The sequence below is a fragment of the Candidatus Phycorickettsia trachydisci genome, assembly GCF_003015145.1.
Classification (GTDB): domain Bacteria; phylum Pseudomonadota; class Alphaproteobacteria; order Rickettsiales; family Rickettsiaceae; genus Phycorickettsia; species Phycorickettsia trachydisci.
In genome coordinates this window covers 173,015-230,685 of record NZ_CP027845.1, presented here as the reverse complement: position 1 = coordinate 230,685, position 57,671 = coordinate 173,015, and the positions used below count along the sequence as shown (strand labels likewise).

At 34.1% G+C, this 57,671-nt stretch carries 53 protein-coding genes and 1 tRNA gene (2 of these 54 running past the window's edge); 25 read left to right on the top strand and 29 right to left on the bottom strand.

Features of this window, described 5'->3' with window-relative positions:
• From pheT to phytr_RS00945, 4 genes are all read right to left on the bottom strand, one after another.
• A protein-coding gene (gene pheT, locus phytr_RS00960; RefSeq protein WP_106874027.1) for a phenylalanine--tRNA ligase subunit beta crosses the window boundary here: on the bottom strand, positions 1 to 274 show its start. The gene continues 2,072 nt to the left of window position 1, outside the view; only the first 274 of its 2,346 coding nucleotides appear in the window; its start codon is at positions 272 to 274; its stop codon lies beyond the left edge, outside the window.
• Between the two features lie 5 nt (positions 275 to 279).
• A complete protein-coding gene (gene pheS / locus phytr_RS00955; protein ID WP_234352497.1) occupies positions 280 to 1,266 on the bottom strand; it encodes a phenylalanine--tRNA ligase subunit alpha in 987 nt (328 codons plus the stop codon).
• A complete protein-coding gene (gene rpoB, locus phytr_RS06500; protein ID WP_106874025.1) occupies positions 1,266 to 9,536 on the bottom strand; it encodes a DNA-directed RNA polymerase subunit beta in 8,271 nt (2,756 codons plus the stop codon). Before rpoB ends, pheS begins: the two co-directional genes overlap by 1 nt.
• 392 nt (positions 9,537 to 9,928) lie before the next feature.
• Complete coding sequence (locus tag phytr_RS00945; RefSeq protein ID WP_106874024.1) at positions 9,929 to 11,140, bottom strand: glycosyltransferase; 1,212 nt, start codon at positions 11,138 to 11,140, stop codon at positions 9,929 to 9,931.
• Positions 11,141 to 11,449: 309 nt separating this feature from the next.
• On the opposite strand from phytr_RS00945, the gene phytr_RS00935 reads away from it, so the two are divergent.
• A complete protein-coding gene (locus phytr_RS00935; protein WP_106874022.1) occupies positions 11,450 to 12,241 on the top strand; it encodes a methyltransferase domain-containing protein in 792 nt (263 codons plus the stop codon).
• A 98-nt stretch (positions 12,242 to 12,339) separates the two neighbouring features.
• Here phytr_RS00935 and acpS read toward each other — a convergent pair whose 3' ends face one another.
• The 5 genes from acpS to tatA form a co-directional block, all read right to left on the bottom strand.
• The gene (gene acpS / locus phytr_RS00930; protein WP_106874021.1) at positions 12,340 to 12,699 is read right to left on the bottom strand and encodes a holo-ACP synthase; all 360 of its coding nucleotides are present in this window, start codon (positions 12,697 to 12,699) and stop codon (positions 12,340 to 12,342) included.
• On the bottom strand, positions 12,699 to 14,819 hold the full coding sequence (locus phytr_RS00925; RefSeq protein ID WP_106874020.1) for a RelA/SpoT family protein: 2,121 nt from the start codon (positions 14,817 to 14,819) through the stop codon (positions 12,699 to 12,701). Before phytr_RS00925 ends, acpS begins: the two co-directional genes overlap by 1 nt.
• Before the next feature lie 23 nt (positions 14,820 to 14,842).
• Positions 14,843 to 15,229 carry a DNA-directed RNA polymerase subunit omega gene (locus tag phytr_RS00920; RefSeq protein ID WP_106874019.1) on the bottom strand — a complete coding sequence of 129 codons (387 nt, stop codon included), beginning with the start codon at positions 15,227 to 15,229 and terminating at the stop codon, positions 14,843 to 14,845.
• A 101-nt stretch (positions 15,230 to 15,330) separates the two neighbouring features.
• Positions 15,331 to 16,020, bottom strand: a complete 690-nt coding sequence (locus phytr_RS00915) for a hypothetical protein (RefSeq protein WP_106874018.1) — start codon at positions 16,018 to 16,020, stop codon at positions 15,331 to 15,333.
• 115 nt (positions 16,021 to 16,135) lie between these two features.
• On the bottom strand, positions 16,136 to 16,291 hold the full coding sequence (gene tatA, locus phytr_RS00910; protein ID WP_106874017.1) for a twin-arginine translocase TatA/TatE family subunit: 156 nt from the start codon (positions 16,289 to 16,291) through the stop codon (positions 16,136 to 16,138).
• A 152-nt stretch (positions 16,292 to 16,443) separates the two neighbouring features.
• Here tatA and phytr_RS00905 point away from each other — a divergent pair, with 152 nt between their 5' ends.
• From phytr_RS00905 to phytr_RS00870, 8 genes are all read left to right on the top strand, one after another.
• Positions 16,444 to 16,965 carry an HK97 family phage prohead protease gene (locus phytr_RS00905; protein ID WP_106874016.1) on the top strand — a complete coding sequence of 174 codons (522 nt, stop codon included), beginning with the start codon at positions 16,444 to 16,446 and terminating at the stop codon, positions 16,963 to 16,965.
• Between the two features lie 7 nt (positions 16,966 to 16,972).
• Positions 16,973 to 18,046: a phage major capsid protein gene (locus phytr_RS00900; RefSeq protein WP_106874015.1), complete on the top strand. Its 1,074-nt coding sequence runs from the start codon at positions 16,973 to 16,975 to the stop codon at positions 18,044 to 18,046.
• A 6-nt stretch (positions 18,047 to 18,052) separates the two neighbouring features.
• Positions 18,053 to 18,550, top strand: coding sequence for a head-tail connector protein (locus tag phytr_RS00895; RefSeq protein ID WP_106874014.1), 498 nt, complete (start codon positions 18,053 to 18,055; stop codon positions 18,548 to 18,550).
• On the top strand, positions 18,547 to 18,864 hold the full coding sequence (locus phytr_RS00890) for a head-tail adaptor protein (protein WP_106874013.1): 318 nt from the start codon (positions 18,547 to 18,549) through the stop codon (positions 18,862 to 18,864). The genes phytr_RS00895 and phytr_RS00890 overlap by 4 nt, the downstream gene beginning before the upstream one ends.
• A 4-nt stretch (positions 18,865 to 18,868) precedes the next feature.
• A complete protein-coding gene (locus phytr_RS00885; protein WP_106874012.1) occupies positions 18,869 to 19,261 on the top strand; it encodes a hypothetical protein in 393 nt (130 codons plus the stop codon).
• On the top strand, positions 19,258 to 19,857 hold the full coding sequence (locus phytr_RS00880) for a DUF2460 domain-containing protein (protein WP_106874011.1): 600 nt from the start codon (positions 19,258 to 19,260) through the stop codon (positions 19,855 to 19,857). Before phytr_RS00885 ends, phytr_RS00880 begins: the two co-directional genes overlap by 4 nt.
• Positions 19,854 to 20,645 (top strand): DUF2163 domain-containing protein, encoded by a 792-nt coding sequence (locus phytr_RS00875; protein WP_106874010.1) that lies wholly within the window; start codon positions 19,854 to 19,856, stop codon positions 20,643 to 20,645. The genes phytr_RS00880 and phytr_RS00875 overlap by 4 nt, the downstream gene beginning before the upstream one ends.
• 140 nt (positions 20,646 to 20,785) lie before the next feature.
• Complete coding sequence (locus tag phytr_RS00870) at positions 20,786 to 21,322, top strand: DUF2335 domain-containing protein (RefSeq protein ID WP_106874009.1); 537 nt, start codon at positions 20,786 to 20,788, stop codon at positions 21,320 to 21,322.
• 133 nt (positions 21,323 to 21,455) lie between these two features.
• Here the strand turns inward: phytr_RS00870 and phytr_RS00865 are convergent, their stop codons facing one another.
• From phytr_RS00865 to folK, 3 genes are all read right to left on the bottom strand, one after another.
• Entirely contained in the window at positions 21,456 to 23,468 is a 2,013-nt protein-coding gene (locus tag phytr_RS00865; RefSeq protein WP_106874008.1) for a 3-hydroxyacyl-CoA dehydrogenase NAD-binding domain-containing protein, read from the bottom strand.
• Positions 23,469 to 23,471: 3 nt separating this feature from the next.
• The gene (locus phytr_RS00860; RefSeq protein ID WP_106874007.1) at positions 23,472 to 23,699 is read right to left on the bottom strand and encodes a Fe-S cluster assembly protein IscX; all 228 of its coding nucleotides are present in this window, start codon (positions 23,697 to 23,699) and stop codon (positions 23,472 to 23,474) included.
• A 123-nt stretch (positions 23,700 to 23,822) separates the two neighbouring features.
• Positions 23,823 to 24,320 (bottom strand): 2-amino-4-hydroxy-6-hydroxymethyldihydropteridine diphosphokinase, encoded by a 498-nt coding sequence (gene folK, locus phytr_RS00855; protein ID WP_106874006.1) that lies wholly within the window; start codon positions 24,318 to 24,320, stop codon positions 23,823 to 23,825.
• Between the two features lie 116 nt (positions 24,321 to 24,436).
• Between folK and phytr_RS00850 the strand changes: the two genes are divergently transcribed.
• Positions 24,437 to 26,092, top strand: a complete 1,656-nt coding sequence (locus phytr_RS00850; RefSeq protein ID WP_106874005.1) for a PHA/PHB synthase family protein — start codon at positions 24,437 to 24,439, stop codon at positions 26,090 to 26,092.
• A 100-nt stretch (positions 26,093 to 26,192) separates the two neighbouring features.
• On the opposite strand, the gene phytr_RS00845 is transcribed toward phytr_RS00850, so the two are convergent.
• Positions 26,193 to 26,705, bottom strand: coding sequence for a hypothetical protein (locus phytr_RS00845; RefSeq protein ID WP_106874004.1), 513 nt, complete (start codon positions 26,703 to 26,705; stop codon positions 26,193 to 26,195).
• Positions 26,706 to 27,469: 764 nt separating this feature from the next.
• Here phytr_RS00845 and phytr_RS00840 point away from each other — a divergent pair.
• The 9 genes from phytr_RS00840 (at position 27,470) to phytr_RS00800 (ending at position 35,906) form a co-directional block, all read left to right on the top strand.
• Complete coding sequence (locus phytr_RS00840) at positions 27,470 to 28,222, top strand: winged helix-turn-helix domain-containing protein (RefSeq protein ID WP_106874003.1); 753 nt, start codon at positions 27,470 to 27,472, stop codon at positions 28,220 to 28,222.
• A 137-nt stretch (positions 28,223 to 28,359) separates the two neighbouring features.
• Positions 28,360 to 28,434: transfer RNA gene (locus phytr_RS00835), tRNA-Gln, on the top strand.
• Positions 28,435 to 28,453: 19 nt separating this feature from the next.
• Positions 28,454 to 29,299: a DsbA family protein gene (locus phytr_RS00830; RefSeq protein ID WP_158706814.1), complete on the top strand. Its 846-nt coding sequence runs from the start codon at positions 28,454 to 28,456 to the stop codon at positions 29,297 to 29,299.
• A 1-nt stretch (position 29,300) separates the two neighbouring features.
• On the top strand, positions 29,301 to 29,990 hold the full coding sequence (locus phytr_RS00825) for an alpha/beta hydrolase (RefSeq protein WP_106874001.1): 690 nt from the start codon (positions 29,301 to 29,303) through the stop codon (positions 29,988 to 29,990).
• An 18-nt stretch (positions 29,991 to 30,008) separates the two neighbouring features.
• Complete coding sequence (locus phytr_RS00820) at positions 30,009 to 30,806, top strand: enoyl-ACP reductase FabI (RefSeq protein WP_106874000.1); 798 nt, start codon at positions 30,009 to 30,011, stop codon at positions 30,804 to 30,806.
• A 184-nt stretch (positions 30,807 to 30,990) separates the two neighbouring features.
• Entirely contained in the window at positions 30,991 to 32,100 is a 1,110-nt protein-coding gene (locus tag phytr_RS00815; protein ID WP_106873999.1) for an ankyrin repeat domain-containing protein, read from the top strand.
• A 125-nt stretch (positions 32,101 to 32,225) separates the two neighbouring features.
• Positions 32,226 to 33,233 carry a hypothetical protein gene (locus tag phytr_RS00810; protein WP_158706813.1) on the top strand — a complete coding sequence of 336 codons (1,008 nt, stop codon included), beginning with the start codon at positions 32,226 to 32,228 and terminating at the stop codon, positions 33,231 to 33,233.
• 170 nt (positions 33,234 to 33,403) lie between these two features.
• The gene (locus phytr_RS00805) at positions 33,404 to 35,386 is read left to right on the top strand and encodes an ankyrin repeat domain-containing protein (protein ID WP_106873997.1); all 1,983 of its coding nucleotides are present in this window, start codon (positions 33,404 to 33,406) and stop codon (positions 35,384 to 35,386) included.
• A 178-nt stretch (positions 35,387 to 35,564) separates the two neighbouring features.
• Positions 35,565 to 35,906, top strand: a complete 342-nt coding sequence (locus tag phytr_RS00800; RefSeq protein ID WP_106873996.1) for a hypothetical protein — start codon at positions 35,565 to 35,567, stop codon at positions 35,904 to 35,906.
• Between the two features lie 9 nt (positions 35,907 to 35,915).
• Here the strand turns inward: phytr_RS00800 and mdh are convergent, their stop codons facing one another.
• Both mdh and rho read right to left on the bottom strand, forming a co-directional pair.
• A complete protein-coding gene (mdh, locus tag phytr_RS00795) occupies positions 35,916 to 36,851 on the bottom strand; it encodes a malate dehydrogenase (protein WP_106873995.1) in 936 nt (311 codons plus the stop codon).
• A gap of 4 nt (positions 36,852 to 36,855) precedes the next feature.
• On the bottom strand, positions 36,856 to 38,229 hold the full coding sequence (gene rho / locus phytr_RS00790) for a transcription termination factor Rho (RefSeq protein WP_106873994.1): 1,374 nt from the start codon (positions 38,227 to 38,229) through the stop codon (positions 36,856 to 36,858).
• 305 nt (positions 38,230 to 38,534) lie between these two features.
• On the opposite strand from rho, the gene phytr_RS00785 reads away from it, so the two are divergent.
• Together phytr_RS00785 and phytr_RS00780 are read left to right on the top strand one after the other, a co-directional pair.
• The gene (locus tag phytr_RS00785; protein WP_106873993.1) at positions 38,535 to 38,903 is read left to right on the top strand and encodes a hypothetical protein; all 369 of its coding nucleotides are present in this window, start codon (positions 38,535 to 38,537) and stop codon (positions 38,901 to 38,903) included.
• Between the two features lie 533 nt (positions 38,904 to 39,436).
• Positions 39,437 to 39,721, top strand: coding sequence for a hypothetical protein (locus phytr_RS00780; RefSeq protein WP_106873992.1), 285 nt, complete (start codon positions 39,437 to 39,439; stop codon positions 39,719 to 39,721).
• A gap of 17 nt (positions 39,722 to 39,738) precedes the next feature.
• On the opposite strand, the gene phytr_RS00775 is transcribed toward phytr_RS00780, so the two are convergent.
• The 4 genes from phytr_RS00775 to phytr_RS00760 are packed head-to-tail and all read right to left on the bottom strand — an operon-like array spanning position 39,739 to position 44,135.
• Entirely contained in the window at positions 39,739 to 40,185 is a 447-nt protein-coding gene (locus phytr_RS00775) for a type II toxin-antitoxin system RatA family toxin (RefSeq protein WP_106873991.1), read from the bottom strand.
• Positions 40,179 to 41,063, bottom strand: coding sequence for a lipoyl synthase (gene lipA, locus phytr_RS00770; protein WP_106873990.1), 885 nt, complete (start codon positions 41,061 to 41,063; stop codon positions 40,179 to 40,181). Before lipA ends, phytr_RS00775 begins: the two co-directional genes overlap by 7 nt.
• Entirely contained in the window at positions 41,064 to 41,675 is a 612-nt protein-coding gene (locus phytr_RS00765) for a hypothetical protein (RefSeq protein WP_106873989.1), read from the bottom strand. It abuts the gene before it with no gap.
• A 6-nt stretch (positions 41,676 to 41,681) separates the two neighbouring features.
• A complete protein-coding gene (locus phytr_RS00760; protein ID WP_106873988.1) occupies positions 41,682 to 44,135 on the bottom strand; it encodes a valine--tRNA ligase in 2,454 nt (817 codons plus the stop codon).
• 96 nt (positions 44,136 to 44,231) lie between these two features.
• On the opposite strand from phytr_RS00760, the gene phytr_RS00755 reads away from it, so the two are divergent.
• Complete coding sequence (locus phytr_RS00755) at positions 44,232 to 46,559, top strand: NAD-glutamate dehydrogenase domain-containing protein (RefSeq protein WP_106873987.1); 2,328 nt, start codon at positions 44,232 to 44,234, stop codon at positions 46,557 to 46,559.
• On the opposite strand, the gene phytr_RS00750 is transcribed toward phytr_RS00755, so the two are convergent.
• The 10 genes from phytr_RS00750 to atpH form a co-directional block, all read right to left on the bottom strand.
• A complete protein-coding gene (locus phytr_RS00750; protein WP_106873986.1) occupies positions 46,556 to 47,719 on the bottom strand; it encodes an ankyrin repeat domain-containing protein in 1,164 nt (387 codons plus the stop codon). The genes phytr_RS00755 and phytr_RS00750 overlap by 4 nt on opposite strands.
• Before the next feature lie 62 nt (positions 47,720 to 47,781).
• Positions 47,782 to 48,459: a metal ABC transporter ATP-binding protein gene (locus tag phytr_RS00745; protein WP_106873985.1), complete on the bottom strand. Its 678-nt coding sequence runs from the start codon at positions 48,457 to 48,459 to the stop codon at positions 47,782 to 47,784.
• A 1-nt stretch (position 48,460) separates the two neighbouring features.
• Positions 48,461 to 49,096, bottom strand: a complete 636-nt coding sequence (locus phytr_RS00740; RefSeq protein ID WP_106873984.1) for a DUF2659 family protein — start codon at positions 49,094 to 49,096, stop codon at positions 48,461 to 48,463.
• 150 nt (positions 49,097 to 49,246) lie between these two features.
• Positions 49,247 to 50,329 (bottom strand): alanine racemase, encoded by a 1,083-nt coding sequence (gene alr / locus phytr_RS00735; protein ID WP_106873983.1) that lies wholly within the window; start codon positions 50,327 to 50,329, stop codon positions 49,247 to 49,249.
• A gap of 17 nt (positions 50,330 to 50,346) precedes the next feature.
• Positions 50,347 to 50,763, bottom strand: coding sequence for a 6-carboxytetrahydropterin synthase (locus tag phytr_RS00730; protein ID WP_106875022.1), 417 nt, complete (start codon positions 50,761 to 50,763; stop codon positions 50,347 to 50,349).
• A 2-nt stretch (positions 50,764 to 50,765) separates the two neighbouring features.
• Positions 50,766 to 51,125, bottom strand: a complete 360-nt coding sequence (locus phytr_RS00725) for a F0F1 ATP synthase subunit epsilon (protein ID WP_106873982.1) — start codon at positions 51,123 to 51,125, stop codon at positions 50,766 to 50,768.
• 3 nt (positions 51,126 to 51,128) lie between these two features.
• Entirely contained in the window at positions 51,129 to 52,547 is a 1,419-nt protein-coding gene (gene atpD, locus phytr_RS00720) for a F0F1 ATP synthase subunit beta (protein ID WP_106873981.1), read from the bottom strand.
• A complete protein-coding gene (gene atpG, locus phytr_RS00715; protein WP_106873980.1) occupies positions 52,544 to 53,353 on the bottom strand; it encodes an ATP synthase F1 subunit gamma in 810 nt (269 codons plus the stop codon). The genes atpD and atpG overlap by 4 nt, the downstream gene beginning before the upstream one ends.
• Complete coding sequence (atpA, locus tag phytr_RS00710; RefSeq protein ID WP_106873979.1) at positions 53,353 to 54,897, bottom strand: F0F1 ATP synthase subunit alpha; 1,545 nt, start codon at positions 54,895 to 54,897, stop codon at positions 53,353 to 53,355. The genes atpG and atpA overlap by 1 nt, the downstream gene beginning before the upstream one ends.
• A 3-nt stretch (positions 54,898 to 54,900) precedes the next feature.
• Positions 54,901 to 55,431: an ATP synthase F1 subunit delta gene (gene atpH / locus phytr_RS00705; RefSeq protein WP_106873978.1), complete on the bottom strand. Its 531-nt coding sequence runs from the start codon at positions 55,429 to 55,431 to the stop codon at positions 54,901 to 54,903.
• A gap of 198 nt (positions 55,432 to 55,629) precedes the next feature.
• Between atpH and phytr_RS00700 the strand changes: the two genes are divergently transcribed.
• The 3 genes from phytr_RS00700 to phytr_RS00695 all read left to right on the top strand — a co-directional run.
• The gene (locus tag phytr_RS00700; RefSeq protein WP_106873977.1) at positions 55,630 to 57,087 is read left to right on the top strand and encodes a hypothetical protein; all 1,458 of its coding nucleotides are present in this window, start codon (positions 55,630 to 55,632) and stop codon (positions 57,085 to 57,087) included.
• 153 nt (positions 57,088 to 57,240) lie between these two features.
• Positions 57,241 to 57,396 carry a hypothetical protein gene (locus phytr_RS06370; protein WP_158706812.1) on the top strand — a complete coding sequence of 52 codons (156 nt, stop codon included), beginning with the start codon at positions 57,241 to 57,243 and terminating at the stop codon, positions 57,394 to 57,396.
• 99 nt (positions 57,397 to 57,495) lie between these two features.
• On the top strand, positions 57,496 to 57,671 hold the 5' portion of the coding sequence (locus phytr_RS00695; protein WP_106873976.1) for a hypothetical protein. The gene runs 532 nt beyond the window's last position; only the first 176 of its 708 coding nucleotides appear in the window; its start codon is at positions 57,496 to 57,498; its stop codon lies off the right edge, out of view.

The following is a 57,671-nucleotide window of genomic DNA, read 5'->3' as shown; positions in this document are numbered from 1 at the left end:
CTAATACAACTGTCAAATCTTTCCTAGCATTAGCAGCGCCGCATATTATCTGCAAAACTTTCTCTCCATCATTTACTTTACACACTTGAAGTTTATTTGCCTGTGGGTGGGGATTTGCTTCAATAATGCGCGCAATCTTAAAATCTTTTAACTCTTTACTTCTATCACTAACCTCTTCCACTTCAAGGCCAAGATTATTTAATGCGTTACAAATCTCATCTAAAGAGGCCGTTGTATCTAAAAATCTTTTTAACCAAGAAAGTGTAAATTTCATATCTTTTAATTAAAACCAAAATGCTTTAACCAGTTTAAATCACCAGTAAAAAATTGACGAAGATCATTTATGCCATACTTAAGCATAGCTAGGCGTTCAATACCCATTCCAAATGCAAAACCGCTATACTCTTCAGGATTAATTGAAACATTTTGCAAAACTTTAGGATGAATCAAACCACTACCCAAAACCTCTAACCACTTACCTTTAGATGGCAAGTAAATATCTACTTCAGCAGAAAGTTTAGTGAATGGAAAAAAGCTTGGACGCATTCTAATCTTAATATCTTGATTATCAAAAAATTGATGCAAAACTTGATTTAAAGTCCATATCAGATTAGGCATATTGATCTTTTTATCAACAGCAATCGCTTCAATTTGGTGAAACATTGGTGTATGGGTTGCATCTGAATCAGATCTATATGTTCTACCAAAAGAAATAAACCTAAATGGTGGCTTATTTTTTTCCATAAACCTTATCTGCATTGGAGAAGTATGAGTCCTGAGCAAAAATCCTTTAGGCAAATAAAAAGTATCATGCATATCACGAGCTGGGTGGTTAGATGGAATATTGAGTGCCGTAAAGTTATACCATTCAGTCTCAATACTTGTACCCTGAACCAAGTTAAAACCTAATTTAGCAAAAATATCTACTAACTCATTTATTACTTTGGATATAGGATGGATCTTACCTAGTAAGCAATTACGCCCAGGTAGAGTCAAATCACATTTTTGGTTCTGGATTTTATCATTTAATTCAGCTTCTTCAATCTTCAGACGATGGGCTTCTAGCAAAGATTGTACTTCCTGCTTAACACCATTTACTTTCTGACCAAAATCTTTGCGCTCAGCTGTAGGGATTTTACCTATTTGGGCCATCAAGTTAGATAAAACTCCAGTTTTACCTAGATATTTAGTTTTAATCTTATCAAACTCCAAATAGGTATTAACCTCTGCAAGCTGCTCTCTTAACTCATCAATAATGCGATCCATCACCCTCCAACTGCTTCTTCTGGAATCTCCTGTTCTGCTTCAAGCTTATTCTTAAAGATTTTATCACGCTCTTGAGCTTCTTTTAACAAGCTATTAACGTAGAAGCCTGTTCCAGCTGGGATTAGTCTTCCAACTATCACATTTTCTTTTAATCCCTTCAATCTATCAACTTTACCCGCAACAGCTGCTTCCGCAAGAACCCTAGTTGTTTCTTGGAATGATGCAGCTGAAATGAAAGATGTAGTTTGTAAGGAAGCTTTTGTAATACCTTGTAATACTAATTCATACTTGATGGAATTTTTATCTTGTTCTATGAGTTTTTTATTCAAAGCTATAGCTTCTTGCTTATCACACTTCTCACCAACTAAAAGCGATGAATCACCCGCATCTTTAATCTCAACTTTTTGAAGCATTTGTTTGACAATAATTTCAATATGTTTATTGTCAATTTTCACACCTTGCAGGCGATAAACGTTCTGAATCTCTTGGGACATATAATGTGACAGCGCCTGGGTTCCCATTACCCTTAAGATATCTTGTAACACATAGTGACCGTCAACAATCATTTCACCCTTTTTCACAACATCACCATCGTTAAATAAGATATGCTTACCCTTAGTAATGATATACTCTACTTGTTCAGAGCCATCTAAAGCATGCAATACCACACGACGTTTAGACTTATAGTCTTTACCAAACTCTAACTTACCATCAATATCAGCAATAATTGCTCTATCTTTTGGCTTTCTTGCTTCAAATAATTCGGTAACTCTTGGTAAACCACCCGTAATATCCTTAGTTTTTGTTGATTCTTTTGGAATACGAGCAATAATATCACCAGTGTTTACTTGAGAACCATCTTCAATTGTTAATATTGCATTTACTGGCATGTAATAACGAGCTTCTAAACCGTTCGCAAGCAATGCTGTTTCGCCATTTTCATCTGTTAAATATATTCTAGGCTTTAGGTCAGCACCACTTGTTGATTTACGAGCCTCAATAATCACCTTACTTGTTATACCAGTTGATTCATCAGCAATATCTTTCATTGAGATACCAGAGATAATATCCTGAAAAGCAACTTTACCAGCTCTCTCAACGATAATTGGTATAGTATAAGGATCCCAATCAGCTATTTTCTGACCAGCTTCAACATTTTGGTCGTCATTTACAAGCAACCTTGCACCATAAGGCACTTTATATCTAGCTTTTTCAATTCCTTTGCCATCTAAAAGCATCACCTCACATGCCCTGCTCATAACAATCTTTCTACCAGCAGAGTTTTGTACTACGTTTTTGTTAATGAACTTAATAGTACCTGGAATTGCAAATTCAATCGAAGACACCTCAACACCTTTTGTTGCAGCACCACCTATGTGGAACGTTCTCATGGTCAGCTGTGTACCTGGCTCACCAATTGATTGGGCAGCTATAATACCAACCGCTTCACCGATAGATACAGGCTTATTCTTTCTCGACAGATCGCCACCATAGCACTTCGAACACATACCTTCAGTTGATGCACAAGTTATTGGAGATCTAACTTTCACTTGATTTATACCAGCTATCTCCAATTGTTTAATGATTTCTTCGTTAAATATCTCTCCAGCTTCAACGATGATTTCATTTGTGATTGGATCTTTGATATCAAGAGCACTAGTACGAGCTAATACTTGATCTACCAAAGGCACAACAACCTCACCACCATCAATAACTGCACCAATTACAATACCATCTTTTGTACCGCAATCATTTTCAACAATGATACAATCTTGGGCAACATCAACAAGCCTTCTAGTTAAGTAACCCGAGTTAGCTGTCTTAAGAGCGGTATCTGTTAAACCTTTTCTGGCACCATTAGTTGAAATGAAATACTCTGTTACTTTCAAACCTTCTAAAAAGTTTGAAGTAATAGGATATGGTATAATTTCACCATTTGGCTTTGCCATAAGACCCCTCATACCAGCAAGCTGTCTGATTTGCGCAGGGGAACCTCTTGCACCAGATGAAGAAATTGCATAAACAGCGTTTAATCTCTCAACACTTCTTGAATCAGATCTTGAGCTATCACCTTTTGCTATCTTCTTCATTAAGTCGCTTGCCACTAAATCTGTACAACGCGACCAAGCATCGACCACTTTGTTGTATTTCTCACCAGATGTAATCAAACCGCTATAGTACTGCATCTCATACTCTTTAACTTCTTTCATGGTTTGCTCGATATGAATCTTTTTCGATTCAGGTACAGCCATGTCAGCAAAGCCAAATGACATACCGGATGTAGTTGCGTACTTAAAGCCCATAGCCATTAATCCATCAACAAAAGCTACAGCATCAGCTTGCTTTGCATATCTATAAACCGTATAAACCAAAGTCGAGATATCTTTCTTGATAAGGAGTTTATTCACTAGACTAAACTCAATACCTTCGTGTTTTGGCACTATATTCCATAATAAAATTCTACCTGGAGTTGTATCGACGATGAACGTTTGAGGATTTTCCGGATTATTATTGTGCATTCTAAATTTGATTCTTGAATGCAATGTAACTTCTCTATTATCTAAAGCATGTCTCAATTCATCAATATTGGCAAATACCAAACCTTCACCTAATTCTCCAGCAAATTCAAGAGTTAAATAATATATACCAAGTACTATATCTTTATCCGGCACCAAAATAGGCTTACCACTTGCGGGGCTCAAAATATTATTTGTTGACATCATAAGCACACGTGCTTCAATTTGAGCTTGAATAGAAAGAGGTACGTGAACAGCCATCTGGTCACCGTCAAAGTCCGCGTTAAACGCAGAACATACTAGCGGATGCAACTGAATTGCTTTACCTTCAATCAATATTGGCTCAAAAGCTTGGATACTTAGCCTATGAAGAGTTGGGGCCCTATTCAAGAGAACTGGATGATCCTTAATTACTTCCTCCAAAGCATCCCAGACTTCTGCTTTTTGTAATTCAACAATGCGTTTTACCGCCTTAATAGTATTACCCGCTCCATACATTTGTAATTTCGCATATACGAAAGGCTTGAATAACTCTAATGCCATCTGTTTAGGCAAACCACACTGATTTAATTTAAGCTCTGGTCCAACCACAATTACAGATCTACCCGAATAATCAACCCTTTTACCAAGCAAGTTCTGACGGAATCTACCTTGCTTACCTTTAAGCATATCACTTAAAGATTTAAATGGACGTTTGTTATTATTTTTGACTACCTTACCTCTTCTACCATTATCTAGCAATGCATCAACAGCTTCTTGCAGCATTCTTTTTTCATTGCGGATAATAATCTCAGGAGCACTTAACTCAAGCAGCCGTTTTAACCTATTATTTCTGTTGATTACTCTTCTGTATAACTCATTTAGGTCAGAGGTTGCAAAGCGTCCACCTTCTAACATCACAAGAGGTCTTAAATCAGGTGGAAGCACTGGTAAAACCGTCATCACCATCCATTCAGGCTTATTACCAGATGCAATAAATTCCTCAATTAACTTAAGCCTCTTAGCAATTCTTATATTCTTTGTTGCAGCTGTTGAGTTAGCCTTTTCAAGTTGTAATTCAGCCTTTAAAGCTGGCAAATCAAGACTTTTCAACATTGCCTGAATACCTTCGGCACCAATACCAACCTCAAATCTATGCTCACCATATTTTATCTTATACTCATTGACTTCATTTTCAGAAATCAAATCACCTTTATTCAAACCATCAACAGTTGAATCAAGTACAACATAAGATTCAAAGTATAAGATTTTCTCAAGGTTTTTCACTTGCATGTCTAAAAGCAAACCAATTCTAGAAGGTAGAAGCTTCAAGAACCAAATATGCACAACAGGTGCAGCAAGAGTTACGTGACCCATACGCTCACGTCTAACTCTACTAACCGTCACTTCAACGCCGCATTTCTCACATACAACGTCTTTGTATTTCATCTTTTTATATTTACCACATAGACACTCGTAGTCTTTTACTGGACCAAAGATTTTAGCACAACATAAACCTCCTTTTTCTGGCTTAAATGTACGATAGTTGATAGTTTCTGGCTTCTCAACTTCTCCAGATGACCAGGAAATAATATCATGTGGACTTGCAATATTAATTTTAATTTGATCAAACTGATCAATGTTACCAGAGTAGCTAATTAATGCGTCTTCCTTTACAGCTTGATTATCTTGTTTATTTTCAAACTGTAAGTTCAATGATAAAGCTCTGAGCTCTTTCACCATCACCTTAAATGACTCAGGTATACCGTACTGAAACTGATCTTTATGTAATACAATGCTCTCATACGTCTTAGTTCTACCAGCCACATCATCAGACTTCACCGTCACCATTTCTTGCAAAATATAAGAAGCACCGTAAGCTTGCAGAGCCCATACTTCCATCTCACCGAATCTCTGACCACCAAAATATGACTTACCTCCTAGTGGTTGCTGAGTTACAAGACTGTAAGGTCCAATAGATCTTGCGTGAATCTTATCATCAACTAAGTGATGCAGCTTCATTATATACTGAACTCCAACAGTTACTTTTCTATCAAAGTACTCACCAGTTTTACCATCTATCAATTTAACTTGGCCCGTACTCTCAAGACCAGCTAAATTTAGCATCTCTTCAATGTCTCCGGCTTTAGCACCATCAAATACTGGCGTTGAGAAATACATACCCTTAGACATACTTTTACAGAATGCTAAAAATTCTTCATCTGGAAGCTCATTAATTTTCTTCAAACTCTCTTTATCATTCTTATAAACATCAGCCAAAAAGTCTTTCATTACGTCAATTTCAAGACGTGAAGCTCTATACTCCTCTATTAAGCGTGCAAGTTGGCGACCTAAGTTCATAGCAGCCCAACCAAGGTGGGTCTCAAGAACTTGCCCTATGTTCATCCTTGAAGGAATACCCAGAGGATTCAAAATCACATCTACAACCGTACCATCCTCTAAGAATGGCATATCTTCTTCTGGAACAATCTTAGATACAACACCTTTGTTACCGTGTCTACCAGACATTTTATCACCAGGCTGAAGTTTGTGTTTCGTTGCTACGAAGATTTTAACAACCTTTAGCACACCCTGAGGTAAGTCATCACCATTCTGAATTTCTGCAACGCTTTCGTTAAATCTTTTCTCTAAGCTATTCTTATACTCCTCATAATGATAAGCAAGATTTGCTAGCTCATTCGATGTAGCAGCATCTTGTACCTCCAATTTAAGTTTTTGTGCAAGATTTAGATCATCTAAAAGCTCATGGCTAGCCCGCACGATAGCTTTATTACCAGATTTAACTTCTTGGCCTAAAAGTAAGCTATTTACCTTATTACTCAAGAACCTTTCAATAACAAGCAATTCCTGATTTTTAGTTTTTGCAAGAGCATCTATCTGCTCTCTTTCTATCATCATTGCCCTTTGATCCTTCTCTATACCACCTCTAGAAAAGATACGCACTTCCGTAACTACACCACTTGTTCCAGGGGGAACGTATAAAGATGAATCTTTCACATCTGCAGCCTTTTCTCCAAATATGGCTCTTAATAATTTTTCTTCTGAAGTAACTGGCGTCTCACTTTTTGGAGTGACTTTACCTACTAATATATCACCAGGCTTAATTTGAGCACCAATACATATGACACCGGTTTCATCAAGATTTCTGACCGTCTCATCACTTACATTTGGCACATCTCTTGTTATTTCCTCAGGTCCAAGGCGCGTATCACGTATCACTACCTCAAACTCTTCGATGTGCACCGAAGTATAAATATCTTTTTGCACCACCTTTTCGGATATCAAAATAGCATCCTCAAAGTTATATCCACCCCAAGGCATAAAAGCTATTAAGACGTTTTTACCCAATGCAATTTCGCCTTTGTCTGCATTTGGACCGTTAGAAATTACATCTCCTTTCTTAACAACATCACCAACACGCACTATAGGGGTTTGGTTGATACAAGTATTGTGGTTTGATTTCTGGAATTTTGATAGATTGTATATATCAACACCAATACCATCAGCTTCAGCTCTTCTGATTACTATCTTTAAAGCATCAACATATTCAACAACGCCATCACTCGTAGCAAGTATTACAGATTCAGAATCTCTTGCAACAATACTTTCTATACCCGTACCTACAAACGGAGCCTCACTTTTTAATAATGGAACTGCTTGACGTTGCATGTTTGCACCCATCAATGCTCTGTTTGCGTCATCATTTTCAATTAAAGGAATAAGACATGTCGCAACAGAAAATACTTGGGTTGGAACAAGGTCAATAAAGTCAACATCGCTAGATGGCACCATCACGAATTCACTCTCAAATCTACAAATAACCATCTCATCTATGATTTTGCCATTACTGACGTTAATTGTAGACCCCGCAATTTTATATTTAGACTCTTGAGTTGCAGATAAATATACAACCTCATCAGTTACCTTACCGCCTACTACTCTTCTGAAAGGAGCTTCAATGAAACCGTACTTATTAATTTGCGCAAATGTTGCAAGAGAACTTATAAGACCAATATTTTGACCTTCTGGAGTTTCGATCGGACATATTCTGCCATAATGAGTAGGATGCACATCCCTCACCTCAAAACCAGCATGATCACGAGTTAAACCACCAGGTCCAAGGGCAGAAATACGACGCTTATGTGAAATTTCAGATAATGGGTTTGTCTGATCCATAAACTGTGACAGCTGGAACGTCCCAAAGAAGTCTTTGATGATAGACATTATCAGCTTTGAATTAATCAGATCATATGGCATCACTGAATCTGCATCGATCATTGCAATACGCTCTAGTGCAGATCTAGTAACTCTCGCTAAACCGATTCTAAATTGATTTTCTATCAATTCTCCAACACACCTTACACGTCTGTTACCTAAATTATCTATATCGTCAATTGAGTCGCGACCATCTTTAATCGCAACCAAGGTTTTAATTGTAAGCAATATATCTTCTTTTTCTAAAAGTGTCTGATCTTCCGAAGTAGTAATACCTAAACGCTCATTCATCTTAACTCTACCTACTTCAGATAAATCATATCTTTCAGGACTAAAGAAAATGCTGTGTAGTAACTCTTTAGTACCTTCGACCGTAGACAACTCACCAGGTCTTAATACTCTAAAGATCTCTAATAGCGCTGAAGCCTCATCTAAATTTTTATCAGCAAGCAATGTATTTTTGATATAAGGACCATACTGAGCATTAATTTGTAATAACTTAAGCTCTGCAACTTTTCCTGCATTTATTGCATCTAAAGCTTCTGAGGTAATCTCATGACCCATTGCGACTATCAATTCACCAGTCTGAGGATTTACTATATCGTCAGCAGCAGATTGCCCCAATAATTCTGTATCACTTACTACAATCTTGCTTAATCCCTCTTTAGCAAGTTTTTTAGCAAGGCGAGGTGTTATTTTTTGACCAGCTTGCAACACAACCTTACCAGTTTGAGCATCTACTAGATCATCCTTTAATTTATGCACCGTTACAAGATCAGGCAAGAAATCTCCAACCCATCCTATACCTTCCTTTACAAATGAAACACTGGAATAATAAAAATCCAAAATTTCTTTTGTCGTTAAACCTAGGGCCCTGAGTAAGGTAGAGATATAAATTTTTCTGCGCTTATCAATCCTAAAGTAAATCAAATCCTTAGCATCAAACTCAATGTCAAGCCAAGAACCGCGATATGGAATTATACGAGCAAAATGTAGCAATTTACCAGAAGCATGCCCCCTGCCCTTATCATGATCAAAAAATACACCGGGTGATCTACAAATTTGAGATACAACAACTCTTTCGGTACCATTCACTACAAATGTTCCATTTTTAGTCATCAGTGGCAAATCACCCATGTAGACTTGCTGCTCCTTGATGCTTTTAACCTCACGGGCACCAGTATCAGGATCAACATCCCATACTACTATTCTAAACAGTACTTTTAATGGACACGCGTAGCTAATCCCACGGCGCTTACACTCTAATACTTCAAATTTAGGCTCTTCTAATTCATAACTAACATATTCTAATGTTAGCGTTTGAGAAGAATCAGTTATAGGAAAAGCGCTTTGAAACACTAAATGCATTCCTTTATTTTTTCTTTCGCTATGTTTTAAGCCAAGCTGCAAAAAGTGTTCTTCATATGAATTACGCTGCAAATCTAGAAGATTAGGAACGTCAATTATAGACTTGATTTTACTAAAATTCTTTCTAATACGAAGATTGCTCGACTGATTATTTAAAGGAGAAGAAGGCATTTTATCAAAATTAAAAATTATTGGATAAACTATTATTAAAAACGACTTAAGTTAACTACTACAAGATGATCATATAACCTTGCAACCATAAAATTTATTGTATGAATTAAAAAGGTTAAATGAAGAAGTAATCGGATGTAGCTTTGAGAAAAGCATAAAATCATAAGACGTCTAATTAGAGAAATGTGTATATCTTAAATCCACAAAAGTTAATCTTAGCAAAAATTTTCATAAAAAGCAAAATATAAAATTAATAGTCAAGAGAAAAATACGATTTTTTGAAAATTTTGTTATGTTCGTGGTCGCATAATTGATAAAATCTGCTGCAAGAACTAAATTTCAAGATAGATGCAAGAGAACCTAGCCTTTTCTCAGTATGTCATTCTTTACATCTAGTAATATGCAGGCGAGTATTCCAAATTTAACTTTTTCTCTTCTTGTAGTATATATTCGTGCATTTTAGCAAGACGGATTAGATCTTTTTCTAAATTAAATTTTTCTAAAAAAATTTTATGCGCTCGGTTTGCCATTTCTTTAGCTTTTTCAGGGTTTGCCATAATCCAATCAAAGTGCTCCTTTACTTGTCTATATATCTCTTCTCCTGAAGCATTTTGATCAAAGTAAAGCATACTATCTCCAAAATGCTTCATTACCAGAGGATGCTTGTCAGATATTGCAATCACGTTAGCAGCAGCAGCTTCCAGAGGTCTCATACTTAACATGTTACCTTCAAAATGAAAAGCACCATGTGTTGATAGATAAATACCATTTTTCCTTATTGCTTCAAGATTATCTATTCCTCGAGGAATATCACCTTTATATATCCCGGGCTTAAAATCAACGTAAGTGTTATAAGGACCATATCCTTTTGAAGGTAAGTTTTGAGTCAATAAAGTAATAAACTTTTTATATCGATCTGAACCCTTTAGTGTATCAGCGCCAGGTATGTTGCATAGCATGATCGATTTAGGTTCTGCTGGCTCATAATCAATTGATGGAGGTAAAGGACACATATGAATACCATAAAAAGGCTTTTTCTTTTTATTCCACATTTGTCTATAAATGTCCATTTCATGCCCAGAACAACATAAAATCCCTTGAGCGTAATTTCTTATTTGTTCGTAAGGGGGACCCTTAGGGTTTAAATAATCTTTACCTTTAAATACCGCATGTAGAGGTATAGAAATCCAATAATATTTTTTATAAGGCAATAGCCTATCATCGAAACACTCGTGACGTACATAAAGTGTAGAAATTATAAAATCAGGGTTAAAAGATATTATTTCATCAGCTTTTCCATCTAATGTAGCAAAGTACATTTTAACTTCCCATCCTAGTTTTTCCGCAGCATATTGAAAATATTTAAAAGCAGAATATTCTCCAGCACCAGAAGTAAGATAAACCACCTTATACTTATCTTTGACCGGCATATCTTTATATTTTTCTGCCCAACTCTCAGCTGGTATTTTAGCAGCAGATTCAAATAGTTTCTTTACTTCTTGTTGTTTGTATTGCTGTTTTAGTTTGTTAATACCTAACAAACTTATTGTGACTATGACAATGAGCAAAAGCCATTTAGATTTAAAAAAAAGCTTCCTAAACATATTATTGCGTTATAATAACCTATTTATTTTAGATGATACAGATTATATACACAATTTAATAGAAACATCAAGGCTCCCTTCTATTCATCAGCAACAAGAGCTTAACGTGAAGAATGCAATTATTGAAAAATATGAAAGTGATTCCAACTTCATTTCTATAAGCCTATTTAGTGAAATTCGTGCTCTATAAAATTTTTGCTATTAGGCTTAATTAATGGTAGGTCTAAGTCATTGCATTTTCTTAATTATTGATCTAATATAATTTTATGCTAAAAAATAGCCTTTTCGAACCAATAACTTTACGACTTTATGAATAAACGTACTTTTATCATTTTTCTTATATTTTGCGTGAGCTTATACTTTATTTTTAAGTTTACGCAGCATAAAACTTATAAACAAATCTTTTTTAAGCATAAAGAAAATGTTTCACAGAAATGGGCAAATTACCTTGATATATATGAATTCTATCTACCACCTTATATAAATCAAAATGCTTCAATATTGGAAATAGGAGTACAAAATGGAGGTCATTTACAAATATTAAGCAAGTACCTAAAAAATGCAAAAATTTATGGTTTAGATATCGATCAAAATGTTTGTAAGTTAGATTTAGGTAAAGATATACAAACTTTTTGTTTTAATGCGACCGAAGAAGAGCTCATAAATAAAAATATGCCAAATTTAAATTTTGACGTAATTATAGATGATGGTTCTCACCAAAGCCCCGATGTAATAAAAACCTTCCAGATAATGTTTTACAAACTTAAACCTGGAGGGACATACATTATAGAAGATATGCATGCTTCCTATTGGAAAGAGTTTCAAGGAGGTTATCAAAAACCTTATACCCAAATAGAATATTTTAAATCGTTGATTGATATATTGAACTCATACCATATCAATGCTAATAATAGCGCAGAGACAAAAAATACAGAATTTTATGATAGTTTATCAGATATTGAAAAAGAGTTTTTAAGGTGGACTCAAAGTATTACTTTTTACGACAGCGTAGCTGTAGTGAAAAAACTGACAAAACCCAGAAGTGGTCCTTATGGCAGTGTATTTGTTGGCAAGATACAGCCTATAAAACCTTTATTCTAAGAGGTTCTATCGCATCTATTTTGGGTCTAGCAGTGCCAATAATTTAGTAAAATCAGAGTTAAAAACAAGTCTTATTTTTTAAGAAGGATACCGGGATATTATGCCCACAATACCACAAAGGCTACAGCATAATCATGCTCATCCGAAATAGATAGTTCCATGTTAAATTCTATTGTTTTTGCAAATTTAATGTAAGGTTTACCCCTTGCATCGTTTAATATACTTATATCTCTGAAACTTATATCCCCCATCCCAATACCCAAAGCTTTGACAAAAGCTTCCTTAGCCGCAAATCTCTTAGCTAGATACCTTATTTTTTGCTCATTATTTTGGAACTGTCCGTATATTACCTCTTCTTGGGTCGATAAGATTCTATGAGCAAATCTATGCGGAAATTTATTATAAATTTTTCCAATACGATCTATATTAACTATATCAGTACCAATTCCTAAAATCATTAAACAACCCTTTTTGCCGAATGGATCAGGCTTTCAACATTAAGTGCACTAAGCAAATTGTTTAGAGCTTCAGTATCTATCACTTCTATATCGCATAATATGTCATTAAAAAATTCATCTACTTTTTTAACCTGCATATTAATTAAGCGCACTGACAATTTTGACAAATGTCCTACAATCAGATTGACAACTCGGTCATCACGATGCGATATGATCCTGATGCGAGCAGCATATTTCAGATCAGTATCAAGTTGACGCCAACTCAAATTCAATATCTTATCTAAACTTGCCCCAACCTTTGTGTATACCTTACAACCCTTTATATGAATCGTCACACCCTTACCACTGTATACGATGCCTACAATTTTATCACCTGGTATAGGGTTACAACATTTTGCAAAATGCATCGATATACCAGGTATTAGGCCCGCAATAGGCGAATGTTGGATTTCTTGTTGTGTAACTTTCTTAAATTTTGGAAATCTAAAAATTGACCTAAGTCTACTAGGTTTGAGATCTAATGTATCAATTACCTCCTTAGTCGAGATCTCTCCTGTGCCAACTTTCAAGTATAACTCCTCTAGAGTCTTATTTAATTTAGTAGCCGCTGTTGATAATACTTTATCAAAGTTAGAAATATTAATAGACAAAAGGGCATTTTCTAGTATATTTTTACCAAGGTTGATATTCACCTCCGTATCTTGACTTCTTAAATATTTCCTAATTTCAGCTTTTGCCTTACCCGTAACAACCCAATCTTCCCACGCACCAATTGGATGCTGAGTATCAGATGCCAAAACCTCAACCATATCACCCGTTTTTAATTCTGTTGGCAAAGGCATTAAGGTACCATTAATTTTTACACCTATACAATGATGACCAAAATCTGAACTTAAAGCATATGCAAAATCTATAGCTGTCGCCTTTTTAGGAAGAGTAATAATATCTCCTCCAGGAGTAAAACAAAAAATTTGGTTCTGATACATCGCAAGCTTAGTATGATGCAGCATTTCTTCAGAACTATTTGAATGTTCAATTATAGAAATCAGCTCACGCATCCACCTATACTGTTCCGTATTTTTATCTTGATAACCTTGTTTATAAGTCCAGTGAGCCGCAAGCCCCACCTCAGCTACCTGATGCATCTCATAGGTCCTAATTTGTATCTCAATCTGCTTTTGCATTGGACCAATTATAAGGGTATGTAGCGATTGATATCCATTTTGCTTTGGAATACTAATAAAATCATGAAATGTGCCAGGCAAAACCTTAAAAGACGAGTGAATAATACCTAAGGCTTTGTAACAATCATCTTGAGTACCAACCAAAATACGAAATCCCATAATGTCGGATAAATTATCAAAAGCGATGTTTTTATTGACCATTTTAGTCCAAATGGAATATGGCTCCTTTTGCCTACCACACACCTCAGCTTTTAATCCATGGCTAGCTAACACATCCGTTAATTCTATGACAATATTTTCTATCAAGCTCTTTCTATTTTCTGAGATATTATTTAATTTCTTAATAACCATCTCATACACTTCTGGATACAAGTTACGAAAAGATATCTCTTGCAACTCGTTCTTAATCTTATGAAAACCCACCCTCTCAGCAAGAGGAGAATATATTTCTAGCGTCTCAAGAGAAATTTTTCGACGCTTTTCATCCGATTTGAAAGATATGGTTCTCATATTATGCAACCTATCTGCAATTTTGACCACGAGCACCCTTATGTCTGCAACCATAGCAAGAAAAAGCTTCCTAAAATTTTCAGCTTGATGCACCTGATCCTTGTTCAACTTAACCCTTTTTAATTTTGTAACACCATCAACAAGGCTTGCAATTTCTGGACCGAAATTTTTGTTTATTTCTTCTAAAGTGAGCTCAGTATCTTCAATCGTATCATGTAAAATTGCCGTTATAATCGTTGAGGCATCAAATTTTAAATTAGCAACAATCTTGGCAACAGCAATAGGATGGGTATAGTAAGGTTCCCCAGAATCTCGTTTTTGATTGCCGTGATACTTTACGGCAAAGTCGAGGGCTTTAGCTACTAAAGATTTATCTATGTTTGGATCATGAATTGTAAGTTCATCTATCAACTTTGCATCATACATCTTCAAACATATTCAAAAGAAGATTAGACTTTTAACATCTCGTCATTTTCGAGTCTTTCTATCTCTTCACTCTCTTCTTCTGATAACTCTAGCTCTTGAGAATGGTGTACATAATCATCATCAGTGATGGACAGATCTTCTAGCAATTTTTCATCTTCTTCTATCACCTCTACAACAGTAGGTTTATAGTTTTTCTGCATGCTATGGATTATGCTTTCCTCAAGCTGAGCAACATCTAGACCTTTCTCAATTTCGTCTAAAGCAACTACTGAGAACTTTTTTTGGTAAGGCATCCCTGTATTTTCAAGTTGCTTAGCTCTAAAAGAAGCATACAGAACTTTTAAAAAGTGATTCTTTCTTTTTTTATCTGTTTCGCTGTAAATTTCAGGATTATCTAACATATTTTGCATATAATTATTGAACTCAAAAGGATAAATTATAATTGTACCAAAATATTAATCAAAAACCAAAATTAATTTGTTTATGCCTTCAATATTTTCGTTAAGGGTTCCTATTGTCTAGAGATATCATGTCCACCACCCTTACCTTTATTCCCACTATTTTGCCTTTCGTTGATCTGTCGTCTTGCATTTTCTTTTACATCACCCGTAGCCCTTAGGGTTAAGGTCCTCAAAGCTTTACCAGCAATAATTTTAAACATTCTACCAACCTGTCCGCTCCTAAGATATTTTATTATGCCTAATGTTTTTCTAGCAGCATAATCATGATCACTACCTTTCTCTATAACTCTCAGCTCGTTTGATTTGATATGAAGTAACTTGTTAGCTATTACATAATTTATACGATCTCTTGCTTTGGTTGTAATGAACTCACTAAGAATTTGCTTTGTAAATTTCCTAGATGTATCTGGATTACCTCTATTAACATCTTGACTCTTCTTTATTCTACTTGAGAGTCTTCTATAATCTTCATCACTGATCTGTAAAGGCATTTGTGCCATATTACTCTTTTCATTATCATCAACTTTAGATATATTTTTATCTGCCACAGAATGTATCAAGTCTTTAATGTCTGCTATTACCTCTTTATCAGTAGCTTCTTTTTCACACTTTTGGCTTAGTTGACTTATTTTGTCTTCTGTTTGTTTGTCTAAAATTATCTTAGTCTCACTCTGACCGTCAGCAGAACGAAAGTGGGTATCCTGACCACCATTGTCACTATTATTACCATTTTTGCCCATAATTTAAGCATTTTAGTTATACTACTTCAATAAATACTCGAAATCAGTCTTTAGAAGAAATAATATCATCAAAATAGGAAGCAATACAGCAACTGCGGAACAAAAATACAAGGATTTAAGACTTAGAAGAACTATCTTTATCCTCAGTTAAAGTATCCTTGAAAGCTTTTAAACCCTTTGCGAGATTCGTCATAATCTCGGGTACCTTATTTGCCCCAAAAAGCAAAAGTATGATTAGTAGTATTACTATCAAATTTCCAAAACTAAGCATAAAAAATTTTTAAATTTTTATAAAAAGACACTATCAATATGGTACTGCATAAAGATCTATAAATCTATTTAAAATTTCTTCATAAGGTATCTTAGTGGTGGGCTTCCTTTATTATATAAGGTTTATAGTAACTTCAAATCAACAATTAAATTATGAAATTACATACCTTAGAACTTAAATCTTCCTCAAACAAAGAAATTAAAATTAGCGGATATGCTAGTGTCTTTGGACAGGCCGATTATCACAACGATATAATCTCTCCAGGGGCTTTTGCTGACTCCATCGTTAAGCATTACCAAGGCTTTACTATAAAATTATTATGGCAACACGATCACGCAAAACCTATCGGGGTGATCAAAAATTTAAAAGAAGACCATAAAGGATTATTAGTAGAAGCAAGCATTAACAAAGATGTAAGCCAAGCAGATGAGATCGTTTCGTTAATTCGCCAGGGTGCTATCGATAGCTTTAGTATAGGCTTTAATATCGAGAAATCCAAAATGAATGAAGCAGGCCAAAGAGAAATACTAAAAGCCGATTTATGGGAGGTAAGTTTAGTAACTTTTCCAGCCAATAGGGACTCTAAGATATATCAAATCCACAGCAGACCTCAAGAATGGGAAAATGTAAGTCAGTTATTGTCAATTAAATCTAAAACAATTTTTAAATTATAGGAATTTTATGTCAAATCAAATCCAAGAACATATAGCCAAACAAATATCTTCCATCTCTAACGAATGGGATAACTTTCGCAGTGAATATAAAGAACTAAAAAATCAGGTATCATCCATGAACATAGCCTTAAATAGACCACATGTAACCAGCGATAATGCTGGCAGTTACGCAGAAAAAAGTGCATTTGCAGACTACTTACGCAAAGGTGAGGTAAAATTTGAATGTAGTAAACAATTCTCTTCTGACGAAAATGAAGGAGGCGGTCTCATTATGCCCCACTTTTCCCAAGAAATAGTAAGCCAATTAAGCTTAACTTCGCCTTTAAGAAAGCTTGCAAGCGTTATTACAACATCAAGCAACAAGGTGGATTTTGTTTTTGAAGATGGTAAATTCGAAAGCGGATGGGTTGCTGAAACAGCAGAGAGAGATAAGGTTGGAACACCTAAATTGCAGCATAAACAAATTGAAGTGCATGAAGTATACGCTCAACCAACAGCAACTCAACGTCTTATCGATGATTCATCTATCGACATATATAACTGGATGTTAGAGAGATTAGCTGATCAATTCGGTCGTAACGAAGGATATGCGTTTATCAATGGTGATGGCGATAAAAAACCACAAGGAATTCTAAAAGAAGATAAAGTTGAAAAAATAGCTCTTCTTAAAGAAAAAGAAATTCATGTGGAAGATATTTTAAACATGATAAATCGTCTTGATGAGTACTATCTCGGTAACGCTTCATTTATCATGAATAGAGCTACATTATCATATATCCAAACTTTAAAAGACGAAACCGGGAGGTTTATATGGCAGCCATCTTACAATGACACATCCCCCCAAACCCTTTTCGGTATTCCTGTGTATTGCTCTGCTGATATGCCAATTATGTCAAAAGATGCAAAAAACAAAGTGATTGCCCTTGGTGACTTTAGGAAAGGATATAAGATCGTAGATCGTGCCAGCGTCAACGTCATGAGAGATCCGTATACCTCAAAACCTTTCGTGAAGTTCTATGCAACAAAACGTGTTGGAGGCGCAGTTATCGATCCAAGAGCTATTAACGTACTTGAATTCTAGGATTTTATGTATAGAGTAACATCTTCTTTTCCGGATCAAATAATTAATGTAGAGGAAGCTAAAGGCTTCCTCAAGATATCACATTACGATGATGATCATTTTATTAAAAACTGTATTTCTACAGCTATAGAAACAGCAGAGAATTTTTTGCACTGCCACATATGCTCAAAAAACATTGAAGTAACTATCGAAGTCAAGGCACAAGAAGTGGAAATGCCCATAACGCCTATTAAACGTATAATTGAGGTTAGATGTGACAGCACGAGCGATGACATAAAAGATTTATGCCAGATCGGTCTAGATAAAACCACGATCATATTACCAGATAACGTTAAAGGCAAAGTAGCTTTTACGTATCAAACTGAACGTATGCATTTAGCTCATTTACTAAAGCATGCACTTATGAGTCATATGGAAATTTTGTATGAAAAACATGTATTAAGTAATGAGGAACTAGATCAGATCTCAAATTTTTATAAACCTTATCGCAAAATACTAGTATGAAAAGCCTAGCAGCAGAATTAAGACATCCAATACAAATTGTAGAGTATGATACTCGCTTTAATACTTGGCTAGCACGAGTTAAAACATTTGCTAGTATTAAGCAATTAAGCCCCAAAACTCTAAAATTTTTTGAAAAAATTAATTTTGGAAACATGGTAGAAGCTTCTTACATGCTTTTTACTATAAGGTTTACTCCTGAGATTGATAAAAGCATGAGGATTTTTTTTAAGCGAAGATATTTTCTAATCAAAAAGATCATTAACGTCGAGGAGCAAGATAAAATCCTTGAAATTATAGCAGTCGAAATAGTATAAATTTATGTCTTTAAGTATCGTAAGTAATTTGCTTGATAGTATTTATAATCTCTTAACGAGGTCAGATGATATTATTAATTTTATCCCGCAAATCTACTTAGCTCCTCCTCAAAATCCTAGCTATCCATTTTTGTTGCTTGAGTTACAAAAAGTAACAGACCAAAATCAAAATTTTGAAGTGGAGTTTAATATATGCCTTTTTTATCGGGAACAAACTCCACAAGTAGGTATTAGTCTGGCAGATAAGATAGACGAATGTTTACTTAGATTAAAAGACTACGATCTTGGATTTAAGATATTAGGTATCAAGCAACAAAATATTACTTTATCCAAAAGTGAAGACACACTAACTTTAAAGCTCTCTATTAAATACTTAAGCCTTATTAGAAAAATATGACAAATTTTCTCAACGTTCTGTTACCCGAATTCCTAAGTCCTTACATTACTGGAGGTCCGCATTTTGATACATCTATAATACGCACTATCTCAGGACGAGAAGTAAGATTTGCTAACCTGCAAAATGCATGCCAAAAATATACTATTAAAAACTGTCACCTCACACCTTTAGAACTTAATGAATTCAATGCATTTTTTAGAAATACTAAAGGAGCAGCTTGCGGATTTTGTATGAAAGATCATTCTGATCATACTGCAATAGAACAAATATTAAGCTCGGAAATCAATGACCCAATTACATACAAATTATTTAAGGAATATTCGTTTGGTGATCAAAAATATTTTAGACGTATTTTTAAACCCATACCTCAAAGTATAGAGTTTAAAACTACGGATCAAAAGGAAATTCATGCAGAAATTCATTATGATTTAGGCATTTTAACATTAAAAGATCCATTACCTGAGGGCGTTGGATTAATCGCAAATTTTGACTTTTATGTCCCTGTTCGCTTTAAGGAAGACTATTTTAATTACTCTATCTCTAAAGATGGCAGCATAATGCTGGAGGATATTGAACTAATTGAGGTAATGCCATGAGAAAATTAAGCAACGAATCTAAAAAGTTGATAAGAGAAGGAGCTACGTTTGTATTTGGATTTGATGTAGAACTTGAAAATGGTAAGAAATTATATCTCACTAACCACTCTCAAGAATTTACATTAAGGGAAACAACTTATACAGCATACTCTTCTTTGGAGATTACTAAAGCCCATTTTAACGACTCAGCACACGATTGGGTAGAGATTAAGGGGAATTACGAAAATAATGCAGTTGAAATTTTAGATATTATCAAAGATGCTAAGGTAAAAATTAAGTTAATTTTCATAGAGCAGAATATAATCGAAGATATCGCAACCTTATTTTGTTTTAACGTGCACAAAGAAAATATTCATTTCATCTTGCATCTTAAAAGCCAAATACATAACTTAGAGAAAAATGTTACAAAATTTTACAGTAAAACCTGTAGAGCCAATCTTGGAGATAAACAATGCGGCGTAGATTTAAATTCTATAAGCCAAACTATCAGGGTCTCCAATATCTCGGGTACAACGATTTTTCTTGATATAGACAAGGAATTAGGCTATTATGATTATGGCAAAGTCCATTTCAGCGATACAAGCAAGCCTATACTAATTATTAGACAAACCTCTAACTCACTAATCTTAGCAGAAGCAGTGCCACCAGAATTTTGCAGTGTTACTGAAGTCAGGATTTCACCAGGATGCGATAAAAAGATCAAAACTTGTTGTAATAAATTTAACAATGTATTAAATTTTAGAGGTGAACCATTTTTACCTGAAATGATTTATGAAAGAATGTATTAGAAAATTTTTTACCGGGTTTATCAGTTGCTTTGAGTGCGTTGATAAATACTATGAAAATCAAGAACAGGCAAATAAACTTGGACATTATTGGCCAAATGTATTGGAATATTTGAATAACAGCTTTAAAAAAATCGCAAATTATGAGTAGAGAAGTTAAGCATTTTTTTGTAGAGGATAACCACTTAAATAAAATTACTCCTAACCTTAATCACTCTTACATGCACAAAGTAAGGAATGAATTTGAAGGCCTAATGCCTCCACCTGAAGTTCTGCATGCTTATGAGGAAATTATGCCAGGAACGGTTGAAAAGCTTTTAGGATTAATGGAGCAGGAACAAAAGCATAAACATGCAATGGAAAGGGCAAAAATATTTATGCATTCCAAAACCGAAACCATAGGCAAAATGTTTGCATCTTTCACGATTATTATCATCGCTTATGCAACGATTGTTTTATCTAAAAAAAGTTTAGGTCATTCACTTGTTTTTGCAGCAATTGCTTTTACCAGCATCTTTGCTGTTTCACTTGTTGCATATTTTAGAACAACACCTGTGCCAAAAGTAGCTCCTGAACCCGTAAAAAAGCATGAAGAGATAAAAGTTCATCAAGAACCCAAACCTCATTGGAATCAAGAACGACAAACCAAAAAAAGAAGAACAATAAGAAAACGTAAATAACCTTAGTTTTAAGAAAAAATGATAGTTTTTGAGAGATTTTTAGGAAGAATCGCGCGGAAAACCGGATAATACTAAACGTATTTGAGGATTTGAGCACAATTCTGACGACAAAATCACCAAAAAGAATCGTTTTTTAACCAACTACTTTAGATATTTTATCTATGGTAGACTGAGTTTTGATCAACTCCATAAAGATTTCTCTCTCAGCATCTAGCAAATCTTGTACTTTTAATCCGGACCTTTTAAGGATTTTGCTCATGCGATTTATAAGAAGCTTTTGAAATTCATCCGCATTTGGGAAACAATCTTCTAAATTAAAATCGTTAGGGACCTTAATTTCGTAACTACTACTAGCAGCGCATCTTACATCAAGTGCCAAGGCTTTGTCTAATCTATCATCTGGATGCATAACCTTAAGCAAAGAAACTGAATAATCATCTTTAAAATAATCAGCCGATGTAGTTCTATTTCCAAAAATGATATTACCTAAATGCTTTTTAAGTAGTAAGCTATCACCATTAGATCTCAAAGTCATTTCCTTAAAACCTCCCCATGCAGGTATTAGTCCTATAGTCGACTCTACTAGACCCCCTTGAAGCTCAAGACCGGCTATAACCCTATTAGAGTTGAGTAAAAATTCACATCCCCCACCCAAAGCATAATTTTGCGCAATACTAACAGAAGTAATGGACTTGAATCTTTGCATCGAATTTTGACCTAGTTGCAGAAATCTTTCAACTTCACTCCAATTTTTATTCTTTGCATGTTCAAGGAAATATTTTAAATTACCACCAACAGAAAAATGCCTTCCTGATTTAACTATCAAAACTTTTTGCTGCTTTTCTGCTAAATCAATTGCCTTATTTAATAGATCAAAAATTTGATGCGTCAGGACTCCCATTTTACTTTCTATAGTAAAAACAAGTCCTTCTTTATAGGTCGAAATACTAGCGTCAGCATTATTTGCTACTATATCACCATCTTTTTTCCTAGCTGTAGATACTTTTGGAGTTGGAATTATTCCCATATTTTGCGCAAGACCACTTAAACCACCACTCCAATTAAAACCTATCTTCAATACTTTATCTATAGATTTAATAGAGTTAGTTACCTCCGGCACCAGATTTATACCATAATTATAGACCTCTTCTATCAACTCTCTAAAATACTGAGCGTATGGATCTTTTGACTTTCTAAATTCATCTATAGAGCCAAACTCCACATTTAAATTAGCAGCCTCGTATTCCATAGATGCAAGGTTAAGCACTAATCTATTTTTATCCACTTTTTTATAAAATCCACTCCCAGACTTTGATCCTATTTGCCCCTTGGCAATTAATTGACTTACTAGACTTTCTTTAAAGTATACTTTTTGATACTTATCATCTTTAGGTAAAAATTTTGTTAACGAAGCACCAATTAAATGCATTACATCAAGTCCTATAAGATCATATAAACCAAAAATGCCGGTTCTAGGCATTCCTAAAAGCTTATGAGCTATTAGATCTAACTTAGATAAATTAAGCTTGCTTTTTATTGCTTTTTGCAAAGCAGCTTCAAGGAAAAAACACCCTACCCTATTTGCTATAAATCCTGGTGAATCGTTACAAGGCACTACGTCGCGCCCTAAAGCATGAGTCAAAAAGGCAGTAATTTTATCTACTTTAGATTTTGGAACATCGCTATCTGTAACAAGTTCAACTAAACTTAAATATCTAACTGGATTAAAAAAGTGCAATATTAAAGTCTTTGGCCAAATCTTACTACTTTTGAGCAAGTTCAGTGACAAAGTTGAAGTGTTGGAAGCAAGAATGCAATTAGGATTTAAAAACTTAGCTATTTTCTTATATAAGTCTAGTTTGACCTCTAATTTTTCTACGATGGCTTCGATGACAAGATCACAATCGCCAAGCAAGGCTATGTCATCTTCTAAGTTGCCTATTTTTATATTTTTAATTTTATCGGGATGGGATATTAAAGATCTATTATTTGATTTTAAGCTGTCAATCGCGTTTTGCACAACATAATTTCTGTCAGTCTGCTTTGGATCTACAATATCGAGTAATAAAACTTGATGATCACAACTAGCAATATGCGAAGCTATGGACCTTCCCATAACGCCCGCTCCTATGACAGCGATACGCATAATTTATTCCCTTACTATAATTTCTTTCCATTGTTCTAAAACTGCTTGTAGCATACTTTGCAAGGTTTCTGAATTATAAAGACTTGAATCATCTTCAAAATCATCCAAATGGATTATCATATCATGCAACTCTGCTAATTCTAATTGTGAGATATCATCTATATCTTCGTCCGAATACTGCTTATTTAAGCTTTCAGCAATTTTAGCCACATTCCATCCCCAATTTCTCATACTAAATTAGTGTAAATATTGATATTAACTACTTAGAGCAGGGTAAAACCGCGCGCTAATTAGCGAACATTAAAACATTTTTATTTAGTATCACCTCAATGAAAAAGAAAATATTTGAAAATTTTATTCGGCTTGCATTGTATTGGTAACATAGCTAATTTGCAACACTCTGTTTAAATCGAAACAACTAAGGCCTAAAATAGGGTGCTTTTTACTAGGAGCAAGGTCGCACAAAGGCCGAAGCACAAAGTCTCTTAAGTGCATTTGATTATGAGGTATGGTTAGTCGATCACTTTCTAATATAAGATCATCCATAAACAAAATATCTAAATCAATTATCCGAGGCGACCATCTTTGGCCTGAATTGGCACGTCCTATTTGGGTTTCTATAAATTTGAGCCCCCAAAGTAATTCGTATGGCCCTTGATAAGCATCACAACTTATTACAGCATTAATAAAATCTGGACCACCATCTTTGTTTTCCGTTAAAGCCTTTGAAGAATAAAATCTTGAACATTTTATTTGTTTGATAGACAAAACTGAACTTAAGAGATTTATCGCGTTCAAGCAATTTTGCCTTTTATTACCCAAATTACTACCTAAACCAATAAATACCTTCATATATGTGTAAATTTTTCATTATCTCTAAAGAATTTTTCTTATTTCGCATGTTTGTATTTTAAGACCCCAAATATTAGGCGTATTATCGCTATGTATCTACTTATAGGAGATAAAATATGCAAAATATCAATCAAAATTTTACTTATTTCAATAATATAGCTCAAGAATATCATAAAGCCCTATACAAAAATATAGCCGAGAATCCTCTAATGCAGATGGCGCCAGTGTTTAATAAGCTATTTTTTGATATTCTAAATAAAACTCTACCACAAATACTTAAAGACCCAGTTAAGATCCATAATAAAACTTTGTCTTACCAACTCAAGATAATTCAAGCAAGTACCGCATCATTAAATACCAATGAACTTATAAAGGTATTACACAAGGAACTATTAAATTATTATTTAGAATTAGTAGAAGATACTCAGATTGAAGATAAAGATCGAGGATACTTCACTTTCTGGATTAAACAATTCTTTAACGCTTGTGATCCAGCAAACTTTATTCTATTTAACGACAAATCCTTAAATAAATGTATAGATTCTAAGTTAGAGAATATCTTTAAAGGCATAGCAAATTTTCAAGACGAATGGCTACATTCAAGTAAGGGATACTTCATGCTTCCTACTGTAGATCCTAAACCTTTCAAATTAGGCAAGAACATTGCATCAACAGAAGGTAAAGTGATATATAAAAACTCTATTATTGAACTAATCTGCTATAAACCAAAAAAAGACGTATACTCAATACCTATTTTAATTGTCCCTCCATGCATTAATAAATTTTATGTACTTGATCTATCCGAGTCTAATTCATTTGTAAAATGGCTTGTAGATAATAATTTTCAGGTATTTATCTTATCGTGGGTCAATCCTAAATCATCTGAGCAAAACTTTACATTTGAGGAATATATAAAACAAGGTATCTTAGAGCCTACAAGATACATCTTAGAAGAATTTGGATATAAAAAACTTAATGCAATTGGATATTGCATAGGAGGCACAATGCTTGGCACGTTACTTGGTTATTGCGTAAAACGTAATATCAACATTTTTAATTCTGCCACTTTTTTTAATACCCTATTAGATTTTAGTGATTTAGGAGATTTATCGGTCTTTATACGTCAAGAAACAATAGAGCAATTTAAAAAATTAGGCCACAAAGCTGGATATTTTGATGGAAGTCTTTTATATAACTTTTTCAACCTACTTAAATCCAAAGAGATGATTTGGTCCACCTACATTAATCATTATTTGCAAGGAAATGACTCCAAAGCTTTTGACATACTTTATTGGAATGCAGATTACGTTAATATGCCACTGAAGATGTTTGAGTTTTATTTAGAAAAAATGTGCTTAGAAAACTTACTTTCTACCCCAAATCAGATATCAGTTTTAAACACCAGAATTGACCTAAGCAAAATAAGTATTCCATCTTTTTTTGTTGCTTCTAAAAACGACCACATCGTTCCTTGGAAACAAAGTTACAAAAGTATGAACTGTTTAGATGGAGATAAAACCTTTTGTTTAACAGACTCAGGGCATGTTGCAGGTATTTTAAATCCTCCACATCTTAATAAATACAACCATTGGCTAGGCAAAACTCAAGAATGCAGTCTGGCATGGCTTGATTCTGCTAAACAATTTCAAGGCTCTTGGTGGAATACATACGTTGATTGGCTAAAACAATACAGCGGCGAATTAACTAAACCATTAAAATATAAAGATATCCCATCTATTGGAAAAGCACCTGGAGAATTTTGCAAGTCTTAAGAAACTATGCGTTGACTAAGTATTAATAATTACAACTTAATCACCGTTTATGAAATTTATTTTTGAAATTTTTTAGATTTAGATACTTATAAAATAATGTCTAATAGCAAATTGCTCCATTTGAATTTCCAGCAAAACCCAAAGCGGCTTTTATAATATCCAAGGTAGACTCTTTCATACAGACTTTAGAATCAAATTTAAAAATTATTACATTTTCACCAGCCCTGGTAAAAAGTAAGCTAGCATTTTCGATATCTAATACCTGATTATTAAAACCATCTTCTAAAATATGGAGGCAATTTGCAATGATATAATTTTTCAAATCTCCTTCTCCATCAAGAAAGTTAAAATCTTTGGTTAAAGAATTATATATAACTATTGATGACGCCTTAGTATATCCTTTCAACAAACTTACCAACTTATTTAGATCGCTATTGGCAAGATTCATTATTTTCACAAACAGCTGCATATCCAACTGCTGGTTCCATAATTGCTGATCTTTTTGCCTTACAATATCTTGCAACTTAAAAATCTGCATTACAGCATAAACGTTAATAGTAATGATACAAAACACTGTAAGTATAACCATAGGTTCATTTAATAAATAATTCATATATTAAAAGTATAGTATCAGATAAATTATTGGTTTACAAACTATTTTTTTAAAAACTTTAAGTATATTTTTTTGCCATATAAAAGTAACATGCTCTATACTTAAACTTATTTATATAACTAAATCTTACATCTTGCAGTATTATCAAAGTCCCGCAAATTAATTATAGGTTAAATTGCTTTACAATTCAGGTATTCAGAGATTCTAATAATTCTGTTCCAGCGATTATATACTTAAAAACTTATAATTGACAAGAACTATTTCACAATCATAATAAAATATGCAGTTATACATAAAATGTTAACCGCATAATTTTATTGAAAGAATTTGTGACAATTAGATTTAGACAGAAAGACTTTCAATCGGATGTTAATTAGTGTATTATTAGTTTGACAAGTTGGAATACAAATTTTATTTTTTATTTAAAAGTGTTTTAAAGTTTTTATTCATTATTACGCTAGCGTTATATTACACTCTTAAACCTCTTAAATAAGGGTAAAAAGTAAGGTCAACTATTTTTAGTATGGTGTTCAAGGTAGCAAAATGTATCATTTAGTATTATAAATTTTGGTTATTTTAAATTTAATTTTGTTCAAAATATTATAATTACGTTACCTGAGATCATAATGTACTGAAATTGGAAAATAATTTTGATTTAAATATTGATTTGTATAGTAGAATTATTTATGATGAAATTAATTATTAACTAAATCAAACTATAATTAAGTAATAAGAAATAAAATTTTAATAAAGTAGGTTTGTTTATGAGCGACATGATAGATAAGATGCCACCCAAGGTTCTTTTGATCGATAGTGATGTAGAATCCATGGATTTCGTGGCAAATGCAATTGAGAGATATTGGTTCAATGTTATTAGGACCACAAGCAGTGACATGGGAATAAGGAATTTAGCCCTCCACCGTCCGCATTTAGGAGTTTTAAGTTCAAGGTTAGATAAAGAGAATTTTGACGATCACGATAATAATAAAAAATCATTGTACAAATTAGTATCTGACATCAGAGCTGTTGAAGGATACAAGAGTATGCCTTTAATTCTGATGTTAGATGATGAAAAAGATAAGGAATTTTTTAAGGATTTAGATAATGGCTTAATTGAATTCTTAGAAAGACCTATAGTACATAGCGAATTAATGAGAAATATTAAGGAGCTTTTAAGAAAATCTCAACCTGTATTGTGTGATAGATTTTTAAAACACAAAGACGTTACAGTAGATTTAGGTAGCTACAAAGTTTTTAGACAAGGTCAGTTAGTGCGCCTTGGCCCTACAGAATTCAAAATTTTAGAGCTTTTAATCCAAGATCCTAAATGCATATTTTCAAGACAACAAATCGTGGATTATGTCTGGGGCATGGATTGTTCAAGAATCGACTTAAGGACCGTAGATGTTCACATGAATAGACTTAGATCTGCCTTAAAAAAGATATCAAATATGCCCGTTATCCAAACTATCAGATCAATTGGATATTGCCTCAGTCTACCTGGCGATCCAATGTAAATTTAATTTTAATACTAACGCTTTGAGCGCAAAGCGTTAGTGCTTTTTCAACAAAATTCTATCTCAAAAAATAAGCACTATTGACAAAAGTCAGTTAGTATGAAAATATAAGTTATTGTTTATAACTTATTATAATTTGGGGCGTCGCCAAGCGGTAAGGCATCGGTTTTTGGAGCCGACATGCGTTGGTTCGAATCCAGCCGCCCCAGCCAATTTACATTTCATATCTTTATGTCAGAAAAGAACAATAAACACGCAGTTAAGTTCATTATTGCAACTGCAATCTTAGTCATAGCCTTTTTAGGATATAGAACAATCTCTAAACCCTTAAATGAACTACCCAAAACAAGTGTTATTGCAGTTGAAAACACTAATGACAACAAACTCCAAACCTTAGCAGAACAAGAAAAAAAGGAAGAATTCAAACAAGATGTAGAAAAAATAGTAAAACAGTATATTGCTGATAATCCCGAAATAATTATATCAACATTAGAATCATTCCAAAAGAAAAGATACGAAGAACATAAGTTTAACATAGCATCTAAGGTTAAAGAAAAACTTTCAGAATTAAGTGACCCTAATGTGTTTCCAGTTTATCGCACACAAAATATAGATTTAAAAATATTTGCGTTTCTTGACTATAACTGCATATACTGCAAAAAGCTGAATGGTTCATTAAAAGAAGTTTTAAACAATAACCCCAAGTTATCACTAGTATATAACCTTTACCCTGTGCTAGGTGAAGGATCAGTTTACGTCACAAAATTAATGATAGCTGTAAATAAGTTAGCTCCAGAGCGCTTCAAAGACATCCATGATGATATAATGGAACTTAAATCAGTCAACAGGCAAGGAATTAGTGATGTTCTAACCTCTCACGGACTTCAAATTCAAGATATAGAAAAAGAATCCAGCAAAGACTATGTATCATCATACTTATCTAAAGTATCTGAACTTGCTAAATATCTTGAAGTATCAGGCGTGCCAATTATAGTAGTAGGAGACCAAATTCTTCCAGGATTTGTAGAATCAGAGGTATTACAAGATTTAATTAAGGAACAACTTAATAAAAAATAACATGGAAGTTTTCTTTAATAGCTCAGCTGGTAGAATTCAAGGAGAATATCATTGTTCTCCTCAAGAAGATAAGCCTGTAGCTTTAATACTCCATTCTCATCCCGAGGGCAGTATGAACGATGCCGTAGTTTGCAAGATGTATAAAAATTTTGTATCAAATGGCTTCTCTGTACTCAAAATTAATTTTCGAGGAATTGATAAATCTCAAGGGCGTTTTGACCAAGGTATAGGAGAATTAGTCGATGCATCCACCGCCTTAGACTGGTTAGAAGAAAAACATGGAATCAACACGTCATATTGGGTTGCAGGATTTGCATTTGGTGCACGAATTGGAATGGAATTAACGATGCGCAGACCTGAAGTTATGCATTTTATCGTAGCCTCACCTCCCGTTAATAAGCATGATTTTTCTTTCCTATCACCTTGCCCAGTATCAGGTTTGGTACTGCAAGGAGATTTAAACAGCGTTGTCCCAAGAGATGCAGTACTAGACTTCGTGAATAAAACACCAAAACGCCAAGGTGTAGAAATCACTTGCCGAATTATTGAAGGCGCTGATCATTTGTTTAGGAATAGATTAGATCAATTAGGACAAACTTTAGACGATTATATACAGAAGATTTTAAACAATCAGCCAGTAGGCAACGAAGCGGAGGTTATCAAAAAATCAAAAGTAGTATTATTAGATTAACTTAACGAGGCTAAATTTATGTTATTTCAGAATAAAAAAGGTATTATCTTAGGAGTTGCAACTACCAGTTCTATTGCATATTCTATTGCAAAGCTTTTAAGAGAACATGGGGCTGATTTAATTTTAACTTATCCAAATGATTCGATAAAAAGAAGGCTAGATCCTATAGCTCAAGAATTAGGTGCTATAGATACTTTTCAATGCAACGTATCAGAGCCTGAAGCCATAGCTAATTTAGCCGCAAATATTCAAAATAAAGGCCATAAACTAGACTTTTTAGTACACTCAATTGCCTTCTCTAACAAAGATGAATTAAAAGGTCGTTTTGTAGATACTTCTTTAGAGAACTTTCTTAATACAATGAACGTATCTTGCTATTCATTCATCAGTTTATGCAAACACTTCGAAAAATTATTAAATCCTGGAGCAAGCGTTCTGACTTTAAGTTACTATGGCGCGGTTAAGGTTATACCAAATTACAACGTAATGGGTGTTGCTAAAGCAGGGCTTGAGTCTAGCGTACGATACCTAAGTAATGACCTAGGTCCAAATATTAGAGTTAATGCTATTTCAGCTGGACCGATAAGAACTCCAGCAGCTAGCGCGATAGGAGACTTTGGCAAGATGCTACAATCCCACCAATCAACAGCACCTCTTCAACGAAACGTATCACCTGAAGAAGTTGCTAAATCATCTTTATATCTGTTAAGTGATCTTGCAAGTGGAGTTACAGCAGAGATTCATTATGTTGATGGCGGTTTTAGCTCTATTGGACTTGCTTCAAGACACCCAAGTGAAGAACATAATGCTCTTTAACAACTTAACAGATAAAATATTAAAGTGTATTTCATTATTTCTTTGATATTTTCGTATCTGTATTGTAAAGATAGGTAATGATAGCCAACCAAAAAGTAAAAAAATTTTATAATACTTAATTATCATTGCTATATTAGATATTTGATTTTATAATCAATTTTATAAATTCATTCTCTATATTGTTATGATAAATCAAGATTTGCATGATGCCCTTAAGGAAAATCGTATCGACTTAATAACACAAATACTTCAAGATCAAGGTATCAACACTCAGGATGAAAACGGCAAAACAGTTTTACATCTAGCTGTAAATCTCAGCAATCCCGAAACTTTCGAATTCTTACTACAACAAAGCGCTGATCCAAATATTCAAGATAAGGAAAAAGACACCCCCTTACACTTAGCTGCAATGTCCTTTAATCCAGATAAGGTAGATTTACTTTTAAAGCATGGCGCCAATCCTCATGTCTTGAACCTTGATAGCCATACACCACATCAGTCAGTTAGCACAACAATGCTTGCTTCATATGCCAAAACTACAATAACTGACAGCGATAAAGAAAAAGCCTTTCAGATAATAGATCTACTAGGCCGCGCTAGCGGGCAAGTTCATCCTACACTAGGAATACCAATTCCTCAAATCGATTTTGGAGGAGCTCTATTTAGGCAACTTGGCCTTGATGTAAACGCTTTAGGCCAAGATGGTTGGACTATGTTACAAAGAGCTATCATCAAAAAGGATCTCAATGCAATCAATGAGTTTTTAAAAGATAGAGAAATTGAATTACATAAACCAAGTAAATATGGCTATAAGGCCCTAGATATAGCAATATTAAAAGATGATCCTGAAATATTAGAGGCTCTTTTGCAAAAGATAAATCCCAATGATCCAGCAACTTTGGATGATGAAGGTAGTACACCATTGCACCTGGCCGCAAAATTCTTAAGGCCAAATGCAGTAAAAATACTTTTAAAACATCAAGCAAATATTTTTGCATTAAATAAACAAAGTGCAAAACCTATAGAAGTTACTACTGATAGTATAGAAGGTTTTATTGAACTAACGCAATGGTGGAAGCATGGTCCCTTTCATAATGTTTCTTTAGCGGCTTTCGGTTTTCCTGATAGAGAAGACATAAAACAATGGCTTCAAGAAAAAGAAAGTTCAATATCACAAGATGATATAACTCATTTAAGTGGTCAAGTTGATCTTCTCGGCCTATCTTCCAGTATTTCGGAAGAACACAAAGACCCGGAAGTAAAGAACTTAGGTCAAGAATCTAGTAGCATATAATTAGATATTGTTTTTGAGAGATTGCAACATACTTCAACTTAAGTGGCAAATTACGTATCAACTAAATTGTATATCACTTTCAAATTTATTATATTAATATATAGTAAATTTTTCAGCTTCAAGTTATGCCAAAAATTTGGAATATAATCATTTCGTTAATATTTTTCTGTACCATGAGTTTTGCAGATATCCTAAGTCCAAACACTGGAGAACAGGCCATGATTCAGGACTTAAGACAAACTATTAACGATAACCCATTATTAAAAACAAAAAATATTATAATAGGAGCTGGAGTGGGTGGAGCTAAGGTTTTTCATCAAGTAGTACCCCCCAAGACCTATCATGTACTTCTTACTTGGCAATGGCTTGAAGATATGAAAGATCTTGCATCTGGTACAATTGTAGTCATGCCTGAACATGCGATTGATAAAAATTTTGATATTATTAAAGATAAGGTCAAATTAATTACAATTAAAGGAGTGCTCCACACAAGAGATTTGAAAAGTGTGCAAAAAGAATCAACAACAGGAATTGACCCACTCACCCAACTTATAGTTATGCTCGCTGGAGATACCCAACAATCAGATGGAAGCTGGCTTTTGTATGATGAGGCTATGATAACTGAATTTTTATCACAACTACCAGCACGAGCAAAAATATTGATTCTAAACGGCCCTCGCACAGGTAAACATAGAATAGGAGAGTTAGGAATTGCTGTAGATCAAACTGCACATAACACAACTACTGATTATATTACCCAAATAGCCATGGATACCTCTCAAAAAACATCATGGAAAGTAGTAGATTTTAAATTTGGAACTCCAAGTCTTTGGGGTCCTGCTTTAAAATTTTGTTTAGATCACCCACAAGTTGGGCTAGTAATACCAGGGGAATCAACATCCATGATATCCGAGGCACTTTCTCTTGGGATTAGGCCTATTATATATACCCATGAAGCTATGACGACAATTTCCAGAAAATACGTCGAAAGTCTTGCTCAAGAAAATAAAATTTCTCTATACCCAATTTTCTTCGTACAAGGTAGCTATCAACAACCACCTTTGGAACCACAAGAAAACAAAATTATCCACGAGTTAGAACAAATCACTACAAGTTATAATCCTTTAAATTAAAAGACTATAAAAAATTCTTTCAATAATTTACTATACTTAAATTTATTTTCAAAAAACTTTGAGTGTACTTTACTGATCAGATTGTACGACTTTAAAGATGAAAAATAGCTTATATTTTTGAAATTTTAACCTTATAATAAGAAATAATAATAAACATATATCATAACATTATGACAAACGCTCAAATATTTTCTAATTTAGCAGATACAATACGTAGTAACGATATAGACACTTTTAACGAGCAACTAGAACGATTAAATGATCAAGAATTGCAAGAGATCTTGGACATGAGTCAAGATGGAGATAATCTATTATACATAGCTATCAAGCAAGATAGAATAGATATGGTTAATGCATTACTCCAAAAAGGTATTGATATAGAGGCAAGAAATTACGAAGACTTCACAGCACTTCAACTTGCATCCCAAAAAGGACTTACAAGTATAGTAGAACTGATTATACCGCATGATGATATCAAGAATTATAAGATTTATGAAGAAAAAGATTGTAATTCCAACAACGTACGTCTTAATCCTTTAATTTTAGCCACGCAAGAGAAGCATTATCAAACAATTGAATTATTAATCAACAATAATTTCTACACAAACGAGCTGCATTATTTTGCATCAGAAATAATATGTAATGAAAACTTTGATAAATATAAGGAATTATTGGAATTTTTAAAAGATAAGGGATATAACTTTAAAGCCAAAGATTCCAGAGGTTGGAATGCTTTAATATGTTTTACCGATATTCAAAAATGGAATGAAGAACTATTTAATTTCTTAGTCCAAGACAAAGCATTAAACCTCATAAACGAACCAAATAACAAAGGAGATACTTTTCTATATGAAGCATTCTCATATCGCCTCTTTGAAGACGATGTAACAAATTATAAAAAGCTAATAGATGCAGGTGCTGACTATCGCATAACCAATAATTATGGATGGACAGTTTTGCATTATGTAATATGTATAAGCTCATCTAATGAAGAAATGGATTTTTTATTACCCTATTTTTTTGAAGATACGGATGATTTTAATTTCGTAAGCTATTTTGCACAAGCCCTAGAAGATGGAGCTGACCCTTCATATTTGAGTGATTTCTATTATACTGCGGCCAAATTGTTAGATGTAAATTTAATGAAGCTCTTTATTAATTATGGCAAACCTCCTTATTATTGGGATTCTCAAGAATCCGACGAGATTATAGAATGTCTTTTAGATGAAGATGATGATCCAGGACTTCAAATGATGGCCTTTTTAAATAACAAAGGTTTCCTTTTTCCTAGTAAAGTGATTTTAGAGCATCTAGATGATGTACTAACTATTCTTGAGGAGAACAAACAAAGAGAATTCGAAGACAACGAGGATGAATTAGAAAATCAAGAATTCAAAACCCTAAATACACCTGAAGAGCAGATATTAGGTATTATGAACCTTTTAATAGCCTTAGGGAACGGATTAAACGACGCCGGGGAAGATCAAGAATTAATTAATGACTACAGCGTAGCACTAGAAAAATTAAAAGCTCATATCGACAATTTAGAATTAGAAGAATTAGGAAATGCTTTAAAACAAAAGATAGTCCAAGCACATAAAGAGACCGACCCTAAAAACGCACACAGTAACGTCTTATTTTTTAAAACATTATGTAACTCATATTATGAATTGGCCGATATGATGCTTAATGATGAAGCAGCAGATCTACCTATAAATCTCTCAAATGATGCACAAGAAATATTAGAAAGAATTACGAATTATATAGATGCAGATGCTGTATATCAGATAGCAGAATGTGCATCGTTTGCTTACTTGATGCGTAATGCAAGAAAACATGATCTACAACAAAATAGTCAGGACATTACTGTAACCAGAAGCAAGATATTACCTTGGATAGATAAGGCAACTCAGGGAATTTTAGGCCAAATTTGCAAAGCTCCAGTACTTGAGTTGATTAATGGACTGATAAACCTTTCGATCAAAAAACATGAGACAGATGAGCCAGCTAATAAACGTCTAATGCTTGATCTAGAAGAATCAAGAGGAGCAGTAAGCATGCATCACTCTCAAATTAGTGATGTAATGGAATTTGTGATGCCACCAATTTTAGGCGAGGGTAGTGACGTTGGAGAGCAAGTTAAGACCCTATAAATAAAAGAAATTCAACAGCTACAAATCAGTTCCTGTAGCTTAGGAGATTTTCTAAATATCACATAGTTCTAAAAAAGACACATGTTTTTACTTTTTTATAATGTAGTTAAAAATTAATTGAACAAAAAACGATTAGCATTAAAGAATAAATACATGTAGAACTTACTATTATTCGTATATGTTAAAAGTAAAATATTTCGCAAAATTCAAAACAGGATTTCCAACACTACTTATCATAGGAACTCAAGAAGATTTCTTAAATGCTGGAAATTATTTAGCAGATAGAGAAGAAGTCATGCTAAATGATCCTAAAATTATAAAATATTATGGAGGACAAGCTCTTTCTGAATATCTTTTACGGGTCAAAGAGAAGGAATGTGCAAAATTATCTGACACATTCTTAAAATGTTCAGAAAAAACTGAAGGATATCATGCTTTTGTTACTCTAAGTACATTACCAGATGTAAAAGTACTTATTTCTGTCAATGAGTATGGCGATGAAGTATTGTCTTCAAATTAGAGTTAGTATCTACTTTAAAGCAGATACTAAATTCTTTACTGACTGGATTGAGTAATCAAATAATGATTTTTCTTTATCTGATAGTTTAACCTCTATCACTTTTTCAACTCCTTTATTGCTGATTATCACAGGCACTCCAGCATATAAACCTTCAACACCATATTGACCACTTAAGTAAGCGCAACATGGAAGCAATCTTTTTTGATTAGATAAATAGCTTTCTGCAATCTCTAATGCAGCAACTGCAGGAGCATAAAATGCTGAGCCATTTTTTAATAATGCAACAATTTCTCCTCCACCATTTTTTGTACGTTCAATAATGGCATCTAGTGATTGTTTAGAAATCATATTCATCTCTACTAAACGCTTTAATGAAATACCTGCAACAGTCGAATATTCAATTAGAGGAACCATTGTATCTCCATGGCCTCCTAATACGAAAGTACTAACATCTCTCACTGAAACCTTCAATTCTTGTGCTAAAAAGTAACTAAAGCGTGCTGAGTCAAGTGTACCAGCCATCCCAACAACCTTATGAGCAGGAAGTCCGCTTTCTTTTTGCATCACATAAACCATTGCATCTAAAGGATTTGTAACAACTATCACAAATGCATTAGGGCAGTATTTATAGATATTTTTTGCTACATCTGTTATTACTTTTGCATTTGTATTGAGCAAATCATCCCTGCTCATACCAGGCTTACGAGGAGAACCAGCTGTCACAATCACAACATCTGAAGCAGCAATATCGGCGTAATCATTACTTCCCGTTATCTGATTATCGCTACGCAAAATACTTGTACTTTGCATTATATCCAAGGCCTTACCTTGAGGGACGCCTTCTACGGCATCTATTAAAACAACATCTCCAAGGTTTTTGACCGTGGCGAGGAAAGCTAAGGTTCCTCCTATATTACCACTACCGATAAGTGCAATTTTTTTCATAAAATCAAGAGTTCATAGAGTTAAAAAAGTCCATATTACATTTTGTACTTTTTACTCTATCTAATAAATTCTCTAGTGACTCTACGTTATTCATTTGTTGGGTTATGTGCCTTAGAATCCACATTTTTTTCATTATCTCCCTTGGAACAAGTAATTCATCTTTACGAGTACCAGACTTATTGATATCAATTGCTGGATATATCCTCTTATCAGCTAAAGTTCTTGTTAAAACTATCTCACAGTTACCTGTGCCCTTGAATTCTTCATAAATTACTTCATCCATCCTTGAGCCGGTTTCAACAAGGGCCGATGCGATGATTGTAAGTGACCCACCCTGCTCTACGTTACGAGCTGCCCCAAAAAATCTTTTTGGTCTTTGCAACGCATTTGCATCAACACCACCTGTAAGAACCTTACCAGATGAAGGCATTACAGCATTATATGCCCTTGCAAGCCTTGTAATTGAGTCTAGAAGTATCACAACATCTCTTTTTTGCTCAACTAACCTCTTAGCTTTCTCAATAACAATCTCAGCAAGTTGTACGTGACGGGTAGTTGGCTCATCAAAATTTGAACTCACAACTTCTACATTTTTGTTACCTCGCTTTACTGAACGAACCATATCAGTAAATTCTTCAGGACGCTCATCGATAAGCAATACTATTAGGTACACTTCAGGATGATTTTCGGTAATTGCGTGCGCAATATTTTGGAGCAAAATAGTCTTACCCGTCCTTGGAGGAGCTACAATCAAGGCCCTTTGACCTTTTCCAATAGGTGTAATTAATTCCACTACCCTAGTGCTTAGATCTTGAGTTGGAGTTTTGAATTCCAGATCAAATTTTTCATCCGGGTATAAAGGGGTCAAATCATCAAAAAATACCCTATGATTGCTACTTGCAGGATCTAGATTATTTACTGTATCTATCTTTAATATTGCAAAATATTTATCACCATTTTTAGGGGCCCTAATTGGACCTTCTAAAATATCACCAGTTCTTAAACCAAATCTTCTAATCTGGCTTGGAGAAACATAAATATCGTCCCCTCCGGTTTGATAATTTGCCTCCCCTGACCTTAAAAAGCCAAAACCGTCAGCAAGGACTTCCAAAACTCCTCGACCAATAACTGTGCTACCCTTCTCTATAGCCTTCTTTAAGATAATAAAGATCATCTCTTGACGACTCATTACACCAAAATTTTCTATTCCCAACTCTGATACTTTAGTTTGCAGATCATATAGAGATAGGTTCTTAATATCTTCTAGTTTAAGCAGGGGCTGATCTGGATTTCTTTCAACAGTTTGCTCAACTCTTTTATCTATAACCACTCGAGGTTTTCTCTGAGGACTTACTTCAACGTCTACGTCATTAGCCATAAAAATTTTTTTAGATTAGAAATTAGATTAGTTTTAAATTGTGTTTTTGAATTAGATTAGACATTATGTCTAAATTTTTGACAGGAGTTGCAAATTATTTTTAACTCTCTCTAGCCAATCTAAACTAAGAAACAAATTATGTCAAGAGGGTTGTTTATATCATTGAGGTAACTCGAGCATTAGAAATAAATATTTATAATATGATTGAAATAATATAAACATTTTATTATAATTATAAATAGAGGAAAGGTAATATTACTTTTATCACCCTTAATTACAAAGTATAACCATATGGAAAGCATTATATGACTAAAGAAAATGGCGATATAAGCAAAATGACACGGCAGATTCAGGATTTAAAAAAGCTGAAAGCAATAATAGAAGAAAGTTCGAAAAAAATAGATACAAGCAAGCTTGAACCTATATTGACCGAATGCAACAATACCCTAAATAATATGCCAAAAAGTTTTTTAGATAAAAGGTCCGAAGATGTTGAAGCAATCAAAACTGAACTCATGGATAAACTCAAGATTAAAGGTACTATTCCATCTTCATATGAATTAATTTTTGACACATTAGAAGAAGAAATGTGTTATAGACCAACAGAAAAACTAGCAACAAAAAGCGCCATAATGGGTGAGTTAAATGAGGATATACTGGCATTAGAAGGCTAAGAATTATCAGATTCTCATCTATTTCTTGTAGAGCTTTTTACCCAGAGGGTAAAAAACTCTACAATCTCATTTCATTGTGCTTAGTTAGGAAATCTGAACTTAAATATGACTAACACGATCAAAAATAAAAATCTCTAGTTTTATCGATATATTATAATCATATAATTAATCTTAATTTAAAGGGTTTTTATGAACAGAAAAACAATGAAGATATAGAAAAATACATATCTTTGGCAAAGCACCGATTTAACCCCTATGATAGTCGGCAAACTTTAGTACTAGCCTTAGGAAGAAGGTAACATGAAGACAGAAATATTTTCCAGTGATACGTCAGGAAAAAGCTAAAAATCATCTCTTAGCTACTCATTAAAACAATTCACTAAACTAATGCAACTTGGGTATTGGATAGAAATATTTATAATATGATTGAAATAATATAAATATTTATACTATAATTATAATAGATGAAAAATTATAAGACTTTATTTTTCATCATTCGTATCAGACATAAACTATAATTAAGGAAACATTATATGAGCAAAATAAATAAATATATGGGTCACACAGTCCAAACAGATCAAAACTCACAAATAGGAACAATGATAGCAGAACATTTAAAGAAACCCGAAGATGATATAAACTCAAGGTTAGGAAAAATTAAGAAACACTTTGGACCTGGGAAAGGCGGTTGGTCTCTTGCACTTGAAGGAAATCAACAACTTGACGAACTACCTGTTAAAGAATTAGAAACTCATAATGAAACAATAGTAGAAAAGATTGGTGATATAAATGACCATCTAATCCCAGTGGAAGGCTAAGAATAATCAATTCACAGCTATTTTATCTTGTAGAGTTTTTTTGCCCTCTGGGTAAAAAGCTCTACAATCTCATTACCCACTGTATCTAAAGAAGATACAAGAAACCTTTCAAAAAAACTTAATTTCATCTTTAAGTTAAACTTAAAAATCACGAGACTGCCTTTATCATTTTCTATAAAATCCCAACGACTTATAAAGTAGTTAAAAAACATATGACTAGATTTGATATCAATAGAGTAGTTTGGGGGATTAGAAATAGCACTTATTGTTGATGTATACTTAGCTTTTAAAGATTTAAACTTAATCTCTAAATCGGCAACTAGTTCATTATCACTAACTCGCTGCATAATCTCAGCCTTTTCACACCAAGGTAAAAACTCAGAATAATGCTCTATATCCATTACTAAATCAAACATCTGCTTTGCAGAAAATGGTACTTGTTTTTTATACTCCAAATTTAACATATCCTAGCCTGTCTTGCTTGTTTTAGCTTTTCAAAGTCTTTGCCAGCATGATAAGAGGAGCGTACTAATGGACCTGATGCTACCTGTAAAAACCCTTTGGATCGAGCAATTTTCTCTAAACGTAAAAACTCTTCAGGAGACCAATATTTGGCAACTTTTGCATGCTTTGGAGTAGGCTGTAAATACTGCCCCATTGTTATAAAGTCTACATCTGCAGATCTTAAATCATCCATCACCTGAGCAATTTCAACCTCTTCTTCACCAAGACCTAGCATAATTCCAGATTTAGTAAAAATCGTCGGATCAAGCTTTTTAACCTGCTGCAATAAATTGAGAGAATGGAAATATCTTGCACCAGGACGGATGCTAGTATATAGTCTTGGCACAGTCTCAAGGTTATGGTTATATACATCAGGTCTGGCTTTTACTACAACCTCTATAGCACCATCTTTTCTTAAGAAATCAGGAGTTAGCACTTCAATTGTAGTGTCGGGAGATGTTTGTCTAATTAAAGATATAGTTTGAGCAAAATGATTCGCACCACCATCTTCCAAATCGTCTCGATCTACAGAAGTAATTACGATATGTTTTAATCCTAATCTTTGACAAGCTTTAGCAACATTTTCTGGTTCATGTGGATCAAGTAAATCAGGACGACCCGTTTTAACATTACAAAAGCGACAAGCTCTCGTACAAACAGAGCCAAGTAGCATCACGGTTGCATGCTTTTGGGACCAACATTCACCAATATTAGGACATGCAGCTTCTTGACATACTGTATTTAAGCCTAAACCTTTTATAAGATCGTAAGTATTATTATATTCGCCAGATGCAGGTGCTCTTACTCTTAACCAATCTGGCTTTTGTGTTTGTAACATTTATATAGAACTAATACTGTTAACTTGCCATATATTATCATGGCTAAGCATGCTTTTAGTAAAAGACCATTCTTCTAAAATACCACAAGATAGGTCGAACATTATCTTTATAAAAATCGTATGACCGAACTGATAAATATCAGAAATCTTAGCACTAATAATCTTACTTTCTTTATCAGACAAACTTTTGTGTTGCTCTGGATTTAAATTGCTTAAAAATCTTTTGTCTATCAAATGTTCTAAAACTTCTTGATCATTCTTCTTCAAAGCTTCAATTATCATTCCAGCAGCTTTAGACGCATTATCTATAAACTTCAAAGGCTTAAACGTAGGAAGCTTATTGATTAAAACACATAGTTCATTTATGATCTTAAGCTTGTCATGATAATTACTAGCATGCACTATATCTTTGAACCTTTCAATGCCATCAGCTGTTTTATTTACGGTGATTTGACCGTCAATGTCAAAAACCTCCTCCATAACTCTTTCTCCAAAAAATGATTTAGAGCGAGAGGTTTCACTTTCATCAACCTTCCCAAGCATATCTATCAAAGCAGTTACGAGGACTAAAGCAATTATCGCAAAAATTACTATCTCCCAAAAACTATCCATAAAAGTTTAAAATATTACATTAAATTCGATTAACTTTTCAGGGCTATTAACCAACTCGATTCTCTCAGAAGTAGTTACATTTAGCAAATCATGTATTAGATCTTGAGGTAATTTATTTTTTCTGCTTCGTATTTGTAACAGCTTCACAGGAGCATTCATTGCAAGTTGCCGCTGAGTTTTAGCCTTACGCACCTCCTCTAACAGAGGCAAAATTAAATCTGTATATTCAAGGTACTCTTGCAGAGAAAACTTAAATTTTGGCCAAACATCCTTCTGATGTACGGACCCTTTTAAGCCTAGTATATCAAGATAGATCTCTTCTGTCACATATGGAATAAACGGAGCAAATAAAGCTAATAAATTCCTAAATGCATGATGCAAAGTTAGCACAGCACTCAGCTGACCAGATTTATCTTCCTCGTTATATACACGTCTTTTAATCACCTCAAGATATGTATCACAAAATTCACTCCAAAAGAACTTTTCAATTACATCTTTTGCCCTTGCATAATCATATTCATTCAAAAAATTACTAGCCTTTTGAACTACCTCATTTAATTCAGCAATAAGCCACAAATCACTTGTGGCCCATATCCTTTTAGACTCTAGATCTTCTTCTAAGGTCGAAGTGATAGTATTGTGCTTGGCTATATGTAGCATGCAGAATTTTGCTGCATTCTTCATTTTTGTAATAAGCTTTTTACCTTGCAAGCAGACCTCCTGATTATAACTAGTATCATATCCCAATGAACCAGATGCAGCCCAATATCTTACGGCATCAACATCATGTTGTTTTATAATATTCAACGGATCAATAATATTACCCTTAGACTTAGACATCTTAGTCTTATCTTCAGCTAAACACCAACCACTAATCATAATATTGCCCCAAGGTAATTTTTCCTCATGCAAATATGATTTTAGTATTGTGCCAAATGCCCAAGTTCTGATTATGTCATGTCCTTGAGGACGAAGGTCTGCTGGAAATAAATTCTTATGCCTCCTCTCGTCTATCATATATTCATCAGCTATACCATGACTGTTAATCTGAGGACAAATACAGCTTGTCGCCCAAGTATCCATAATATCTACCTCAGCTATCACTTCATCTGCGCTATATCCCTTAGGAAAAACTTCCATAGGATCTAAAGGCAAATCCTTAATATCAGGCAATATCACCTTACCTTCTTCACCATCGCGTTTTGAGTACCACACAGGAAACGGCACACCAAAAAACCTCTGTCTACTTATACACCAGTCAGCTGAAACGGCATTAATCCAATTTTCCAAGCGATTTTGCATAAATGCAGGCCTCCATTGCAATTTTTTAGATAGCTCAAGCATTTTATCCTTATGCTCAATCGTTTTAATAAACCATTGAGGCATCATTAAAAGTTCAATCGGAGCTTTTGAGCGCTCTGCACATTTAACCGTATGGGTTATAGATACCGACTTAACTTCAACTACTTCTTTTAATATCTCTATTATTTTTTCTCTAGCTTCTACTACTTTTAAGCCTTTAATTTGACCGTAGTAAGCATTTGCCCTTTGGGGATTTTGAGAGCTTGATGCATCAAACTCTATATCATCCATTCGCCCGCGCCTATCAAGAATAATTCTGGTAGCAAGATTGTATTTTTTCCACCATAAAACATCTGTCGTATCACCAAAAGTACAGCACATAACGACTCCTGTACCTTTTTCTGGTAATACGTTTTCATCTGCTATAATCTTAACTTTTGTCTCAAAAAGTGGCGTTATTGCATATTTTCCAACGAAGCTTTTATACCTATGGTCATCCGGATGCACAAATACAGCAACGCATGCTCCTAGCAACTCGGGTCTTGTAGTTGCAATGTAAATATCCCCTCCTCCATCGATTGCAAAAGGCATTTCGTGCATGAAGGAATCTTTATCATTATCATCAAGCTCAGATTGGGCAAGCACAGTTTGATCTACTGGATCCCAGAAAATAGGCTGATTCTTACGATAAACCTGCCCCTTTTTATATAAGTCCAAAAATGACATCTGACTCAGCTTCATAACATGAGGGCTGATTGTCGTATAACTTTGACTCCAATCAAAAGAATACCCCATGGTCTGCATTAAGTCCATAAACTTCACTTCCTCCGTCTTAATCACCTCTCTGCAAATTTGTCTAAACTCCTCGCGACTAAACTGATTTGCCTTAATTTTTCTCTGCTTTTCTACTAAACGCTCTGTTGGGAGACCGTTATCATCAAATCCTATAGGATAAAATACATTCTTACCGCACATTCTCTGGTATCTTGCTATAATATCAGTATGCGTATAACTAAATATATGACCCATGTGCAGAGTTCCTGAAACTGTAGGAGGCGGGGTATCAATCACAAAGTTATTACTCCCTTTTTCATCCCACTTATAAATTTCATTCTCTTCCCAGAATTTTTGGAGACGCTTTTTAATATCTATTTGCATTTTTAAATTGTTTGTTGCTCGCAGTCTAAGAGTATATTAAACTATACTATATTTTGAAAGTACTTTAAATATTCTACTCAATTCATTAATTTTATAATGTTAGTCCAAAACCTTCAACAGACCGGCTCATTTGATTTGAACAATACTATAACTAGCGCAATCGCAAACTATTTGCAGCAGCTAGACTATCACAAAAAATCTGTTACTACCCAAGAGACCTTAGATAAATATCAAGATATTTCGGACAGTCTTATAGATCTATTCGAAGCAAGGTTTAATCCCCAAAATTTAAAATCTCAAGAAACTTTAATCGAAAAAATTAATAACAATATCACTGCTATTAATAATGAAAAAGAAGCTGAGATTCTAAAAAATTGCCTAGAGATTATTTCGGCTACAGTAAGGACTAACGCATATCTAGGAAAAAACTATATTTCTTTCAAGATCAATCCAGGTAAAATTCCGAATGTTCCTAAACCTGTGCCTTATGCTGAAATTTTTGTATTTAGTCAGGATTTTGAAGGCTTACATTTAAGAGCGGGTAAGGTTGCAAGAGGCGGCCTTCGTTGGTCTGATAGATTAGACGACTACAGAACTGAATGTTTAGGTTTAGTGAAGTCTCAACATATCAAAAACGCAGTAATTGTGCCCGTAGGAGCAAAGGGAGTATTTATCATCAAAAATTTGGAGCGCATTAGTCCATTAGATAGAAATGATCACGTTGTGAACTGCTATAAAAACTTTTTAAGAGGAATGCTTGATATTACTGATAACGTCATCAACGGACAAATTATACCCCCAGCAAGCATTGTTGCATATGATGAAGCAGACCCGTATCTTGTGGTTGCCGCAGATAAAGGGACAGCAACATTCTCAAATTACGCAAACCAAGTTGCAACAGAATATAACTTTTGGCTAGAAGATGCTTTTGCATCAGGAGGTACAACTGGATATGATCATAAAGAAATCAGCATCACTTCAAAAGGAGCTTGGATTTCACTACTTGATCACCTCAAAACCTCAAATCTCAAATTAGAAGATGTGACATTCTTAGGAATCGGAGATATGTCAGGGGATGTTTTTGGTAATGGTATGCTTTCGTCGGATAAAATAAACTTAGTTGCAGCATTTGACCATAGACATATCTTTATTGATCCAAATCCGTCTAACCAGCTAGCAAGCTTTGCGGAAAGAAAGCGTTTATTTGATAAGCCCAAATCAGATTGGTCAGATTATAATGCCGAATTAATATCCAAAGGAGGCGGAGTTTTTTCACGTAAGCTGCAAAATATAGAATTATCACCTGAAATACAAGCTCTAATACAGATAAATGAAACATCTCTTACACCAAACGAGCTAATTAGAGCTTTATTAACGTCAAAAGTAGATGTTATTTGGAATGGAGGAATTGGAACATATATCAAGGCTACATTTGAAACAGATGAAGACATAGCGGATCATCAAAATGATGCACTGCGCGTTAATGGCAAAGATGTACAGGCTAAAATAATTGTTGAAGGTGGTAACCTAGGATTATCCCAAAATGGACGTATCGAGTATTCTTTGCGTGGGGGCAAGGTAAACGCTGACTTTATCGATAATGTTGCAGGAGTAAATTGCTCAGATCATGAAGTTAATATCAAAATTTGCTTAGGAGAAGCTATAAAGAAAAATAAGATCTCTTTACCTGAGCGCAACAGCATTATTGCTAATATGGCCCAAGAAGTCGTTGAACATGTCCTTGCAAGCAATTACGATCAAGCACAAAGTATATCCATAGCTGAAAACTCACCTATATTCACTCTCAAACTTTTCAGCAACAATATAGCTTATCTTGAAGGAATAGGATTACTCGATAGAGCAGTTAATAACCTACCTTCACACAATGAACTAAAGAAAAGAGAGAATAGTAATATAAAATTTACAAGACCCGAAATAGCAACCTTACTTTCATACAGCAAAAAGTACGTATATAACAGCTTGCTCGTTTCAAACATACTAGAAGATACGTATTTTAAAGATAACATATTGCCTAACTATTTTCCTACGGCAATGAGAAATAACTTTGCTGAGGAAATTCAGAAGCACCAGTTACACAATGAAATTATTGCGACTATTATCGCTAATAAAATTGTAAATCAGTTAAACGGTGCTTTTATAGTAGATATGATCACTCATTTAAATAAACCTGTGACAGCTATCGTAAAAGCATTCGTTGTTACAAACCAGGTTTTCAAATTAGATGAAACTTGGAATAGCTTTATTCATTCCAATACCAACATTCAATCACAGATTACGCATTGGTCTGAGATTATGAAACGCACCATTAATGCAATTTCTTGGCTAGTGCAAAATACAGATGTGGAGAATAGAAGTATCGATAACTTAATTCAAGACGCAAAAAAAATCGAAGCCGAAGTTTAACCTTCAGCTTCTCCTACAGCTTCTATATCATATTCCCCAGAATCAAGTAGTTCTAGTTCAGATAAGCAAGAAGTTCGCTGTGGATCGAAATAGTCAAGTAGTTCAATAAATAATTCGGGTTTTAAAGAGATAATTTTTTTATACACACCCTTTTCCGTCTCTTCCAAGCCTTCCTGAAAACCTAATTTAAAAAAACCACATTCGATTGATTTTATTTCCAATTGCTTAGCATCTTCTTTAAGCTCTAAGATTTTTGGATTCGTACTTAATAATAACTTATGAACCTCAGATAAAATCGATAAGTAACTTTTATTACGCTCATAAATTTCTAATACTTTATCAGCTTGGAATGATAGTTCCTGAATATCATCGACGGTTTTACAATTCTGCCCTAATACCTTAAAATTAAAATCATTTGACCTAATAAAATGCATTAAGTTGGGTAGCATACTCTCAGCATATTCTTTAATTTCTGGCTCTTTTTGTTCTCTAAGACATGTACTTAGGATATTCAACCCACCAGCTAAATTTTCTAATACGGTGTTTCCACACTTTAAAAATACCTCTGGATCTTTTAATATGTATGAACCTAATGCATAAAATTTTTCATACTCAAACGGCAGTGCTTTCAATCTAAATACGTCTCCTTTACTCAATAGTAACAATACAGCATCTATACCTTGATTATAATGATGGCGTGTGAATACGCCAGAAATATAATAACCATTGGGTATGTACAATTCAAAACCTTTTCTGGCAAGATATCTTGTTACATTTACAGCATTGTTGCTAGCAGCATCTTCTAAACTTACCCTCTTTCCGTAACCTAAATTATGAAAATCTATTTCATCTTGTTGTTCAAACCATTTAACTACTTTTAATTGATCATGAGCAACAGCAACTCCTACAGGACCAGAATTAACCGGTGTGGACTTAAAAGATGGTCTACCCTTTGTTTTTACTAATCTATCTCTACAAGGAATGTAATTAATCGGCCCATCATGTTCTTTGATCAGCTCTAATATTTCTATATTACCTTCTGCAGCAGCGGCATGAGCAGGAGTATTATAATTAATCATAAACCACAAAGATGCTCCCTCTTCTATTAGCCGCTTCGCAGTTGCGGTGTCACCATTTCTGATCGCTTCATGTAAATTCATTTCATGTTACTTAATTTAATATATTTTTATGATAACACTAACTTAGATCAAAGTAATCAAATTTAAGAATGGCTGTGATTATGTGAATGTTTATAAAAGCCTATGCTTTCCAAAACATTATCAGCATAAGGCTTACCGTAACAGCACAAATGTTTGTTAAGACATAAAACGTAGTCTGATTCTTGAACAACAGTATGGAGATCATGCGAAATAATAAATATTGTAATACCAAATTCATTTCTTAGATTTTGAATTAGGGTATACAAATCTTTTTGTCCCATAATATCAAGCTCTTTCGTAGGCTCATCCAGAATGATCAGATTAGCTTTATTCAAAAGACAGGCTGTTAAAAATACTCTTCTAAGCTGTCCACCTGAAAGCTCTGATATATCATGATTTTTAACACTATCTACCTGCGCAAATTTTAATATCTCTGGATCATAATTTTTATGATTTGTCAGCATTTCAATTAAACTTAAAACCTTTACAGGAAGATTTGCGTTAATATTAATTTTTTGAGGCACATAACCTAAAGTAATATCAGGACTTTTGTAAATTGATCCACTTGTGGGTTTTTCGATATCCACCATCAATTTGGATACAGTAGTCTTACCAGCACCATTTGGTCCCACTAAAGTTACAATACTTTTTTCTTCAATCTTAAAACTTATCTTCTCTAATACTAACCTCTTATCGTAGTATTTGGTAACATCTAAAAATTCTATTAACGTTTTATTCAATTTATTTCTTACTGTCTATCTGATATAAAAGGGCTCTAGCCTCCATTTGAATACCTTTAGGAGAAGATTCATCATCAAGAATACTAGATAAAATTTGCCGAGCATCTTGAATCTGATCTTGATCAACCAAATATAATGCCTTAATAATCTTGAAACTGTAGTCAAAGGGTATTTTCCCTCCAGATAATTTGCTAACATAACACTCAACTATTTTATGATCTATAAGATTTTTATGGTCCAAATAAATAGAAATCAAAGTTAACTTGACATAGGTATCTACAATAGCAGATTTAGAATTAATTGCCCGTAATATCTTCATAGCTTCACCAAACAATCCATTTTGAATATTTAAAGAAGCTAAACGCAATTTGCCTAATTCCGCCAAAGGTATATCCTTGCTTTGTTTTTTTAGCAAGTGATACCAGTCACTTTTTTCTTCTTTATGAAAAGAATTGAATATTGTATCAGCTAATTGTTCACTTAAACTACGAATCTTAGGTTGTCTAATATTATATGCTGAAAGCAGAACTATGGTTATAAAACCTAAAGATAAAGTTACTGCTAATAATCTACGAAAGACTTTTATTCCATACTCATCTCTTGCATCACAAACTAATTCACGTATGAAATTTTGCATAAAAATTTGTTTTTAGTTAAATGTATAGAAGACTTTATTAAGTTTAGAGCTGAATAAATCTAATATCATATACATGTATCTTAAGCATTCCCTAAAACTAATTATTACATAAAAAGATACTGACAATAAGATAAAATTTTTCATTTTTTATTATTGCCAGATAAATTTTACCCTATTTTGAACCCCCGTAAGCAAATTATAAGGACTGTTATGAGTTTGTGATGCTAAAGCCTCAACAGGCAAACCCTCTCCCCACAAAATAACCTTATCACCTACTCTTGCATTCGGACATTCTCGTAAATCCATAGCTATCATATCCATCGAAACCTTACCTATTACGCTACACAATTTATCATTTACTAAAACTTGTGCTCTACCTTCATTATTCATAGGATAGCCATCTCCATAGCCAAAAGAAGCTATACCAACAAGCATATCTTCAGGACATACATAAAGACCTCCGTATCCTATATAATCACCTTTTTTAAATTTTTGTATGGAGGTTAAAATAGTACTAACCGTCATCACCGGTCTCAGATCAAATTCACTAGCCATTTTACCTAAAACGGGACTTGCACCATAAAGAGCTAAACCTGGACGCACATAGTCAAAAACATAATCTGGAAAATTAAAAATACCAGCTGAATTACATAAACTAAATTCAGCATCAATTGTATCCACAATATTTTGAAATAATCCAATCTGCTTATAGTTTAGCTCATGGTTAGGGTCATCAGCACAGGCAAAATGAGAAATTATCCTTACGGGCCCTAAAACTTTACCACTTTTCATCACAGCCTCGTATACTTTATAAACCTCACTCACAGGAAATCCTAATCTTCCCAAGCCCGTGTTTACTTTAATCCATACCTTAAGCTTTTGCTTGAGATCTAAATTTAAGAACCAATCTAGCTGAGCATGATTATGCAATACTACATCTAAATCATTATTGGATGCTAAAATTAAATCATACTGCTCTAATACCCCCTGCATAAGGATAATAGGAGTTTTAATGTTAAGGCCATTTCTAAGAATCATAGCTTCTTCAACCGATGCAACACCTAAAGCATCAACAAGCGGAGCTATACGAAGAGAAACGGACCTAATACCATGACCGTAAGCATTCGCTTTAACCATAGCTATAATCTTAGCTCCTCTAGAGCAAGACTTTATAACATTCAAGTTATGTATCAAATTACTTGTCGATAGAACTGCTACAGCCCTTTTGTCCATAAAGATATTGTTAAATTCTAAACTTCAACCCAACAGCTAGGAGTTTCATATAACCTGACTTTCCCTATTCTTAAGTCTTTCGTATCCAGAATATTGCTTAGTATGTCATTTTTAAAATGATACGCAATATTTTCTGCTGTTGGATTATAAGGGAGATAATAAATTTTTTGTTTCGTAATTTTAGATATAGCTTCTCCTAACTCCTGATCATTTGTAGACAGTATCACCGTATGATCAAAATTTTGGTTAATCCAGCCATAAATGATTTGTTTTAGATCAGAAAAGTCTATCACCATTCCTAACTGATCAAGTTGTCTAGCTCTGATACTTACCTCAAGAACATAACGGTGACCATGGAGATCTACACATTTACCTTTATGACCAATAACTCTATGAGCTGCGTCAAAGTGTACGGTGATGCTACAACTAAATATGCTCATGCGGCAGCTTTTGCAACAATATTTAAAATGCTTTGATAAAAGCTTACTTTTTTAGGATAACTTGATATTTGTTTTTCTAAAAACGCTTTATCACATTTTTTTGCATCAACAAAATCATTACATAAAACCTTAACATGATCATCTTTAACTTCAACTTCGCCTCCATCAATATAAAAAGAACCAAGCACTAAACCTTTTGCATCTCTCAAAACTATAAGGCCAAATTGCAAACTGGCCATCAAAGCTATATGGCCTTTCAAAACACCTATCTGCCCATTAATTGTAGGAAGTAAAATCATATCAGCTTCTTGAGTATGTTTACCACCAAGTGGGGCGAAAAGAGTTAATTTTAACATAATTTATAATTGCATATTTCTTGCTTTTTCTACAGCCTCATCAATTGAGCCGATCATATAAAATGCACTTTCTGGCAAATGATCATAATCCCCATTTACAAGCGCCTTAAATCCCGCAATTGTATTTTCTAAAGATACAAACTTACCTTTAATACCAGTGAAAGCTTCTGCAACATAAAATGGCTGAGATAAAAATCTTTGAATTTTACGTGCTCTTGCAACAATTAATTTATCTTCCTCCGATAACTCGTCAATACCTAAAATCGCAATAATATCCTGCAAGGATTTATAAGTTTGCAGAACTCTTTGAACTTCTCTAGCAATAGAATAATGCTCTTCGCCAATATAGCTTTCAGACAATAACTGCGAAGTACTGTCTAAAGGATCAACCGCCGGATATATACCAAGTGCAGCAATATCACGACTTAGCACCGTTGTTGCATCTAAGTGAGCAAATGATGTAGCAGGAGCCGGATCAGTTAAGTCGTCTGCAGGTACGTAAATGGCTTGTACAGAAGTAATAGATCCCGTATGAGTAGACGTAATACGTTCTTGCAGTGCACCCATATCAGTTGCCAAAGTTGGTTGATAACCTACCGCAGAAGGAATACGTCCCAAAAGAGCCGATACTTCAGATCCGGCTTGAGTAAAACGGAAAATATTATCTACGAATAACAAAACGTCCTGCCCTCCATCTAAATCCCTGAAAGACTCAGCAACCGTAAGTCCAGTTAACGCAACCCTAGCCCTTGCTCCAGGAGGCTCATTCATCTGACCATATACCAAAGATACTTTAGATTTTTGAGAATCTTTTATATCAATAACACCACTTGCGATCATCTCATGATAAAGGTCATTACCTTCACGAGTTCTCTCACCTACCCCAGCAAACACAGTATAACCACCATGAGCTTTTGCGATGTTATTAATAAGCTCCATAATAAGAACAGTCTTACCAACACCAGCGCCACCAAATAGTCCAATCTTTCCACCTTTTACATAAGGAGCAAGTAGGTCGATAACCTTAATGCCCGTCACAAGTATCTCTCTTTGAGTAGATTGCTCAGTAAAAGCTGGAGGCTCTTGGTGAATTTCACGATACTCTTCAGAAGTAATAGGACCTTTATTATCAATTGGATCACCTATAACATTCATAATCCGGCCCAAAGTAGCTTTACCAACAGGCACCGTGATTTTCTTACCAGTATCTACTACCTCCAAACCACGTTTGAGACCGGTAGTTGATTGCATCGCAATACAACGCACATTCTTATCTCCAAGATGTTGCACAACTTCCAAGATAATTTTATGCCCTCCATTATCGCACTCAAGAGCACTCAAGATGTTAGGTAGATGATTCTCAAAAGCAACATCAACTACAGCTGATATAATTTGTGTTATTTTACCAATATTTTTACTCATAAAGCTTCGGCACCCGAAATAATTTCTATTAATTCTTTTGTAATTAGTTCTTGACGACTTCTATTAAATTGCAAAGTCAACTTATCTATTAAACTTTCAGCATTTTTACTTGCATTATCCATAGCTATCATCCTAGCAGATAATTCACTAGTTGCACTGGAAAGCAAAGCGCTGATTATACTTGTTTTAAAATACATTCTCAAAGCATCTGTATAAGACACTCCATCTAAAATATAATCATCTTGTCTTTCTTCAATCTCAATTGGCCAACATACTTGCTCATAGTAATCATGAGTAACAAAATTTTTGAAATTATTAAAATAAATCGAAACCCCACAAAGACTACCCGAAACAGCCTCGACCATTTTATCGGCAAGCTCATCAGCAAGAGCCCTGTAGTCAGCAAGATGATTAGAATAGAATTCTATATTTTCAAAATCTTTAAAATATTTTTGACCCTTTTTACCTATAACAATCAGCTGGGTATCACCTTCTATAAGTTTAGCAAGATCGGATTTAAAATGCTTTACAACATTAGCATTATACCCTCCGCATAAACCTTTATCAGAAGTGATCAAAACAGCCAACTGTTTATCAGGATGCTGACCTGATTTAGGAATATTAGGATTTACAGACAAAATTTTAGTAAGTATGTGTTGAGATAAATTTTTTAGCTCCAGATTATCTAAATACATGTGATGATATTTAGACAATTTATTAGCGGCAATAAGCTGCATTGCACGCGTTAGCTTCTGGGTTGCGCCAATACTATGAATTCTCTTTTTAAAATCCTTTAAACTTGGCATTATGCGCTAAAAAAAGTTGAATTTTCCTTTCTAAAGTGAGATAAAAACTCATCTAATTCTTTCATAAGATCCTGATCTAAGGCTTTTTTGGTACGGATTTTTTCTAAAAGGTCACTCCTTAAAAGCTTCATAGCTTTCAATAATTCTGTTTTAAAATCCTGAACTTTGTTTACAGGTATATCAAGAGCCATTTCTTTTGAAGCCGCATAAAGTATCACAACCTGTTCTTCTACTAGCAACGGGCTGTATTGCTCCTGCTTCAATAACTCTGTAAGCATTGCACCTTTTCTTAATAATTTTAAGGTTGCGCTATCTAAATCTGATCCAAACTGAGCAAAAGCTGCCTTTTCTCTATATTGAGCCAATTCCAACTTAGTTGAAGCTGAGACTTGTTTCATCGCTTTTACCTGGGCAGCTGAGCCAATACGACTTACAGATATACCAACGTTTACAGCAGGCCTGATACCCTTAAAAAATAACTCACTCTCAAGAAAAATTTGACCATCCGTAATAGAAATAATGTTAGTTGGAATATAAGCAGATACGTCACCCGCCTGAGTTTCAACTATAGGAAGAGCGGTTAATGAACCGGCACCCTTGTCGTCAGACAGCTTTGCAGCACGCTCAAGCAATCTTGAATGCAGATAAAAAATATCACCAGGGTATGCCTCACGCCCAGGAGGCCTACGAAGCAATAATGACATCTGCCTATATGCAACAGCATGGCTACTTAGGTTATCATAAATTACAAGCGCATGTTTTCCTTTATCCCTAAAATACTCCCCTAATGTACATCCCGTATATGGAGCAATAAATTGCAAAGCAGCACTCTCAGAAGCAGTTGCTGCTACAACTATAGTATAAGGCATTGCACCTGAATCAGATAATTCTTTTACGACTTGCGCAACACTAGATCTTTTCTGTCCTATTGCAACATATATACAGTATACCTTTTCATCCTCATTACTATTATTATGAGCATTTTTTTGGTTGATGATTGTATCAATTGCAATTGTAGTCTTACCTGTCTGTCTATCACCAATAATAAGCTCTCTTTGACCTTTACCTATGGGAATAAGTGAATCTATAATCTTAATACCGGTTTGCATTGGCTGACTCACGCTTTGACGGGAGATAATATCGGGCGCATTACCTTCTATAACTCTACTTTCTTCAGCAACTATAGGCCCCTTACCATCAATAGGCTCACCTAAGGCATTTACAACTCTGCCCAAAAAACCCTGCCCTACTTTTGTTTGAAGTACTGTATTGTGTCTTTTAATTAAACTTCCCTCTACAATACCAACCTCACTACCCATCACCACGATACCAACACTGTCTTCTTCAAGGTTCAAGACCAAACCTTTAACGCCAGCTTCAAACTCTACAATTTCTCCTATTTCAACACCCGCTAGACCATAAGCCTTCACAATACCGTCACTTACGGCTAAAACGTAACCAACTTCCTCCAATTTGGACGAAAAATCTATATCTTTTAGTTGTCTTTCTAACGTCGATACGAATTCATCTAATTTAATCTGCATTTTTTATACTGCGTTTAATATATAATCCTTAGTTTTTCGCAATTTACCCTCAACTGAATTATCCAATAAAAAGCTATCAAATATTATTTTTACCCCACCAACCAAAGCAGAGTCAATCACTTGTTCTATCTCAAACTTTTTGTCAAAGCGTTTATCCAAGTATAAAGAAATGTCTTTTGTTTCTTTATCGCTTAATTTTCTTGCTGAATGCACTTGTGCTATTTCTATCCCCAAAGAATGGCGTCTTAATTCTTCAAAATATAAAATAAGTTTAGGCAAAATATCAAGCCTTCTTTTATCCAAAAGCTTTGTGACTAAATTCACAATAATAGGATCAAATTTCTGTTTTTTTACATTATCCAAAATAGCCTTACATGAATCGTCATATATAAAAAGGCGCTCATTATAATTTTCATGCAACTTAGAGACTAGCTCATTAAGTGTTTTAAGCTGATCAGATATTTCAGGATTACTTCCAGCTACCTTAAACAGCGCTATAGCATAATTAACAACAAGCTTAGGAGCAAAAAACATATATTTTTAAGATAAACTCGCGCGATTGATTAACGTTTTTCAGTATATATATGAGCATTGACATATTCAAGTCTAAATTTGAAGAGCTATTGCACCCATACATCAAAAAAATGTTTTTGCTCTTAAAAAATACAAATTTACATTTCTCGAAAACCTTTATGTTAAAATCTAGAAAAACCTTCAATCAACAATACTTTTATGAGAAGACTAGGAGACAAAGAGTCCATAATAGGATACACATGGGACTATTTAAAAGTACTCGCTGGTTACGAAACAGAAGTAGACCAGGAGTTAAAAATAGCGTTACTAGATGGCGGCACTTTAGCTGCAAAAGAAGCCGTCGAAAAAGGAGCTAAGGTTGATGATTCATTATTAGAGTATATTTCTGATAAAAACGATAACTATAAATCTAATTTTAAAGAACGTTGGTTAAATGAAGCTATAAGTGTTGAATGTTTACCATTAGTCAAGCTATTCCTAGATAATGTAGCAAAAATTTCAGGCAATACTCTTCACTCTATCGCCTCTTCAGAAAACCTAGATATAACCAAATTATTCCTTAAGAAACTAGATAACAAAGCGGCAAAAATAATTGCAAGCCATGCCCTAGACCTTAACAAAATTGATGTTCTTGAATGTATAAAAAATGAAGGTATAGACCTAAGCGCCTTAGCTGATAGATTTGATCCAGATTTTAGAAATGCAAAACAATTGAAATGGATCCTTGACAATACAAAAGACATTCAAAATCCTCAAAAACATTCTAAATACTTTTTTAAAGCAGCTAAGCAAGCCTCTTCCCAAGCAATTCAAACGCTGATTGATTATGGTTTTGATGTAAAAAATTTCGATTCTTTTCCCAAACTCATTGATCTTTTACCGCAAGAAATTTTCGGAATGGATTACGAAGGTATTTTTAAACTTTGCACATTAAAAGCTAAAATTGGAGAGTTAAATACGGAACAAATCAGAAAATTGCAACAAGCTATGCCTGATATTCTCAAAAAAGGCGATAAAAAGGAAGTTATTACCGCTGCTTCTCATATATTATCTGAATTGAATCAAAATGAAACTTCAGAAGCTGAGAATCTTAAACAAGACTTAGTAAAGGTAATATCAGCTCAAATAAAAGAAACACCAATTCAAACAAAAAACTTTCAGGCTACTTTTCAAGATAAAACTATTGGAGAACTAAATGATCTTTGTAATTTATTAAACGAGATATTTAAGTCAGTAGAAAAAAATCCTAAAATTGTAGATTCTGATCCCGCATTACCTCAAGTATTAAAAGAATTAAATGAATCTTTTAGTCGCATTTTAAGTTATAGAAGAGAAATAATAAAAGATCATATCTTGTATGATAATAGTTCAGAAAACGACTCTTTGTTACGAGATAAATTAGGATTTGAATTGTATAAAAATCAAAGAGCCGGAGAATTAGGAAAAACACCAAAAAATATTGGTTTATTTAGAGAAGACATGTTAAATGAATTTATTGATATTTTGAATCCTATGGAGGTAGGCATAGCACATTTCAAGATTTCGAAAATTCAGGAAGCGGCAAAATTAAACCCACGTAAACCAAAAACAACAAAAACAAAATGGGTAGATAAAGCCACCAAAAATCCCAAATCTCTCAATAGCAAGGGAAAATAGTTACTGCTTCACTCTATACTCCATTTGTCGGTAATGCAGCGCTTCACTAATATGGCTACTATTAACCACATCCATATATTTCACTATTCCAGCTATCAGCCTTATACCATTATAAGATCTTTTAAACAGCATAAATTTAGCTGAGCTATTAAAATGTCGATAGTTCCTCCGGATGTTCTAATGATGGCATTTGAGATGTATTATGATTTTTCCTCAGCTCCGGAAGAGATTCGTCAACATTCTTCAATAAGTTTTTTAGCATATCATCCGTCAAAAAATGAGATCTTAAATATTCGAAACAAAATGTAAATAATGGTTGACAATACAACAAGTAAATGATGCAATCGATATATGAGGTAAGATCAAATCATGACTAAAATTAATAATAAATTTAGTAAGGAGTAGATTATGAGACGTATTGATGAGGGCCAAAAACATGGTGGAATTTTAAAAGCTATAGGTACTCGGGTAGAAAAATGGATACAAAGTACAGTTGAACGAAATAGGCGAGAGATGAAACCGGAAATACCGCAAAAGCTAGAACAAATGCAATTAAATACTACGGACCTTAAGTTACTATTCAG

What these genes read in the sequence shown, in the direction of transcription:
- pheS (WP_234352497.1), bottom strand. Translation starts at nt 1,266, where the DNA reads ATGGATCGCATTATTGATGAGTTAAGAGAGCAGCTTGCAGAGGTTAAT.
- rpoB (WP_106874025.1), bottom strand. Translation starts at nt 9,536, where the DNA reads ATGCCTTCTTCTCCTTTAAATAATCAGTCGAGCAATCTTCGTATTAGA.
- phytr_RS00945 (WP_106874024.1), bottom strand. Translation starts at nt 11,140, where the DNA reads ATGTTTAGGAAGCTTTTTTTTAAATCTAAATGGCTTTTGCTCATTGTC.
- phytr_RS00935 (WP_106874022.1), top strand. Translation starts at nt 11,450, where the DNA reads ATGAATAAACGTACTTTTATCATTTTTCTTATATTTTGCGTGAGCTTA.
- acpS (WP_106874021.1), bottom strand. Translation starts at nt 12,699, where the DNA reads ATGATTTTAGGAATTGGTACTGATATAGTTAATATAGATCGTATTGGA.
- phytr_RS00925 (WP_106874020.1), bottom strand. Translation starts at nt 14,819, where the DNA reads ATGTATGATGCAAAGTTGATAGATGAACTTACAATTCATGATCCAAAC.
- phytr_RS00920 (WP_106874019.1), bottom strand. Translation starts at nt 15,229, where the DNA reads ATGCAAAATATGTTAGATAATCCTGAAATTTACAGCGAAACAGATAAA.
- phytr_RS00915 (WP_106874018.1), bottom strand. Translation starts at nt 16,020, where the DNA reads ATGGGCAAAAATGGTAATAATAGTGACAATGGTGGTCAGGATACCCAC.
- tatA (WP_106874017.1), bottom strand. Translation starts at nt 16,291, where the DNA reads ATGCTTAGTTTTGGAAATTTGATAGTAATACTACTAATCATACTTTTG.
- phytr_RS00905 (WP_106874016.1), top strand. Translation starts at nt 16,444, where the DNA reads ATGAAATTACATACCTTAGAACTTAAATCTTCCTCAAACAAAGAAATT.
- phytr_RS00900 (WP_106874015.1), top strand. Translation starts at nt 16,973, where the DNA reads ATGTCAAATCAAATCCAAGAACATATAGCCAAACAAATATCTTCCATC.
- phytr_RS00895 (WP_106874014.1), top strand. Translation starts at nt 18,053, where the DNA reads ATGTATAGAGTAACATCTTCTTTTCCGGATCAAATAATTAATGTAGAG.
- phytr_RS00890 (WP_106874013.1), top strand. Translation starts at nt 18,547, where the DNA reads ATGAAAAGCCTAGCAGCAGAATTAAGACATCCAATACAAATTGTAGAG.
- phytr_RS00885 (WP_106874012.1), top strand. Translation starts at nt 18,869, where the DNA reads ATGTCTTTAAGTATCGTAAGTAATTTGCTTGATAGTATTTATAATCTC.
- phytr_RS00880 (WP_106874011.1), top strand. Translation starts at nt 19,258, where the DNA reads ATGACAAATTTTCTCAACGTTCTGTTACCCGAATTCCTAAGTCCTTAC.
- phytr_RS00875 (WP_106874010.1), top strand. Translation starts at nt 19,854, where the DNA reads ATGAGAAAATTAAGCAACGAATCTAAAAAGTTGATAAGAGAAGGAGCT.
- phytr_RS00870 (WP_106874009.1), top strand. Translation starts at nt 20,786, where the DNA reads ATGAGTAGAGAAGTTAAGCATTTTTTTGTAGAGGATAACCACTTAAAT.
- phytr_RS00865 (WP_106874008.1), bottom strand. Translation starts at nt 23,468, where the DNA reads ATGCGTATCGCTGTCATAGGAGCGGGCGTTATGGGAAGGTCCATAGCT.
- phytr_RS00860 (WP_106874007.1), bottom strand. Translation starts at nt 23,699, where the DNA reads ATGAGAAATTGGGGATGGAATGTGGCTAAAATTGCTGAAAGCTTAAAT.
- folK (WP_106874006.1), bottom strand. Translation starts at nt 24,320, where the DNA reads ATGAAGGTATTTATTGGTTTAGGTAGTAATTTGGGTAATAAAAGGCAA.
- phytr_RS00850 (WP_106874005.1), top strand. Translation starts at nt 24,437, where the DNA reads ATGCAAAATATCAATCAAAATTTTACTTATTTCAATAATATAGCTCAA.
- phytr_RS00845 (WP_106874004.1), bottom strand. Translation starts at nt 26,705, where the DNA reads ATGAATTATTTATTAAATGAACCTATGGTTATACTTACAGTGTTTTGT.
- phytr_RS00840 (WP_106874003.1), top strand. Translation starts at nt 27,470, where the DNA reads ATGAGCGACATGATAGATAAGATGCCACCCAAGGTTCTTTTGATCGAT.
- phytr_RS00830 (WP_158706814.1), top strand. Translation starts at nt 28,454, where the DNA reads ATGTCAGAAAAGAACAATAAACACGCAGTTAAGTTCATTATTGCAACT.
- phytr_RS00825 (WP_106874001.1), top strand. Translation starts at nt 29,301, where the DNA reads ATGGAAGTTTTCTTTAATAGCTCAGCTGGTAGAATTCAAGGAGAATAT.
- phytr_RS00820 (WP_106874000.1), top strand. Translation starts at nt 30,009, where the DNA reads ATGTTATTTCAGAATAAAAAAGGTATTATCTTAGGAGTTGCAACTACC.
- phytr_RS00815 (WP_106873999.1), top strand. Translation starts at nt 30,991, where the DNA reads ATGATAAATCAAGATTTGCATGATGCCCTTAAGGAAAATCGTATCGAC.
- phytr_RS00810 (WP_158706813.1), top strand. Translation starts at nt 32,226, where the DNA reads ATGCCAAAAATTTGGAATATAATCATTTCGTTAATATTTTTCTGTACC.
- phytr_RS00805 (WP_106873997.1), top strand. Translation starts at nt 33,404, where the DNA reads ATGACAAACGCTCAAATATTTTCTAATTTAGCAGATACAATACGTAGT.
- phytr_RS00800 (WP_106873996.1), top strand. Translation starts at nt 35,565, where the DNA reads ATGTTAAAAGTAAAATATTTCGCAAAATTCAAAACAGGATTTCCAACA.
- mdh (WP_106873995.1), bottom strand. Translation starts at nt 36,851, where the DNA reads ATGAAAAAAATTGCACTTATCGGTAGTGGTAATATAGGAGGAACCTTA.
- rho (WP_106873994.1), bottom strand. Translation starts at nt 38,229, where the DNA reads ATGGCTAATGACGTAGACGTTGAAGTAAGTCCTCAGAGAAAACCTCGA.
- phytr_RS00785 (WP_106873993.1), top strand. Translation starts at nt 38,535, where the DNA reads ATGACTAAAGAAAATGGCGATATAAGCAAAATGACACGGCAGATTCAG.
- phytr_RS00780 (WP_106873992.1), top strand. Translation starts at nt 39,437, where the DNA reads ATGAGCAAAATAAATAAATATATGGGTCACACAGTCCAAACAGATCAA.
- phytr_RS00775 (WP_106873991.1), bottom strand. Translation starts at nt 40,185, where the DNA reads ATGTTAAATTTGGAGTATAAAAAACAAGTACCATTTTCTGCAAAGCAG.
- lipA (WP_106873990.1), bottom strand. Translation starts at nt 41,063, where the DNA reads ATGTTACAAACACAAAAGCCAGATTGGTTAAGAGTAAGAGCACCTGCA.
- phytr_RS00765 (WP_106873989.1), bottom strand. Translation starts at nt 41,675, where the DNA reads ATGGATAGTTTTTGGGAGATAGTAATTTTTGCGATAATTGCTTTAGTC.
- phytr_RS00760 (WP_106873988.1), bottom strand. Translation starts at nt 44,135, where the DNA reads ATGCAAATAGATATTAAAAAGCGTCTCCAAAAATTCTGGGAAGAGAAT.
- phytr_RS00755 (WP_106873987.1), top strand. Translation starts at nt 44,232, where the DNA reads ATGTTAGTCCAAAACCTTCAACAGACCGGCTCATTTGATTTGAACAAT.
- phytr_RS00750 (WP_106873986.1), bottom strand. Translation starts at nt 47,719, where the DNA reads ATGAATTTACATGAAGCGATCAGAAATGGTGACACCGCAACTGCGAAG.
- phytr_RS00740 (WP_106873984.1), bottom strand. Translation starts at nt 49,096, where the DNA reads ATGCAAAATTTCATACGTGAATTAGTTTGTGATGCAAGAGATGAGTAT.
- alr (WP_106873983.1), bottom strand. Translation starts at nt 50,329, where the DNA reads ATGGACAAAAGGGCTGTAGCAGTTCTATCGACAAGTAATTTGATACAT.
- phytr_RS00725 (WP_106873982.1), bottom strand. Translation starts at nt 51,125, where the DNA reads ATGTTAAAATTAACTCTTTTCGCCCCACTTGGTGGTAAACATACTCAA.
- atpD (WP_106873981.1), bottom strand. Translation starts at nt 52,547, where the DNA reads ATGAGTAAAAATATTGGTAAAATAACACAAATTATATCAGCTGTAGTT.
- atpG (WP_106873980.1), bottom strand. Translation starts at nt 53,353, where the DNA reads ATGCCAAGTTTAAAGGATTTTAAAAAGAGAATTCATAGTATTGGCGCA.
- atpA (WP_106873979.1), bottom strand. Translation starts at nt 54,897, where the DNA reads ATGCAGATTAAATTAGATGAATTCGTATCGACGTTAGAAAGACAACTA.
- atpH (WP_106873978.1), bottom strand. Translation starts at nt 55,431, where the DNA reads ATGTTTTTTGCTCCTAAGCTTGTTGTTAATTATGCTATAGCGCTGTTT.
- phytr_RS00700 (WP_106873977.1), top strand. Translation starts at nt 55,630, where the DNA reads ATGAGAAGACTAGGAGACAAAGAGTCCATAATAGGATACACATGGGAC.
- phytr_RS06370 (WP_158706812.1), top strand. Translation starts at nt 57,241, where the DNA reads ATGTCGATAGTTCCTCCGGATGTTCTAATGATGGCATTTGAGATGTAT.